The organism is Caballeronia cordobensis (genome assembly GCF_001544575.2).
GTDB classification, from domain to species: domain Bacteria; phylum Pseudomonadota; class Gammaproteobacteria; order Burkholderiales; family Burkholderiaceae; genus Caballeronia; species Caballeronia cordobensis.
The window spans coordinates 115344-169798 of sequence record NZ_FCNY02000014.1 but is presented as its reverse complement, the minus strand read 5'-3'; the positions used below and the strand labels follow the sequence as shown (position 1 = coordinate 169798).

57 protein-coding genes and 4 pseudogenes (2 of these 61 cut by a window edge) are annotated in these 54455 nt (G+C 62.1%); 26 read left to right on the top strand and 35 right to left on the bottom strand.

Translation table 11 applies throughout. The annotated features are described in order from the left end of the window. The 7 genes from AWB70_RS25675 to AWB70_RS25645 all read right to left on the bottom strand — a co-directional run. Window positions 1–940, bottom strand: the 5' portion of a protein-coding gene (locus AWB70_RS25675; RefSeq protein ID WP_053568156.1) for an MFS transporter. 419 nt of this gene lie to the left of the window's left edge; the window shows 940 of its 1359 coding nt (coding positions 1–940); its start codon is at window positions 938–940; the stop codon falls past the left edge of the window. A gap of 81 nt (window positions 941–1021) precedes the next feature. Then, the gene (locus AWB70_RS25670; RefSeq protein ID WP_053568157.1) at window positions 1022–2596 is read right to left on the bottom strand and encodes an AMP-binding protein; all 1575 of its coding nucleotides are present in this window, start codon (window positions 2594–2596) and stop codon (window positions 1022–1024) included. Continuing rightward, window positions 2589–3164: a (2Fe-2S)-binding protein gene (locus tag AWB70_RS25665; protein ID WP_374730259.1), complete on the bottom strand. Its 576-nt coding sequence runs from the start codon at window positions 3162–3164 to the stop codon at window positions 2589–2591. The genes AWB70_RS25670 and AWB70_RS25665 overlap by 8 nt, the downstream gene beginning before the upstream one ends. Next, window positions 3137–3958 (bottom strand): FAD binding domain-containing protein, encoded by an 822-nt coding sequence (locus AWB70_RS25660; RefSeq protein WP_053568158.1) that lies wholly within the window; start codon window positions 3956–3958, stop codon window positions 3137–3139. The genes AWB70_RS25665 and AWB70_RS25660 overlap by 28 nt, the downstream gene beginning before the upstream one ends. Then, the gene (locus AWB70_RS25655) at window positions 3955–6897 is read right to left on the bottom strand and encodes a xanthine dehydrogenase family protein molybdopterin-binding subunit (RefSeq protein WP_235024348.1); all 2943 of its coding nucleotides are present in this window, start codon (window positions 6895–6897) and stop codon (window positions 3955–3957) included. Before AWB70_RS25655 ends, AWB70_RS25660 begins: the two co-directional genes overlap by 4 nt. A 416-nt stretch (window positions 6898–7313) precedes the next feature. After that, window positions 7314–8183 (bottom strand): helix-turn-helix transcriptional regulator, encoded by an 870-nt coding sequence (locus AWB70_RS25650; protein WP_053568159.1) that lies wholly within the window; start codon window positions 8181–8183, stop codon window positions 7314–7316. A 61-nt stretch (window positions 8184–8244) separates the two neighbouring features. Continuing rightward, window positions 8245–9051 carry an enoyl-CoA hydratase/isomerase family protein gene (locus AWB70_RS25645; RefSeq protein ID WP_053568160.1) on the bottom strand — a complete coding sequence of 269 codons (807 nt, stop codon included), beginning with the start codon at window positions 9049–9051 and terminating at the stop codon, window positions 8245–8247. 520 nt (window positions 9052–9571) lie between these two features. On the opposite strand from AWB70_RS25645, the gene AWB70_RS25640 reads away from it, so the two are divergent. Further along, entirely contained in the window at window positions 9572–10264 is a 693-nt protein-coding gene (locus AWB70_RS25640) for an alpha/beta hydrolase family protein (protein WP_041730373.1), read from the top strand. Window positions 10265–10449: 185 nt separating this feature from the next. On the opposite strand, the gene AWB70_RS25635 is transcribed toward AWB70_RS25640, so the two are convergent. Beyond that, on the bottom strand, window positions 10450–11331 hold the full coding sequence (locus tag AWB70_RS25635; protein WP_053568161.1) for a LysR substrate-binding domain-containing protein: 882 nt from the start codon (window positions 11329–11331) through the stop codon (window positions 10450–10452). A 174-nt stretch (window positions 11332–11505) separates the two neighbouring features. Here AWB70_RS25635 and AWB70_RS25630 point away from each other — a divergent pair, with 174 nt between their 5' ends. After that, window positions 11506–11835: a cupin domain-containing protein gene (locus AWB70_RS25630; protein WP_053568162.1), complete on the top strand. Its 330-nt coding sequence runs from the start codon at window positions 11506–11508 to the stop codon at window positions 11833–11835. Between the two features lie 509 nt (window positions 11836–12344). Here AWB70_RS25630 and AWB70_RS25620 read toward each other — a convergent pair. The 4 genes from AWB70_RS25620 to AWB70_RS25605 are packed head-to-tail and all read right to left on the bottom strand — an operon-like array spanning window position 12345 to window position 16485. Continuing rightward, window positions 12345–13730, bottom strand: a complete 1386-nt coding sequence (locus AWB70_RS25620) for a tripartite tricarboxylate transporter permease (RefSeq protein WP_053568163.1) — start codon at window positions 13728–13730, stop codon at window positions 12345–12347. Continuing rightward, entirely contained in the window at window positions 13730–14200 is a 471-nt protein-coding gene (locus tag AWB70_RS25615) for a hypothetical protein (RefSeq protein ID WP_014191374.1), read from the bottom strand. Before AWB70_RS25615 ends, AWB70_RS25620 begins: the two co-directional genes overlap by 1 nt. Window positions 14201–14222: 22 nt before the next feature. Next, the gene (locus tag AWB70_RS25610) at window positions 14223–15161 is read right to left on the bottom strand and encodes a hydroxymethylglutaryl-CoA lyase (protein ID WP_053568164.1); all 939 of its coding nucleotides are present in this window, start codon (window positions 15159–15161) and stop codon (window positions 14223–14225) included. Continuing rightward, entirely contained in the window at window positions 15154–16485 is a 1332-nt protein-coding gene (locus tag AWB70_RS25605; RefSeq protein WP_268760518.1) for a hydroxymethylglutaryl-CoA reductase, degradative, read from the bottom strand. The genes AWB70_RS25610 and AWB70_RS25605 overlap by 8 nt, the downstream gene beginning before the upstream one ends. Before the next feature lie 128 nt (window positions 16486–16613). Between AWB70_RS25605 and AWB70_RS25600 the strand changes: the two genes are divergently transcribed. Then, entirely contained in the window at window positions 16614–17987 is a 1374-nt protein-coding gene (locus tag AWB70_RS25600; RefSeq protein ID WP_053568166.1) for an aminotransferase-like domain-containing protein, read from the top strand. A gap of 82 nt (window positions 17988–18069) precedes the next feature. Here the strand turns inward: AWB70_RS25600 and AWB70_RS25595 are convergent, their stop codons facing one another. The 6 genes from AWB70_RS25595 to AWB70_RS25570 all read right to left on the bottom strand — a co-directional run bounded on the left by AWB70_RS25595 (window position 18070) and on the right by AWB70_RS25570 (window position 24758). Then, complete coding sequence (locus AWB70_RS25595) at window positions 18070–18492, bottom strand: MAPEG family protein (RefSeq protein ID WP_053568167.1); 423 nt, start codon at window positions 18490–18492, stop codon at window positions 18070–18072. A 419-nt stretch (window positions 18493–18911) separates the two neighbouring features. Then, the gene (locus AWB70_RS25590; RefSeq protein WP_053568168.1) at window positions 18912–19658 is read right to left on the bottom strand and encodes a BON domain-containing protein; all 747 of its coding nucleotides are present in this window, start codon (window positions 19656–19658) and stop codon (window positions 18912–18914) included. 310 nt (window positions 19659–19968) lie between these two features. Next, a complete protein-coding gene (locus AWB70_RS25585; RefSeq protein WP_053568169.1) occupies window positions 19969–21198 on the bottom strand; it encodes an AI-2E family transporter in 1230 nt (409 codons plus the stop codon). Further along, a complete protein-coding gene (locus AWB70_RS25580) occupies window positions 21195–23486 on the bottom strand; it encodes a heavy metal translocating P-type ATPase (RefSeq protein WP_053568267.1) in 2292 nt (763 codons plus the stop codon). The genes AWB70_RS25585 and AWB70_RS25580 overlap by 4 nt, the downstream gene beginning before the upstream one ends. Window positions 23487–23520: 34 nt before the next feature. Continuing rightward, entirely contained in the window at window positions 23521–24012 is a 492-nt protein-coding gene (locus tag AWB70_RS25575) for a CBS domain-containing protein (protein WP_235024347.1), read from the bottom strand. A 53-nt stretch (window positions 24013–24065) separates the two neighbouring features. Further along, a complete protein-coding gene (locus tag AWB70_RS25570; protein ID WP_053568268.1) occupies window positions 24066–24758 on the bottom strand; it encodes a CBS domain-containing protein in 693 nt (230 codons plus the stop codon). A gap of 149 nt (window positions 24759–24907) precedes the next feature. On the opposite strand from AWB70_RS25570, the gene AWB70_RS38875 reads away from it, so the two are divergent. Together AWB70_RS38875 and AWB70_RS25565 are read left to right on the top strand one after the other, a co-directional pair. After that, window positions 24908–25051 carry a hypothetical protein gene (locus tag AWB70_RS38875; RefSeq protein WP_159680315.1) on the top strand — a complete coding sequence of 48 codons (144 nt, stop codon included), beginning with the start codon at window positions 24908–24910 and terminating at the stop codon, window positions 25049–25051. Next, complete coding sequence (locus AWB70_RS25565; RefSeq protein WP_053568170.1) at window positions 25008–26273, top strand: cation:proton antiporter domain-containing protein; 1266 nt, start codon at window positions 25008–25010, stop codon at window positions 26271–26273. The genes AWB70_RS38875 and AWB70_RS25565 overlap by 44 nt, the downstream gene beginning before the upstream one ends. A 176-nt stretch (window positions 26274–26449) precedes the next feature. Here the strand turns inward: AWB70_RS25565 and AWB70_RS39785 are convergent. Both AWB70_RS39785 and AWB70_RS25560 read right to left on the bottom strand, forming a co-directional pair. After that, window positions 26450–26641 (bottom strand): annotated as a pseudogene (locus AWB70_RS39785) (hypothetical protein); the annotation flags it as partial. A 21-nt stretch (window positions 26642–26662) separates the two neighbouring features. After that, a pseudogene (locus tag AWB70_RS25560) lies at window positions 26663–27163 on the bottom strand (putative PEP-binding protein); the annotation flags it as partial. Window positions 27164–27378: 215 nt separating this feature from the next. Here AWB70_RS25560 and AWB70_RS25555 point away from each other — a divergent pair. The 4 genes from AWB70_RS25555 to AWB70_RS25540 are packed head-to-tail and all read left to right on the top strand — an operon-like array spanning window position 27379 to window position 29929. After that, complete coding sequence (locus AWB70_RS25555) at window positions 27379–28041, top strand: nitroreductase family protein (RefSeq protein ID WP_045450543.1); 663 nt, start codon at window positions 27379–27381, stop codon at window positions 28039–28041. 18 nt (window positions 28042–28059) lie between these two features. Further along, complete coding sequence (locus tag AWB70_RS25550) at window positions 28060–28659, top strand: hemerythrin domain-containing protein (protein WP_053568172.1); 600 nt, start codon at window positions 28060–28062, stop codon at window positions 28657–28659. Next, on the top strand, window positions 28656–29048 hold the full coding sequence (locus AWB70_RS25545; protein ID WP_374730258.1) for a c-type cytochrome: 393 nt from the start codon (window positions 28656–28658) through the stop codon (window positions 29046–29048). The genes AWB70_RS25550 and AWB70_RS25545 overlap by 4 nt, the downstream gene beginning before the upstream one ends. Next, window positions 28949–29929: a universal stress protein gene (locus tag AWB70_RS25540; protein WP_143281704.1), complete on the top strand. Its 981-nt coding sequence runs from the start codon at window positions 28949–28951 to the stop codon at window positions 29927–29929. The genes AWB70_RS25545 and AWB70_RS25540 overlap by 100 nt, the downstream gene beginning before the upstream one ends. Before the next feature lie 29 nt (window positions 29930–29958). On the opposite strand, the gene AWB70_RS25535 is transcribed toward AWB70_RS25540, so the two are convergent. Both AWB70_RS25535 and AWB70_RS25530 read right to left on the bottom strand, forming a co-directional pair. Then, on the bottom strand, window positions 29959–30231 hold the full coding sequence (locus AWB70_RS25535; RefSeq protein ID WP_053568174.1) for a hypothetical protein: 273 nt from the start codon (window positions 30229–30231) through the stop codon (window positions 29959–29961). Window positions 30232–30266: 35 nt separating this feature from the next. After that, complete coding sequence (locus AWB70_RS25530) at window positions 30267–31235, bottom strand: CBS domain-containing protein (protein ID WP_235024346.1); 969 nt, start codon at window positions 31233–31235, stop codon at window positions 30267–30269. On the opposite strand from AWB70_RS25530, the gene AWB70_RS25525 reads away from it, so the two are divergent. Then, entirely contained in the window at window positions 31213–31983 is a 771-nt protein-coding gene (locus AWB70_RS25525; protein WP_053568176.1) for an LOG family protein, read from the top strand. The genes AWB70_RS25530 and AWB70_RS25525 overlap by 23 nt on opposite strands. On the opposite strand, the gene AWB70_RS38455 is transcribed toward AWB70_RS25525, so the two are convergent. Beyond that, window positions 31955–32176 carry a hypothetical protein gene (locus AWB70_RS38455; protein ID WP_143281703.1) on the bottom strand — a complete coding sequence of 74 codons (222 nt, stop codon included), beginning with the start codon at window positions 32174–32176 and terminating at the stop codon, window positions 31955–31957. The genes AWB70_RS25525 and AWB70_RS38455 overlap by 29 nt on opposite strands. Here AWB70_RS38455 and AWB70_RS39370 point away from each other — a divergent pair. Continuing rightward, window positions 32145–32261 (top strand): annotated as a pseudogene (locus AWB70_RS39370) (SagB/ThcOx family dehydrogenase); the annotation flags it as partial. The gene AWB70_RS38455 and the pseudogene AWB70_RS39370 sit on opposite strands and share 32 nt — an antisense overlap. An 81-nt stretch (window positions 32262–32342) precedes the next feature. On the opposite strand, the gene AWB70_RS25515 reads toward AWB70_RS39370, so the two are convergent. Continuing rightward, the gene (locus AWB70_RS25515) at window positions 32343–33335 is read right to left on the bottom strand and encodes a universal stress protein (RefSeq protein ID WP_053568177.1); all 993 of its coding nucleotides are present in this window, start codon (window positions 33333–33335) and stop codon (window positions 32343–32345) included. A 193-nt stretch (window positions 33336–33528) separates the two neighbouring features. On the opposite strand from AWB70_RS25515, the gene AWB70_RS25510 reads away from it, so the two are divergent. Further along, the gene (locus AWB70_RS25510) at window positions 33529–34884 is read left to right on the top strand and encodes an MBL fold/beta-CASP domain-containing RNA metallo-hydrolase (RefSeq protein ID WP_053568178.1); all 1356 of its coding nucleotides are present in this window, start codon (window positions 33529–33531) and stop codon (window positions 34882–34884) included. Window positions 34885–35008: 124 nt separating this feature from the next. On the opposite strand, the gene AWB70_RS25505 is transcribed toward AWB70_RS25510, so the two are convergent. From AWB70_RS25505 to AWB70_RS25495, 3 genes are all read right to left on the bottom strand, one after another. Beyond that, window positions 35009–35659: a BON domain-containing protein gene (locus AWB70_RS25505; protein WP_053568270.1), complete on the bottom strand. Its 651-nt coding sequence runs from the start codon at window positions 35657–35659 to the stop codon at window positions 35009–35011. Between the two features lie 58 nt (window positions 35660–35717). Continuing rightward, window positions 35718–36149, bottom strand: coding sequence for an Hsp20/alpha crystallin family protein (locus AWB70_RS25500; RefSeq protein ID WP_053568179.1), 432 nt, complete (start codon window positions 36147–36149; stop codon window positions 35718–35720). A gap of 161 nt (window positions 36150–36310) precedes the next feature. Next, window positions 36311–37288, bottom strand: a complete 978-nt coding sequence (locus AWB70_RS25495; RefSeq protein ID WP_053568180.1) for a universal stress protein — start codon at window positions 37286–37288, stop codon at window positions 36311–36313. A gap of 215 nt (window positions 37289–37503) precedes the next feature. On the opposite strand from AWB70_RS25495, the gene AWB70_RS25490 reads away from it, so the two are divergent. Continuing rightward, window positions 37504–38550, top strand: coding sequence for an Acg family FMN-binding oxidoreductase (locus AWB70_RS25490; protein ID WP_053568181.1), 1047 nt, complete (start codon window positions 37504–37506; stop codon window positions 38548–38550). A gap of 157 nt (window positions 38551–38707) precedes the next feature. Here the strand turns inward: AWB70_RS25490 and AWB70_RS25485 are convergent, their stop codons facing one another. After that, entirely contained in the window at window positions 38708–39295 is a 588-nt protein-coding gene (locus AWB70_RS25485) for a lipocalin family protein (RefSeq protein WP_053568182.1), read from the bottom strand. Window positions 39296–39509: 214 nt separating this feature from the next. Then, window positions 39510–39749 (bottom strand): hypothetical protein, encoded by a 240-nt coding sequence (locus AWB70_RS25480; RefSeq protein WP_014191401.1) that lies wholly within the window; start codon window positions 39747–39749, stop codon window positions 39510–39512. 306 nt (window positions 39750–40055) lie between these two features. Here AWB70_RS25480 and AWB70_RS25475 point away from each other — a divergent pair, with 306 nt between their 5' ends. The 6 genes from AWB70_RS25475 to AWB70_RS25450 all read left to right on the top strand — a co-directional run bounded on the left by AWB70_RS25475 (window position 40056) and on the right by AWB70_RS25450 (window position 45064). Then, window positions 40056–40904, top strand: a complete 849-nt coding sequence (locus AWB70_RS25475; RefSeq protein ID WP_053568183.1) for a universal stress protein — start codon at window positions 40056–40058, stop codon at window positions 40902–40904. A gap of 157 nt (window positions 40905–41061) precedes the next feature. Then, a complete protein-coding gene (locus tag AWB70_RS25470) occupies window positions 41062–42429 on the top strand; it encodes a PAS domain-containing sensor histidine kinase (protein WP_235024345.1) in 1368 nt (455 codons plus the stop codon). Then, on the top strand, window positions 42426–43079 hold the full coding sequence (locus tag AWB70_RS25465; RefSeq protein ID WP_014191404.1) for a response regulator: 654 nt from the start codon (window positions 42426–42428) through the stop codon (window positions 43077–43079). The genes AWB70_RS25470 and AWB70_RS25465 overlap by 4 nt, the downstream gene beginning before the upstream one ends. A gap of 198 nt (window positions 43080–43277) precedes the next feature. Then, on the top strand, window positions 43278–44066 hold the full coding sequence (fnr, locus tag AWB70_RS25460) for a fumarate/nitrate reduction transcriptional regulator Fnr (protein ID WP_045450556.1): 789 nt from the start codon (window positions 43278–43280) through the stop codon (window positions 44064–44066). Between the two features lie 207 nt (window positions 44067–44273). Then, window positions 44274–44564: a c-type cytochrome gene (locus AWB70_RS25455; RefSeq protein ID WP_075644219.1), complete on the top strand. Its 291-nt coding sequence runs from the start codon at window positions 44274–44276 to the stop codon at window positions 44562–44564. Between the two features lie 23 nt (window positions 44565–44587). After that, window positions 44588–45064, top strand: a complete 477-nt coding sequence (locus AWB70_RS25450) for a DUF3564 family protein (RefSeq protein ID WP_053568186.1) — start codon at window positions 44588–44590, stop codon at window positions 45062–45064. Between the two features lie 41 nt (window positions 45065–45105). Here the strand turns inward: AWB70_RS25450 and AWB70_RS25445 are convergent, their stop codons facing one another. Together AWB70_RS25445 and AWB70_RS25440 are read right to left on the bottom strand one after the other, a co-directional pair. Next, entirely contained in the window at window positions 45106–45408 is a 303-nt protein-coding gene (locus tag AWB70_RS25445; protein ID WP_014191408.1) for a hypothetical protein, read from the bottom strand. 136 nt (window positions 45409–45544) lie between these two features. Beyond that, the gene (locus AWB70_RS25440) at window positions 45545–46015 is read right to left on the bottom strand and encodes a hypothetical protein (protein WP_053568187.1); all 471 of its coding nucleotides are present in this window, start codon (window positions 46013–46015) and stop codon (window positions 45545–45547) included. 298 nt (window positions 46016–46313) lie between these two features. Here AWB70_RS25440 and AWB70_RS25435 point away from each other — a divergent pair, with 298 nt between their 5' ends. The 4 genes from AWB70_RS25435 to AWB70_RS25420 all read left to right on the top strand — a co-directional run bounded on the left by AWB70_RS25435 (window position 46314) and on the right by AWB70_RS25420 (window position 49237). Continuing rightward, complete coding sequence (locus tag AWB70_RS25435; protein WP_053568188.1) at window positions 46314–47153, top strand: universal stress protein; 840 nt, start codon at window positions 46314–46316, stop codon at window positions 47151–47153. 41 nt (window positions 47154–47194) lie between these two features. Then, window positions 47195–48022, top strand: coding sequence for a universal stress protein (locus AWB70_RS25430; RefSeq protein ID WP_053568271.1), 828 nt, complete (start codon window positions 47195–47197; stop codon window positions 48020–48022). 347 nt (window positions 48023–48369) lie between these two features. After that, window positions 48370–48804, top strand: coding sequence for a YeeE/YedE family protein (locus AWB70_RS25425; protein WP_053568272.1), 435 nt, complete (start codon window positions 48370–48372; stop codon window positions 48802–48804). A 1-nt stretch (window position 48805) separates the two neighbouring features. Further along, window positions 48806–49237, top strand: a complete 432-nt coding sequence (locus AWB70_RS25420; protein WP_053568189.1) for a DUF6691 family protein — start codon at window positions 48806–48808, stop codon at window positions 49235–49237. Between the two features lie 329 nt (window positions 49238–49566). Here the strand turns inward: AWB70_RS25420 and AWB70_RS38450 are convergent. Both AWB70_RS38450 and AWB70_RS25410 read right to left on the bottom strand, forming a co-directional pair. After that, window positions 49567–49647: pseudogene (locus AWB70_RS38450) on the bottom strand (winged helix-turn-helix transcriptional regulator); the annotation flags it as partial. 111 nt (window positions 49648–49758) lie between these two features. Further along, entirely contained in the window at window positions 49759–50265 is a 507-nt protein-coding gene (locus AWB70_RS25410; protein WP_235024344.1) for a cytochrome b, read from the bottom strand. A gap of 172 nt (window positions 50266–50437) precedes the next feature. On the opposite strand from AWB70_RS25410, the gene AWB70_RS25405 reads away from it, so the two are divergent. Together AWB70_RS25405 and AWB70_RS25400 are read left to right on the top strand one after the other, a co-directional pair. After that, window positions 50438–51097 (top strand): response regulator, encoded by a 660-nt coding sequence (locus AWB70_RS25405; protein ID WP_045450563.1) that lies wholly within the window; start codon window positions 50438–50440, stop codon window positions 51095–51097. Beyond that, a complete protein-coding gene (locus AWB70_RS25400; RefSeq protein WP_053568191.1) occupies window positions 51094–52545 on the top strand; it encodes an ATP-binding protein in 1452 nt (483 codons plus the stop codon). Before AWB70_RS25405 ends, AWB70_RS25400 begins: the two co-directional genes overlap by 4 nt. 10 nt (window positions 52546–52555) lie before the next feature. Here AWB70_RS25400 and AWB70_RS25395 read toward each other — a convergent pair whose 3' ends face one another. Together AWB70_RS25395 and AWB70_RS25390 are read right to left on the bottom strand one after the other, a co-directional pair. Beyond that, window positions 52556–52900, bottom strand: a complete 345-nt coding sequence (locus AWB70_RS25395) for a hypothetical protein (protein WP_143281702.1) — start codon at window positions 52898–52900, stop codon at window positions 52556–52558. Window positions 52901–53164: 264 nt separating this feature from the next. Further along, window positions 53165–53824, bottom strand: a complete 660-nt coding sequence (locus tag AWB70_RS25390) for a GntR family transcriptional regulator (protein WP_053568193.1) — start codon at window positions 53822–53824, stop codon at window positions 53165–53167. 216 nt (window positions 53825–54040) lie between these two features. Here AWB70_RS25390 and AWB70_RS25385 point away from each other — a divergent pair, with 216 nt between their 5' ends. Beyond that, window positions 54041–54455: the start of an MFS transporter gene (locus tag AWB70_RS25385; protein ID WP_014191416.1), read on the top strand. 884 nt of this gene lie beyond the right edge of the window; the window shows 415 of its 1299 coding nt (coding positions 1–415); its start codon is at window positions 54041–54043; its stop codon lies beyond the right edge, outside the window.

The following is a 54455-nucleotide window of genomic DNA, read 5'->3' as shown; positions in this document are numbered from 1 at the left end:
TCGACGCGACGATCACGGCCACGCTCGATATCATGAGAACGAGGCCGGCCACGCTGTTGGGCGCGTGATTCACGACCTTGAGGAAGGTGGGCAGGAAGCCCGATGTCAGGTAATAGCCGCTTCCGCCCCCGATCGTGAGCAACAGGTTCACCATGAGAATGGCGCGATACTGCTTCGAAAACAGCGTTCGAAGCGGCGACCTGGCGGGCTTTTCTTCATCGCGTCCGGCGACCGAAGCGGCCTTGCGCTTTTCGGCGGCAAGCGCAGCCCACACGGGAGACTCTTCGAGGCTGTTGAACACGAACACACCGAGAATCGAGCTGACGATTCCGGCAAAGAACATGCATCGCCATCCCCATACTTCGAATTGCGCGCCGGGAAAAGCCGCGGACATGGCCAGATAGACCAGCGAGGCGAGCAGCGCGCCAAGTCCCGCGCCGCCGCCACCGACGAATCCCGAGACGGCGCCCCGATACTTCGGGCTCACCGTTTCCGTACCGATGGTATGCGTCGACGCGACCACACCTCCGACAAACACGCCCTGAACCAGACGCAGCACCAGAAACAAGACCGGCGCAATGACGCCCGCCTGCTGAACGGTCGGCAGCAATCCGAACGCCGCTGTCGAAAGGCCGACGCCCACGACCGATATGATCATCGATCGCTTGCGCCCATGCTGGTCGGCCAACGATCCGAAGATCGCGGAGCCGAGCGGCCGCATCAACAGGGTGACGGCGAAAGACGCATAAACCGCCGCGAGTGAAAGCATCGAGTCCGTCGAAGGGAAGAAGAGTTTCCCGACCACGGGCGCCACGAACAGCACGACGAACAGATCGAACAGGTCCAATGCCCAGCCCAGACACGAGGCACCGACGGCGGCGAGAACCTGCTTGCTGTCCGCACTTCTGACCATGCGGTCATTTCGAAACACTTCTTCCATGAGGATCTCCATCCGATGTTGAATATAGTTAGGATTACCATGTTTCATTCATGGTTTTTTATTGATGGTCCTTTACGCGCTTCACATCTGCTTGCCCGCGCCCTCCACATCTGCCGCGCGGTTCTCGCGCGCATATTCGCCACTGGAGAGCTTTCGTCTCAGGATCTTGCCCACCGGCGACTTCGGTATCGCATCCACGAAGATGTATTCGCGCGGCCGTTTGAAATTGACCAGATCCGATGTGCGGCAGAACTCGTCGAGTGCCGTCGCGTCGACCGCGCATGAGCGTTTGATGAAAGCCACCACCTTCTGGCCCCAACGCTCGTCCTTTAGACCGACGACCGCCACCTCGTCCACCGCGGGATGCAGCGAGAGAATCGATTCGATATCGACGGGAGAAATGTTCTCGCCGCCGCTGATGATCATGTCGTCGACGCGACCCGTCACATAGAGATCGCCGTCCGCGTCCAGATAGCCCGTGTCGCCCGTGAAGTACCAGCCCTCCCTGATCGCCTTCGCATTTGCATCGGGACGTTTCCAGTAGCCTTCGAAGGCTTCGTCGCCCGCGAGTTCGGCGATGATCTGCCCTTCTTCACCCGTGCGCGCGAGCGCCTCCGGACTCGATGCGTCGAGATTGACGACCCGCAGGCGCGTGTTGATGCCTGCGCGTCCCGCGCTTCCCGGCTTTATCGTGGCGTCCTGATCGACGCTGAAGGTGTACACCTCGGAAGAGCCATAGTGATTCACGAACAGCTCGGGCCTGAAAGCAGCCGCGCAACGCTTGCGCAGGCCATCGTTCATGGGCGCGCCGGCAAAGCCGAGCTTCGTGATCGAGCCGATTTCCGTTCGTGCAAACTCGGGCGCCGCGAGCAGATCGTGATACAGCGTCGGAACCAGATACAGGCAGGTGATCCTGTACTTCGCGATGCAATGCAGCGCGAATGGAGCACTCCAACGGCGTACGCAGACGAAAACACCGTCGACCAAGGCCATCGCGAGCAAAGAGCGCACGCCCATCGTGTGATAAAGCGGCATCACGCCGAGCGTGCGTTCGCCGCGCCGGTAGAGGTTTTGCGCGACATGCGCGAGCGCCGCGGCGCGTTCGTGACGATGCCGGCGCGGAACACCCTTGGCCAAACCTGTCGTGCCGGACGTATAGAGCATTACGGAGTAGTCATCGGCCGATGCGGCAAGCCGCGGCGCGAGCGCGGCGGCACCCTGCTCTTGGGTCGCCATCAGTTCCTCGAAGCTGCAAGTCGCGCCTTCGACCTGATCGAGACCGATGCGCATCGTCGTCCGGGCTGCCTCGCTGGTGATGACGGCATCGGCTGAAGCAGGTTCGTAGATCACGACCGTGGCGCCCGCATCGGCGATCGTGTGGTCGAGCTCTTCCGGTTTGGCGCGCCAGTTCACAGGCACGATCACAATGCCGATGAACTGGCAGGCCCAATGCAGCGTCGCCATTTCCCAGCGGTTCTGAAGCACGACGATCAACCTGTCGCCGCGTTCGAGTCCGAGGCTCCGCAAACCCGCAGCGAAGCGGGCGATTTGCGCATGCCACTGTGAATACGTCAGTTCCACCTCGCCGTCGACGATTGCAAGTGCATTCGGATTGCGTTCGACTGCCTGCAGAAACGTTCGACCCAGATCAAGCATGGCTCACCTCCATTGTGTTTTCGTTATTGCGGCGCCGTGCGGCCACGTCGAGTACGGCCTTCACAATGGGCGTATAGCCGGTACAGCGGCAGATGTGCCCCGACAACATTTCCCGCACCTGTTCCTCGCTCGGATTCGTTACGCGTTGCAGATAATCGGCGCATGACATCAGGATGCCCGCGGTGCAGAACCCGCACTGAAGCGCGTGGTGCCGCTGGAAGGCCGCTTGCAGATCGCTCAGCGCATTGCCGTCGGACAGTCCCTCGACCGTATCGATGCGCCGCCCGTCGGCCTGCACGGCGAGCAGCAGGCAGGAACGGCATGCCACGCCGTCGACATGCACCGTGCACGCACCACATACGCCGTGCTCGCAGCCCACATGCGTTCCGGTTGCCCCCAGTTCGTGCCGGATGAAATCGGAAAGTAACTCGCGCGGTTCGCATGCACCGCTTCGCTTCACGCCGTTCAGATTCACCGTAATGCTGCACAGCGCCCCTGCCTGATGAGCGTCGTGCAGCGGATTGCCGTTCTTTGCTTGTCTCACATTGCCTCCTGTATCGCTTTCCATCCGAGATGTCGAACGAGATGCCTGCGATGACTCGCGCTCACATGCGCGTCGTCCTGGGCGCCCAGCTTCCACGCAAAATCGTTGAGTGCCGCACGCAGATCGTCACCGGTCAGCCTGGGAAGCTGTTCGACGACGGGCCGATCGGCCACGCCGCCCACGCCAATGCGAATCGAGTCGTCGGTGACGACCGCCGCGCACGCCACCAGCGCGAAGTCGCCGTGCCTCGCGGAGAACTCCGTGAACGCGAAGCGCTCGCCCGGTTTCCTGAGAGGAAAGCGCACGGCCTCGACAAGCTCGTCGGGTTCGCGGGCGGTCATCAGCATCCCCTGGAAGAACGCGTCGGCGGGAAGCCGCCGCTTCTTCTTTTGCGAGCGCAGCATCACGTCTCCGCCCAGCGTCGCGAGAACGAGCGGCAGTTCGGCGCTCGGATCCGCATGTGCGACCGACCCGCATACCGTGCCGCGGTTTCTGATCTGAAAATGCGAGATGTAGGGAAACGTGTAGCGCAAGAGCGGCACTTCCTGCTCGAGCGTCTTGCGCCACTCCACGCTGCCTTGTGTCGCTGCGGCCTTCACGACGAGATAACCGCCCTCCTTATCGACCTCCACGACATTCAGATCGGCCGTGCGCGACACGTCGACGATCCAGCGCGGCTGCGACAGCCGCATGTTCAGGACGGCCATCAACGACTGGCCGCCGGCCATGATGCGGGCATCCGCGCCGCCGTGATGCAGCGCCTCGAGCGCGTGCTGCGTGCTTTCCGCGCGTAGATAACTGAATGGCGATGGCTTCATGCCTTCCTCCGGAACCGGGCCAGCAGCTTTTGCAACCACGATCCGCCGCCATCGCCGACGGGCTTGCCCGCAGCCTGCCGGCCAAGCGATTCGAAGAGCTGATTCAGCACGACCTTGGCGGCGCCTTCCAGCATTCGGCCGCCGACGGCCGCGACCTTGCCGGAGACCTGTGCTTCGTAGTCGTACGTCAGCAACGTGCCTTTCACGGTGGGCGTGAGTTCGACGAGTCCCTCTCCCTCGGCTGTGCCGAGCGGCGAGATCCCTGCGCCCGCGAGCCGAAGCCTGCGCGGCGCTTCGATATCGGAGAGACCGATCCTGGCCTCGAACCGCGCCTTGATCATGCCGACCCCGACCGTGACATCCGCGCGATACTGATTCGCGCCGGTCGTTTCGAGCGCGTTGCAGCCCGGCACCACCCTGGCGAGCGCAGCCGGGTCCATGAGAACCGCGAAGACCGCCTCCGGCGTTGCGTCGAACTCGACCGTGCCTTGCGCCGTGAGCGCCTTGCCTGCGCCAGCCGCTTTTTTCTTCGGAGCCGCCGCGCGATACTCGGGCCGCGACGGCTCCGGATCGTCGATCCCGATGAACGCAAGCACCTTCGCTGGCGTGATAGGCAAGCGCACATCCTCGATGCCCAATGCATCAGCAACGGCATTGCCGATGCACGGCGGCGTGCTCATGTTGTTGCCCTCGCCGAGGCCTTTCGCCCCGAGCGGCGTGAATGGCGACGGCGTTTCGAGATGCAGGATCAGCGGGTCCGGAACCTCGCAGGTCGTGGGCATCAGGTAATCCGCGAGCGTGCCCGACTGGAAGCTGCCGTCCGCGCCGTACCTGAACTCTTCGAGCAGCGATGCGCCGAGCCCCTGCGCAAACGCGCCGCGAATCTGACCGTCCGCGAGCGCGGGATTCAGCAACGTGCCGGCATCGTGGGCGGTCACGTAGCGGTCGATTCGGATACGCCCTGTCATGCGGTCGATCTCCACGCCGCACATGTCGAATGCGAAGCCGTAGCAGGCCGACGTGTTGATCCGGTCGTGCTCGTCGGGCGGCTCCATGTTCGGAGGCGTCCAGAAGACGGTTTCGCGCAGGCCGGGCTCCTCCCCTTCAGGCAAAAGCGCGGGCGCCCAATGCGGTGCGTTGCTCGCCGCGCGATTGAACGGCAACGCGCTCGAATCGTCGCCCATCGGCACGATGCGGCCGCCTTCGAACGTGATGTGCTCCGGCGCGCAACCGAACTGCGTCGCGACGATGCGCGCGAGCTTGTCTCTCACGCGCATGGCCGCCAGATGAACAGTTCCCGCCACGGCCCCGGCGAAGCGGCTGGAGTAGTTCCCCGACGCCACCGACCACGCGTCCTTGTGCGTATCGAATTCGACGTTGACGACGATGTCGGCCGGGTCGAGTCCGAGCACGTCGGCCACGACCTGCGCGCACACGGTCATGTGCCCTTGACCAGCGGGCGTCGACGCCACGGTAACGACCACGCCGCCCAGCAGGTCGACGCTCACGGTCGCACTGGCGATCGCGCCGTTCTTCGGACCGGCCTTGCGCCGCGCCTCCACCGGCAGCACGGTCGAGATATAGCCCATGTTCGACACCGAAGGCTCGATGATCGCCGCGAATCCGATGCCGTAAAGTCGCCCCTCTTTGCGCGCGGCATCGCGCCGTGCGGCCAGCTCATCGAAACCGCCATCCGACAGCGCGCGTCTCAGGGCTTCCTGATAGTTGCCCGAATCGTAAAGCGCGCCCGATGGCGTGCGATACGGAAACGCGTCGGCGGGGATGAAGTTGCGCCGGTAGACCTCCACGATGTCGAGCTTCAGCTCGATCGAAATGCGCTGCACGAGTCTCTCCAGCGCGAAGTAGACCTGCGGGCCGCCGAAACCGCGCACGAGGCCGGTCGGCGTCTTGGTGGTCAGCGCTACGCGGTTACGCACGAGCAGGTTGGGAATCGCATACGCGCCCGTGAGGCAGCCGTGCATCCGATAAAAAGTCGCCGGCTCTGGCGCGCGAAGATAGCCGCCGCAGTCCTCGATCTGATCGTAGGAGAGCGCCGTGATGCGGCCATCGCGCTCGACAGCGGCCTCGAGCTTCGTCAGACGCGCGGTCGCCGACGTGGCGGCGCTCAGATGCTCGAGCCGGTCCTCGACCCACTTGACCGGCGCGCGCGCCTTGCGGGATGCAAGACACATCAGGACTACGTAGGGAAAGACGGCCTGCTTGACGCCGAAGCTGCCGCCCGAGTCGCGCGGCGCCTTGTGCCGCAATCGGTTCGCGGGCAGCTTGAGCGCTATCGCCATGACCGCGTGCAGCGAGAACGGTCCCATGAAGTTCGACGTGACCTCGTAACCTTCGTTGCCGGCCAGATGCTCCGCGACGACCACCGCGCATTCGATCGGCGTGCAGGTATTGCGCGGGTAATGTGCTTCGAGCGTCACCCGATGAGGCGCCTTCTCGAAAGCCGCTTCGGGGTCGCCGTAGAGAAAGCGCCGGTCGCTCACGACGTTCGAGCCGACCTTCGGATGCAGGACGGGCGCATCGTCGGCGATGGCTGCCTCGATCGACGTGACGGGCGGCAACGGTGAATAGTCCACCTTGATGTGCTCGAGTCCATCCTCGGCCTGTGCCCGCGATTCTGCAACGACCACGGCCACGGGTTCGCCGCTGTAACGCACACGGTCGATCGCGAGCGCCCAATGCTCCATCGGCGACTTGACACCCACGACGAAGGGCTGAGACCAGGCGCGTACATCGTCGCCGGTCAGAACGGCATGCACGCCTTGCTGCGCGAGCGCGCCCGCAACGTCGATGCTTTTGATCACGGCGTGGGGATGCGGGGATCTGAGCACGGCGGCATGCAGGGTGCCGGGCTTCACGGCGATATCGTCGCCGTAGCGGCCGCGTCCGGTGAGGATGGCTGCATCCTCGAGCCGTTCCATCGACCGACCGACATGGCGATGTGATCGCCGCCCGGCGTTCGATGGTTCGACGGTTGATGTTGGGCGAGCTTCCCTTTCGAGAAGGAGCCCGGTTCCGTGTTCGCTCACGCGTGTCTCCCGCATGGATGAATCTGTCTTCACATGGATGCTGATGCCTTGCTTGCCGTGCGCTTCGAGGCAAGTCAGCATGCTCCGTTGACTTCAATGTAAAGCCGGACATCCCGAATCGTTTTACCCGGAGATCGGGCGATTTACCCTGGAGTCTGATGCTTTCTCGATGGTCGTCTTCGGACTCGGACAGCAGCGGCGACCACGCGCATCGCGTGCATCGAATGTTGTCGCGTGAAGGGGACGTTCGGGGCGAGCGGCCGTCATCTCCGAAAGCTCGACTGCACTTTCGAGCCACGAATCGACGCCTATATCTGCACCTCACCGCGATCGTCGTAGAGTTCGACCACGCGGCGGTATTCGCTCGGCGTGATGCCGAGATGCTGTCGGAAAAACCTAGAAAAATGCGCTGGGGCTGAGAACCCGAGGTCGTATGAGATGTCGGTCAATGAAGTCTTTGCAGACGCCAGATCCCTGATCGCACTCTCCATGCGCAATACATTGAGGTACACGTTTGGCGTGACCCCGGTGCAGCGATGAAACAAGGCAAAGAAATGGGCGCGTGACAAGCCGCAGTGTTCTGCGAGCCTGTTCATATCCGGCTCGCCTCCCGTATTGTCGCGAAGCCAGGCGATCGCACGGCGAATGCGCGGATCGCTCGGGCGGCGGCTGGCGAACTCCATTTGCCGTGACAAATCGGCCCAGCTCCGGTCGGGGTCGATCACCGAGATCATCACCTCGGAGAGCAGCCCCTCCAGCCGCTCGGATGCAATGCTGTCGGACCACCACATTTCCAGCGCAAGCTCCTCCGACAGCTTGCGCGCATGCGCCGACATCCGCACACAAGCCTGCGGGAAGAATTGCGGATGACCGCTGCCGCCTAACGGATGCTGGATATCCGTGAGCCAGTCTGGTTCGATGTACATCGCCAGAATGACCGTATGCTGCTCCGAGTTCGCATTGTGCTTATAGGCGTGCGGTTCCCAGGGATTGACGAGTACTGCTGTGTCGGCCGTGAGCGGCTGCATCTCATCATGCACGGCGAAGAACGTGTCAGGCCCCGCCGCCTTGATGAGCAGATGGCATTGGTGATGTGCATGATGAACGAGGGGCGCATCCATATCCAGCAGTGCGACCCGCCCGAATCTGCCCTGATAGATTTTTATCGCGCTCGACACTCGTGCGGCCTCTCACAAAACACATCTGGCTTTGAGCCCGGTCGTCATCCTCAGGCACTACTCACTTACCCGTGAAGGTTGCCTTGCGCTTCTCATGAAACGCCTCGACGCCCTCGCGAAAGTCTTCCGAGCTGCGAAGCCGGCTGTAGCTGTGCCCTTCCAGCTCGATCGCAATCGAAAGCGGAGCGTCCTCTGTATCGTTCAGCAGCTTCTTCGCGGTGCGTTGAGCGAGCGGAGAAAACGCGATCAGTTCGCGAACGAGTGCATCGGTTGCAGCTTCGAGGTCGCTATCGGCTACGCACTCCGTCGCGATACCCCAATCGTACGCCTGCCCGCCAGGAATGCGACGCGAGCGCATGACGATATCCTTGGTCCGCCCGATGCCGACCATTTTCTGCAGACGTGCCGAGCCGCCCGAGCCGGGGATTTGCCCGAGTTTCTGTTCGGGCAGCGCGTAAAGGGTCGTCTCCGTGGCGATGCGGAAATCACAGGCAAGCGACAACTCGAAGCCGACGCCGAAGCAGTAGCCCCGATTGGCGGCAATCACGGGCTTACTGCAGCGGGCCGGCGAAGCGATGTTCCAGGCGAGCTTCGACACATGTTCCGGTGATGACTCGATGAATCCCTTGATGTCGCCGCCGCTCGAAAAATGTTCTCCTGCGGCGCGCACGACAATCACGCGCACTTTGGGATCGTCATCCAGTGCCTCGAACACCACGCGGAGTTGTTCGCGCTGCAGCATCGACACGATATTGAAGGGCGGGCGGTCAAGAATAATGTCGGCACGCGAGCCCGCCTCGTTAATTTCGACGCGAAAGCCATCAAGTTCTGCGAGCAACTTGTGCGCTTTATGGATGAGCTGATTCATGAAGGTTCCTCTTCTCCGGCTAGATTAATCAGGGTTATTACGGATCCGACACCGGTGGTTCAGATATGGCAGACACTCGCGAGGAGAGTTTTGATGATTCGAGTATCGAGTAATGCCTGTCTTCCTGCTTACCCGTGATTCTGGTCACTTACCCTGGAGTCTGATTTTACGTGTCGCGGTTGAGGGTATGCGGCGCTCGGTTAAGCTGAGCATCATGAGGCGCGGATGAAGTGAAGAACACACTCTGAATTTTAGCGACGCTGTTCAACTTTATGAATTATGCGGGCTCAGTTGTATCCGGGAACACAGCAAGTTGTGATATAGGCCAGATATTTTCAAAGGCCCATCTGAATCACGATCTCTTGAGACTATCTTGTGACCCATGGTTTCGTTTATCTCAGATTCGTGAAACACGCTTCACCTCGTATAGGTGAATTTCTGATAGATTCGCGCTCGCATCTCGATGCAGGGCTGTGATGCAGAATCAGCGCAAAGGCCACAACGACACAACCTGAATACGATGGACGACCCAGAATCGCTTTCCCTGACACTGCCCGACGACACCAAGGTCTCTGCGCTTCTCCAAGTGCCGGAGGACGCGCAAGCCTTGTATGTCTTCGCGCACGGTGCCGGCGCGGGCATGCAGCACGCCGGCATGTCGTCATTGGCCGACGCGCTTGCGGCGGCCCATGTCGCCACATTGCGCTACCAGTTTCCGTACATGGAGCGGGGCTCCAAGCGGGTGGACTCGCCGGCCGTGGCACATGTTGCCGTGCGGGCAGCCGTCGCAGAGGCCCGCCGGCGGCTGCCAGCCCTGCCGCTCTTCGCGGGCGGCAGGTCGTTCGGCGGCCGCATGACGTCCCAGGCCCAAGCCATCTCCCCGCTCGACGGCGTGCGTGGCCTCGCTTTCGTCGCGTTCCCGCTGCACCCGGCGGGCGCGCCCGGCGTGGAGCGGGCACAGCACCTGGCGGACGTCACGGTGCCGATGCTCTTCCTGCAGGGCACGCGCGACAAGCTGGCCGAGCTTCACTTGCTGAGGTCGGTCGTCGAGACGCTGGGGCCACGCGCCACGCTGCATGTGGTGGACGACGCAGATCATTCGTTCCACGTGCGCGCGTCCTCCGGCCGGACCGACGCGGAGGTCGTGCTCGAACTGGCACGGACGATGGCGGCGTGGTTCTTCGCCGAAGGAGAGTTCGTGCGCGCTACCTGAGCAAGCGCAGGAATGCTTGTAGCAGAGTCGGGACGGCGAGCCGGCGAACTCGCCGTGCTGCACTCGCCCGCTCAATCCATTCGGTATACGCAGATGGTCTGTCGCGTAGCCACGATAAGCCACGCCTGAATTAACGGTCTGGTCTCTGCAGCACACCACTCCCGCTTTCACGGAAACCCAAACGGCTATGGTCGAATCTCTGTAGAGGCCTCTAAACACAGCCATTCGCGAAGGATACGCACTGCCCCGCCCTGCTGATCGCGCTTTGAACAAAAAGCGAAGGTCGCGTCAGTCTTGATAAAACCAAGCGGTGCAATCAATCGTTCTTGCGATATCTCGCGCTCCACAAGTAATGCAGGGGCGATCGCAACGCCAAGACGCGCAGCGGCTGCTTCCAGGAGCAAAGACAAGTGATCGAAACGGCGGCCGTTCGCGAACAACGATGGGTCCAGCCTATTACTCGCCGCCCATGCTTCCCACGCGTGCGGACGCGAACTGGTATGGAGCAAAGGCTGGCCGACCAGATCGTCCGGTCCCCTAAAACTAGGGGCCCAATCCGGCGCACACACGGGACCAATTGTCTCGTCAAAGAGGCTGACGGCGTCAACATCCGCTGGCCAGCTTTCACCACTGACGACCAGGCAATCGATGATCTGCTTCTGAAGGTCCTCTAGGGTTCCGCTCGTCTGCAGGCGCACCCGCACGTTTGGATGGGCCGCCTCGAACCGCTCCAGGCGCGGAATGAGCCAGTTGGACAGGAAGCTTGCTGGCGCTCCCAGCACGATCTCGGCAATCTGCGCCTGTTCCGCAAGTTCTTCGCAACAGGTTTGCAACTGCGAAAAGATCTGATCAGCAGCCTGCTTGAGACTCTGTCCTTCAATCGTCAAACGAACGCCGCCCGCGTGGCGGACGAAGAGCGATTTGCCGAGCCATTCTTCCAGTTGCCGGACCTGGTGGCTCACGGCACTGTGAGTAACATGAAGCTCGCGCGCAGCCGCCGAGATATTCAGGTGTCGGGCAGCGGCGTCGAAGGCGCGGAGTGCATTGAGGGGTGGCAGTCGGCGCATCTGGCTAGGGTGTCAATTTAATTCACGTCATTGTGCACAAATTGGTCGCTACCGGGAAAAAGCGCCGGCCCCTACAGTAGAGGCCGTGATGGGTGAGCAACCAGGCGCGCTTTGCAACTACGTGTTCTGGACTCGTCAGCGCCCATCGATTCTCGTGGAAAAGGCCCATCTTAAATGAACGACAAAGACATTCCCCTGGCTAATCAGAAAGTAGTCTATGAGACGCTGTTGACGGCCGACAGTTACGTCGTCGCTCAGACCACCGTCAAGCCGGGCGGCGAGACACAGTGGCACCACCACACCCATGTGAGCGACCGATTTCTTGTTGTACGGGGCGTTTTGACCGTTGAGACAAGAACCGCCGAAGGGATTGTCAGTCGACAAGTACGTGACCATTACACCGTGGACCAAGGTGTCGTGCATCACGTTAAGAATGAAACGGCTGACGACGTCATTTACGTTATGGTGCAGTCGGGAGGAGCAAGCGACATCGTGCTTGCTTGAACGCGTCCGACAAAAAGCGCGGTGCAACTCGTACAAAACGAGGGCCAAAGGGCTCACGATTGAGGCCCAGCGTCAAAAACAACCGAAAGGAGCCCGACCCGCGCGATCTGCGACATCCGATCGCGGAATGCGGCAGTTGCGCGGCGTCCAAAGCTGCCGCCCACTCTCTTGACAGGTCCGTGTGGGCACAGCTTCGGCCGTTTGGTATGCGCGTTATCTGGGCTATCCCGGACTCATCGACACACCGATGAGTGCCCGCATCTCATTGCCCAAGATATCGCCCGACCAGGCGGAACGGATGACTTGCAAGCTTAGCTGATCGCCGACGCAAACAACGTGACGTCGACATTCCCGCCCGACGCTATGCAGTAAAGCTCTTGGAGCACGACGCGGGGTCGGTCGTGATCACAGGCCTTACCTAGAGCCGCGTAATTGAAAATCTGCGCGGAAAACGAAGTCACCGCTGTCTGCAGCACGCGGCGCGCTCGCTGTGACACGAGCGCGCTGCTTCATGCGCCGAATGCCTTCGTGAGCGCAGGCACGCTCAGCACCGCCGTGTAGTACCCCATGAACTGCACGCCGGTATTGAAGCCGAAGTTGCGCGACAGCAAACCGCCGAGCAAGCCCACGCTCAGAATCACGAGAAGCCCGAGCAACTGCCCTTCCCACACGCTGATGACGACGATCAGGCCGACGAACGTCGCGATGATCGCCTCGTGACTCAGCTTCCTCGCGACGAACGAAGCCGCGCGATGCGCGTAGTTCATCGACAGCGGATACGCGACGAGCGCAGCAAGCACGACCGCGAGCAAGCCGAAGCCGAGGAACTGCCATGTCGTCATCAGCGTGTGCAGATTGTTGATGTGACCCGTGGCCGTATCGACGAAAAAGCGCGGCGGTGCGTTGAAGAGCGGCGCGGCCGGTCCCGCCGCAACCGGACTCAACGGCAGCCCGAACGCGATCAGCGGAATCAGCGCTTCGGCGATGTACGTCGCTTCGGTCACGCCGTTGCGCGCGGAGATCACGGTCGTCAATCGGTGATACGCATGCTTCACGCGTGAGCCGACGAGCTCGCCGAGCACCACCGTCATCGCGACCGGGCTGAACACGAACGTCGCGCTCGACACGGCGGCGGTCGCCGCAACCCAGCCGCGTTGCTGGCCGTCGAGCACTTTCATCGGATTCGGGAAGTAGCCGCTCCAGCCCTTCACGTCCGGCGCGAGCGAGAACGTGCGCACGCGTTCGCGGCGCATGCGGGCGCGATCGGCCGGCGAGAGAATCGAAAAGAGATCCGCGATGAGCGGCCCGATCGCGATGCCGAGGAAGTAGCTCACGGAGAGCTTCACGCCATACTTGCCCGTCAGCGCCTGCAAGCCGACGATCACCAGCACGAACGGCACGATCAGAAATACCGAAGCCCATCGCCCCGACGAGAAGTACGCGATGAAGATCGATGCCGCGAGGAACACCCACGGCGCGGCCTTCGTGATGACCGGCCCGAACGGTGCGAGCAGCACGGCGAACAGCACCGCGAGCGGCACGGCGACGAAGGCCGCGACGATCGCGCCCGAGATCATCTTGCGCAACGCGATATGCGGCACGCCGAGATTGCGCAGCATCGTCGCCTGTTGCAGCAAGGGCGTCGCGAGCGTATCGCCGGGAATGCCGAGCAAGGCGGTCGGAATCGCGTGCGTCATATGCTTCGACACGGCGCCCGCCATGAAGAACGAGAACACGCCGACGGGCGGCACGCCGAGCAGCACGACGAGCAAGGTGAGCGGCGCGAGCGTCGTGGTTTCATCGGTGCCGGATACGAGGCCGATGCCCGAGAACACGATCGCGCCGATCAGCCCCATGCCGAGCGCGACGAGCAGTTGAGTGACGAACGGTTCCATCAATGTGCTCCTTCGCGCTTTTCGTACTCTGCGAACAGCTCGTACAGGCCGAGCTCCTTCATCTCCGCGACGACCGCGGGCGGCAGATCCGCGACACGCCCAAGCCCGCCCGCTTCGCTCGCTAGCTGCCTGAGCACCTCTTCGCGACCGGCCGCGCCGTGCGCTTCCTCGATCACTTCGCGCTTCGGCTTGAAGAGCTTCGCGCACACCGCACCGGCGACGAGACAGCCGCCGAGGCCGACGAGCATCGCGTAGGCACGCGCCATCGCGGCGTCGGGCACGTAAGCGGCGAGCACGCGATTAGCGATCGCAAACGCGCCGTAGCTGATCGCGATGCCGAGCACGACCGACCACGCGAGATGCCGCGTATCGACCGTATCGCCCCAGATTTCGACGAGCTGAAACTCCGCTCTGTCCGCGCTCTTCGATGACGCATGACCGCGCTCGTGCGCGGCGAGTTGCTGCTCCATGTCTCCTCCTTTGATAGAGTTTTTAGATGCACTGCTGTTCTTGCCGAAGCCGCTTTGCTTCGAGCGCACGCGCCACACGCGATGACGTATCGCGTGTCAACGCGCGCGAAATGAACGCGCCCGCTTCCGCAAGCTTCATCAGATCGATGCCTGTTTCGATCCCCATGTTCTCGCACAAGTAGACGATGTCTTCCGTCGCGACATTGCCCGTCGCGCCCGGCGAATAAGGACATCCGCCGATGCCCGACACGGAGCTGTCGAACACGGCGACGCCGCGTTGCAGCGCCGCGTGCACGTTCGCGGCGGCCATGCCCCACGTATCGTGAAAGTGACCAGCCAGCGCATCGGCGGGCATGGAGTCGATGCACGCATCGAGCATCGCCTGCGTCTTCGATGGCGTGCCCGCGCCGATGGTATCGCCGAGACTGATCTCGTAGCAGCCCATCTCGAACAGTTTCTTCGCGACACGGGCGACGGCCTGCGGCGCGATCTCGCCTTCGAACGGACAGCCGAGCACGCACGACACGTAGCCGCGTATGCGCACGTTCGCTTCGCGCGCGGCGGCGATCACGGGCTCGAAGCGCGCGATGCTCTCGTCGATCGAGCAGTTGATATTCTTCTGCGAGAACGATTCGGAGGCTGCCGCGAAGACCGCGATTTCATCGACATGCGATGCGAGCGCTGCTTCGAGGCCCTTCATGTTGGGCACGAGCGCGGCGAGCGTCGTGTTCGTTGTGCGCGCCTTGTCGCGCACGCGCTCGAGCACCTGCGCGCCATCGGCCATCTGCGGCACCCATTTCGGCGACACGAACGATGCGGCTTCGACATAGCGCACGCCCGCATCGATCAATCGCTCGATGAGTTCCGCCTTCACCTCGGCCGATACAGGCGAGGGTTCGTTCTGCAAGCCATCGCGCGGCCCGACTTCGACGATGCGCACACGCCTCGGCGTCTCATTCATCGCGCGACCCTTGCAGAAGGCTCATGCCGTAGTCGACGCTAACATTGCGCGCGGCGACCATCTTCTTCACGACCCAGTCGATATCCGCGCCGCTCGCGCCCGCGGCCAGCGCGATGTTGCGCGCGTGCAGCGCCATGTGTCCGCGCTGGATGCCTTCGGTCGACAACGCGCGCAACGCGCCCATATTCTGCGCGAGTCCGACCGCGACCGCGATCTCGCCGAGTTCCTGCGCGGACGTCACGTTCATGATCTTCAATGCGAGCCGCGCAAGCGGATGCGTCTTGGTCGCGCCGCCGACGAGGCCGACGGGCATCGGCATTTCGATGGTGCCGACGAGGTCGCCGTTGTTCGCCACTTCCCACGTCGTGAGCGAGGTGTAGCGCCCGCCGCGGCTCGCGTACGCATGCGCGCCCGCTTCGACCGCGCGCCAGTCGTTGCCGGTCGCGACGATGACGGGATCGATGCCGTTCATGATGCCCTTGTTGTGCGTCGCGGCGCGGTACGGATCGATCGCGGCGAAGAGGTACGCATCGACGACGCCCGCGATCACATCCTCGCCCGCGTATTCCTTCGTTTGCAGTGTCGCTGCGCTGTAGCGCACTTGCGCACGCGCGAGGCGCAGATCGGCGAGATTGGACAGGATGCGCAGACGCACCTTGCCGCCCGTGATTTCCTCGATGCGGCCCGCAACGGTTTCGGCCATCGTGTTGACGGTGTTCGCGCCCATCGCGTCGCGCACATCGACGATCAGATGCGCGACGACCATCGCGCCGCGCGGCGTATCCGGGAACACGTGCACTTCGATGTCGCGACATCCGCCGCCGAGTCCGATCAGCACCTTGTCGCGCGCGTTCGCCATCTCGATCAGCTCGTCGCGATGCTTGAGGATCGCGAGCCGCGCGCCGTACGGGTCCGTCACGCCGACGATCTGCACCTGGGCGCGCATGAGCGGCCCCGTGCTCGACGTGCGAAAGCCGCCCGCCTCGCGCGAGAGCTTCGCCATATACGACGCCGCCGCGACGATCGACGGCTCCTCGACCGCCATCGGCACCAGCACGTCGCGGCCGTTGATCTGGAAGTAGCCGGCGACCGCCATCGGCAGCTCGAACGTGCCGACCACGTTCTCGATCATGCCGTTCGCGGTGTCGAGCGGCAGCGCGCCGGGTTTGGCGAGGAGCGCGTGCTCGGCATCGTCGAGGCCCGCCGCCTGCGCGATGTGGGAAAGGCGCTGCGCGGGCGACATCGCGCGGAAATTCGGCAACTTCGAATCGATCATGTGTCTTCCTCTGCTGACTGGATGTGTGTTCTGGGTTTTCGCTTGCAACGCTTGCAGCCGCGCGCCGGATGGGCGAATAATAGGCTTACTGTACCCATTGGAAAGGTACAATTCCGGCAAACAGTGAGAGGGCTGTACCCAATACGGCCGGATCACTCTCAGAACAGGTCAAGACGATGCGGCACGAGAAGCCGAGCCTGTCGGCGACACTCGCGGACAATCTCGCCAAACAGATCACCGAAGGCGTCCTGCGTGCAGGCGACAAACTCCCGTCGATCAGGGAATACGCTGAGGCGAACGGTTGCGCGAAGAACACCGTCATCAGCGCGTTCGACATGCTGACGGCCAACGGCCTGATCGAGCCGCGGCGCGGCGCGGGCTTTTACGTCGCGAGCGTCGCGAAACCGCAGCAGCCGATCGAGGACGCGCCCACGCTCGATCGCGCGATGGATTCCGTCTGGCTCATGCGCGAACAATTGCAGAGCAAGCCGGACTTTCTCAATCTCGGCGAAGGCTTTCCGCCCGTTACGTGGCTCGAAGAAACCCGGCTCGATCACTTCCATCAGCGTGTGGTGCGCACCGGCGTTGCGTCGCTGTTTCGCTATGGCAGCCGCTTCGGCTATCTGCCGTTGCGCCAGCACTTGCAGCAGAAGCTTGCAGGCTATGAGATCGAAGCCGCGCCGCAACAGATTGTGCTCACGCACGGCGCGAATCAGGCGATGGACATGGTCGTGCGCTACTTCGTGCGCGCGGGCGATACCGTGCTCGTCGACGATCCCGGTTATTACGCGCTGTTCGGCAAGCTCAAGCTGTCGGGCGCGAATATCGTCGGCGTGCCGCGCGGCGTCGACGGACCCGATATCGCCGCGCTCGAAGAGCGCCTGAAGACGCATCGGCCGCGGCTCTTCTTCACGCAATCGGTCGGGCACAATCCGACCGCGACGGACATCAGCGCGGCCAAGGCGCATCGCATCTTGCAACTGGCGGAGGCGTACGATCTGATCGTCGTCGAGAACGACGCGCTCGCCGATCTCAAACCGCGCTCGGCCACGCGCATCAGCGCGCTGGATCAGTTGCGCCGCACGATTTATATCGGCAGCTTTTCGAAGTCGGTGTCGGCCGCGCTGCGCGTGGGATTTCTTGCGTGCGATGCCGATCTCGCGAGCGATCTTGCCGACGTGAAGATGCTCACGCACGTGAGCAGCAGCGAGTATTGCGAGCGCACGCTCGATGCGATCGTGAGCGACGGGCATTTTCTGCGTCACACGAATCGCTTGCAGGACCGGCTCAAGCGCGCGACCGCGACGGGCGTGGAAGCTTTGATGCGTCTGAACGCGACCATCTTCAAGGTGAGCGATCAGAGCCTTTATTTATGGGCGCGTTTGCCGGGGCGCGACGATTCGATCGCGTTTGCAAAAGAGATGCTGGACAAGCACGTCATTCTCGCGCCAGGGACGATCTTCTCCGCGCATGCGAATGGCGTGTCGCCATGGCTTCGCTTCAATGTCGCGTATCTGGGCGATCCGAGGTTCGAACGAGCGCTAGGATGATTGACTTCGCCATTGACATGACGACTCGTGGTTTCGCAAGCCTTCCAGACCTCGAACTGCACGGGCAGCATCTGATTGGGTCTCAACGCATCTGAAGTGCGAGCCTGATGATCATCAGCCACAGAACAAGGCACGACAACGCGTAGACGATGAATCTCCACATGACGATGTTGACCGTGCAATGAATCGCGCTATGAGCGATGCGCAAACCGACGTATGTCCAGGCGGCATAAAGGTAGGCCTCATCGACCCTTTGCGTAAGTATCAAGATAAGACAAAGAGCATAGAAAAGTACGGGAAGTTCGAAAAGATTTTTCAGATTGTTGGACGGGCTGTTGATATTGGCGGGAATGACTGAATTCAAAAGTTCGGGCGTGGCCACGCTCTGTGCGTCTATCTTGTTGCCGAGAATATAGACGAGGCGTCTGATGTACATGAACAGCCAAACCGTGCCGGTCAAGATAAACATGACAACGACGGGATGAAGGATTAGTTGCTGATTCATCGCCAAACCTCTTCTAATTTTTTGAAAAGTGATATAGCGCCGGTTCACGCAGCTTCCCTTGAGACAGGCAGTGCGGCAGCCGTTCAACATGATGGGACAGGCCGATGCGACAGATAAACTTAATGCATCAGCCCAGCGGAGGGATACAGCGACCAACCTGTATCAGCGCGTTGATTCAGTGTAGGCGATCAATGCGTGTTCACGCACTAGCCAGCGCGATCAGGCGCCTTCTCTTCGTCGTTGCAACAATCCGACTGCATGTCGGCATGCATGAGCGGCCTCATGTTGCGGTCCGGGAGATGACCGATGATCCTCATATCACCCTTCCTTGCGATGGTCGTTCTCTACAGCTTGGAATCGAGGAAGCCTTGCAGAGATTCTTTAATCACTTCTCCGCTGCAAACTGACCGCTCCGCCGGTCAGTCGTCATGCCCGATGCGAATCTCGCTGCGCACCGTATGAACGCCATCAAGCGAACGCACCGCGTCGTATGCGGCCTTTTTTGCGCGTGCCGACGATACTGTTCCTCGCAGCGTCACCGTGCCGTCGGCAATCAGCACTTCGATGGCGTCTGCTTCGATGTCGGCCGCCCGGCGCAAGGCCGCGTGAATATCCGTAACCGCCTGCATTTGCGTCTGCCGGTCGCTCACCCGCAACAGGTTGACTATTCCAGTGACGCCGGTCAGACGCGCGACGGCGCGCTCTGCAAGCTTTCTCTGGAAAGACCAGGGCATCTGACCGCTCAATGTGACACAGCCAAGAGCGACCTCGACATCGATGGCGTCGGCAGGAAGGCACGCCTCCCATTTCAGGGATAAGCGAACGTCCGAAGCCAGTGCGGCGTCGGTGCGCCGAGCGTCGGGCATCAGTTCCACAACCAGGCAGTCGCTTGTCGCGGCAACGCCTGGCAGGCCCCGAATGAGCTCGCATGCTGCCACCTTCTTGGCATAGCTTGCGACGCTTCCCCGCAACGTCACGCGTGCGTCGCGGACATCCACCAACACCGCTTCCGAAGCAAGGAGCGGGTCGCGCCGAAGCGCGTTGATCGCCTCGACGAACAGGGCATTGTCGGATTGCGGCGAGCCTTCAGTTGCAAGATGCCCTTTCGGGAAAATGATCGGGCCGGGTGCGGCGGCCTCCGCTGCCCGCATAGTCATCGTACTCATGTCAGTCGCCCCCGCCGCATTCGACTTTCAAGTCAACCCACGCTGAATGGTCACGGCGGTGTCCGCGTTGGCGTCCGATTCTCATTTGATTCTCCTCTTCGGTTCGCGCGCACTCGCGAACCGCGCGATGCTCGTATGGAGAATGACCATCCGCTTGGCGTCAGAACGCTGTGCGCTCCCGTCGCGCCACGGCCGCAATCCGCTCGAACAAAGCCTGAAATGCCCTTGCTCGGTCTACGCCGAGCCGCCATCGTCTATCCGCTCCGTGATAGAAGCATCCCACCGTCGTACTCTTTCCGGTTGACCCACATCAAGTGGACCGAGCCTTCGAAGGCCGGTCCCGCCACGCATGGTGAACCGGACGCAACCGCTCCTGTACCCGACTTCGCGCGCTGCGACGTGCCATCGCGCGCGCGGCGGCTGTCGGATGGTGACCGTGGACCAGCAAGCAGCCGCCACCCTTCGGCCTGATGACGCGAGGCTCGCGCCGCGCCGTGGCCGGCGTGCGTGCATCCCACAGCATGCGAAGCATCTCCGCCACGAGCGGACCGGCGAACAACCCGATCAGCCCGAATGCGGCAACACCTCCGAGGATGCTGACCAGCGCGAGGACGAACGGCATGCGGATCGCGTTGCCGATGACTACCATGCGTATAACATTATCGATCGAGCTCACTACCACTGCGCCCCATAGCAGCAGTCCGACGCCGCCCCACAGATTTCCATCCACGAGTAGAGCAACGCCAGTGGGCAGCCAGACGAACAGCGCCCCGAATGGAACGAGCGCGGCGAGCATGGTGAGCAGCGTCAGAAGGACGGGCCCGTCCGCGCCTGCCGCCCAGTAGCCTATGCCCGCCACGGCCGCCTGTCCGATCGCGGTGATGGGCACGCCGACGAGCACCGCGCGCGTGACACGTCGAAGCGATGCGACATACAGCTGGAGCCTCGGACCGATGAGCGGCTCCAGCAACCGATGCGCCTTCACGATCAGCGATTCACCGTGCCGATAGGTGAAGTAGAGCGCAATGAACGTAAAGCCGAATTGGAGCGCGTTTTGACCCGCCAGACGCCCCGCCTTCGGAAGAGCGCTCAGCCATCCGTTGCGCAGGGCTTCGACTTCTGCGCTCCATGCAGGCATCTCGCGTGTCAACTCGGACAGCTTCGGGCCGACGACAGGAATATCCGCGACGATCGCCACGAGCCGCTTCGGCTCGCCGCCGCTCCACGCGACGAGCCGGCGAACGACGTCGACGACTTCACGCGTCAGTGGCACCGTAATGGCAATCATCGCCCCGATGATGACAAGCGCGACTGCCACGGTCGTCGCAAGCGCGCTCAGCGAGGCCCGTCCACCCAGCCCCTGACGCACGATGACGAACAACGGCCAGGTCGCATAGGCAAGAATGAACGACCACAATACGGGGCCGATGAACGGGCGGAACACCACGATGCCCAACGCGAGGATCAGGATGACGGGGAGCCACGATGCGTCGAAAACAGGCGGTTGCTTTTGCATCTCGATGTCATCGCCTTCGCTCACGCACCTTCGTCGAGCGTATGAAAAAGCTCGTCTTCCTGCGCGCAGTGCATTCGAACGACGGCATCGAGGACGTAAAGAAGCCGTTGCAACTCTCGCATGCCCTCTTCGTCCGGTCCTTCAGCCGGAAGGTCCGCCGCTATGCGCTGCAACACGTGAATGGTGCGAAAGATCTCCGCGTGGGTGCCGCTCATCGCGGCCAAGGGATCTTCACCGGCGAGTCTGCTGGCGAGGTCTGGGTACAGATGGACATCGTCCTCCTTTTCGTGCGGAAGCAGAACGCGCAGCAGAAGCTCGTTGATTCGGGCAAGCTCGGCCGGGACCGATTGCCTCGGAAGCTCCGGCAGCGCTTCGGCGAGACGCCTCAGCTCGCCCAATACCGGCTCCAGATTCATGTGGGCGGCCTGCAAGCGACTTGCATCGCCTCGCGGCAGCACCTGGTGATGCGATCCGGGTCTCATGCGCAGGACGCGAAGTGCGTTCCCGATCACCGCAATGTCTATGACCTCTTGCAATACCGCGCCGTAGGGCGGACTCAGATAGCCGAGCGCGGCCACGATCATCGCCGCGATCGATAGCCCCATCCCTGCCGTGGCGCTTTGTATCGCGATGCGCCGGCATCGTCGGGCAATTTCAAGGCCGTCCACGAGGCGGTCGAGCCGATCGGTCAGAAGCACGATATCGGCAGCCTGCGCGGATGCCGCCGCACCCCGGGCGCCCATTGCCACGCCGATGTCGGCGGCGGCGAGCGCGGGCGCATCGTTGATGCCGTCCCCGACCATGACGACCACGCCGTGCTCGCGCGCCGACCGGATCAACGCGAGTTTGCCGCCCGGCGTCTGTTCCGAATGAATCTCACTGACTCCGAGACTCGCGCCGATGCTTTCCGCGACGTCCCTTCGGTCTCCCGTCAGCAGGGCGATTCGCGAGACCCCTGCGCGTCTGAGCAGGCGTAATGCGCGGGGCGTGTCGAGCCGGATGGGGTCCGCGAGCCTGAATGCGCCGACCATCACGCCATCGACGTCGACGAAGACCGCCGAACCGTCTTCATGGCCGAGACGACGCAAGAACGCGGCGCTCCACGTCGCAGCTTGCGCCTGGGCCGCTGCATGCGTGAACGAGCCGATCGCCACGACGGACCCGTCGACGGTGCCGATGAGTCCCGCTCCCGGGCACTCGGTGACCTGCGATGGCGCACTGAGCGCGAGACCGCGCTCGCGCGCCGCCAGCGTAAGCGCGTGCGCCACGACATGGCACGACGCCTGCGCCAGGGAAGCGGCCAGTTGCAACGCACGTTCAGGCTGGATGCCGGGACTGCTCTCGATTGCGACCAGCCGCGCTCGACCACTCGTCAACGTACCGGTCTTGTCGAAGAAGAGGATTTGCGCTTGCGCCAGACGCTCGATTGCGTCGCCGCTCTTGACCAGCACGCCATGTTTTGCGCAAGCGGACATGCCCGAAACGATCGCGACCGGCACCGCGAGTAACAACGGGCATGGCGTGGCGACAACGAGGATCGCCAGTGCGCGGATTACATCGCCTGTCGCGATCCAGCACGCGCCCGCGATCAGGAGGGTCACGGGCACGAAGAAGATCGCGTAGCGGTCTGCCAGACGCGCGGTCGGACTGCGTGTCTTCTGCGCCGCTTCGACCATACGGACGATCCCGGCGAACGTGCTGTCGCGCACGGTCGCCGCCGCGATCATCTCGAAAGGGGCGCCGGCATTCAACACGCCGCTCTGCACGCCCTCGCCGGCGCTTCGCGACCTGATGGCCGCCTCGCCGGTGAGCGCTGACTCGTCGAGTTCTGCGTGATGCACCAGCGCTCCGTCGGCGGGCACTCTTTCGCCCGCCCGCACGAGCAGGCGATCTCCTGCGCAAATCGCTTCCGGGTTCACCTGACGCCATTCCCCCGCTTCGTACCGGTTGGCGAAGTTCGGAGCGAGCTTGAGCAACGCCGTCATCTCGGCGCCCGCGCGGGCCTGCGCGAAGGCTTCGAGCGCGCGCCCGCCTGCCACCATCATTGACACCACTGCTGCGGTAAAGAATTCGCCGGTGGCCGCGGCGACAATCATCGAGAAGAGCGCCAGCACGTCGATGCCGACCTCCCGTCTACGAAACGCATTGACCGCCGAGATGCACAAGACCACGCATGAAGGCACGACACAGGCAAGCCAGATTGCATGTGCCATGCCCACCTTGCGAGTCATGAAGAGGACTCCGCCAGCTGCAAGGCCGAGCGCTGTAATGCCAAAGATGCAAGCGTCGAACGAGGGGTATTTTTTCAACATGACATTCGACGCCATACCTCGCCCACAAGCGGACTCAGGCGCGACGCTTCTCTTCGAGTATCGTTTGGCGCGTGCTGACGTGGGACAGCTCCACGAGATAATCGCCGATGAATTGCAACAGGTCGTCCTCCGTGACCACGCCGACAAGACTGCCCGCGTCGTCGATCACGGCAATGCGTCGAACGCCGAGGCGCCGCATGCGCCGTGGCAGGCAAAAGCCGTCTTCCCATTCGAAGGCTGTCACGACGGGCGAGCTCATGATGTCCGCGACGAGAACCGATCCCGGCTCGATTTCTTCGGCCACTACGGAGATGGCGATGTCGCGGTCAGTGACAATGCCGAGGGGCGCGATGCGATCATGCTTGTTCTCGACAACCACGACGTCCCCGACATGGCTTGCTCGCATGAGCTTCGAAGCCTCCAGGACCGTTGTGTTGCGATCGCATGTCACCACGTTGAGCGTGCAGATTTGGCCGGCGCGCATGGTCACCTCGAGTTGGGCGTAAGGACTGGGTTCGTCATTCAAGGGTCACGTGATCGAGTCGATCGGCGGGTAGCCGGAGCGTGCATCTCTTTCCGCTAAGCGGCTGGCATCACCACGGGAAACTCGAGGTGCGAGACAACCTTTTTCACGCCCTCCACGTTCTCCGCCGCGATGCGAGCGGCCTGGCGTTCCTCCTCGCTCATCACGACACCCCAGAGATGGACGACGCCTTCCTTCACGATGACGTTCTCCGGTGCGACCGCCCAGCGCTGCCCCTTCATGGCAAGCACAATGGCGTTGCGTATCCAGGCATCGTTGTGATCAGCCGGCGCGGGAGGCTCGGGGGCCAGGGTGACGATCGCGCGCAACAGGTTGGCGCGGCTGATCAGGCCAACGACCTCTCCGTCGCGCATGACAGGCACCCGCTTGATGCGCCGCCGCTCGAGCAGCTCGGCGAGTTCCGCAACGGTGCAGTTCTCGTTGACGGTCACGACCTCCGTCGACATGACGTCCTTGACCTTGCCTGCGTGTTCCTTGACGTACTGGCTTGCAAGTTCCCGCGTCGAAGAAAGAAGCTCGAGCCACCACGCGCGATGTTTGAAGCCGGTGCCGATCTCCTGCCGATGCAGCAAATCGCCTTCGGTCACCATGCCGACGAGCCTGCCAGTCTCGTTGATCACCGGCATTCCGCTGATGTGCCCGAGCACCATCGTTTTTGCAGCGTCGCGCACGGTCATTTCCGGGTCGGCTGTGATGACGGACGTCGTCATGATGTCGGCTGCTCGCATGCTCATCCCCTTCGAGAAAGTTGGCACCGTCGCCACGACGGCATCGGGCCGCGGAATGCCGCACGGCTTTGCGCCATTGTTCGCCTTGCCGCATCTCACGCGCTTGACTGAGATCAATTCGATCGCACACTCGGTGAGACGAGCTAGCCATGCGCACCATCAACGCCGGTTTGACCTGGGTCAGCCAACATCGCCTTTATCTACGGTTTGATATCGGGGTGAGCTTTCGCTTTCCACAGGAGGCCGCAAATGCTGATCATTGCCGCGTTTATCTCGACGGTCTTTCTGTATAGCCTCATGTCCCGGGTACTCGAGCGAACGGTCCTCACTGCACCCATGCTGTTCACGGCGCTCGGCGCGCTCATGTCTCTTTCGCATGAAGCACTGAACGAGCTCGCGCTCGACCGCAAGGATCTGCTCCTGGTTGCCGAACTGGGACTCGTGATGACACTCTTCGCCGACGCTTCGCGAGTCAGTCCCGGCATGCTGAAGGGTGAGACCAATTTGCCCGCGCGCCTGCTGAGCACCGGCATGTTGCTCACCATCGCGCTCGGCGTGCTGTGCGCGATGGTCGTTCCCGGGACGCTGAGCTGGTGGGAGGCAGGGATCCTGGCTGCCATTCTTGCTCCAACCGATGCAGGGCTCGGGCAGGTCATCGTCAATAGCCCGCGCGTGCCACCACGCATCCGCCAGGCATTGAATGTCGAGGCGGGTCTCAACGATGGCCTTTCGGTGCCATTCCTGATGTTCTTCATCGCATTGGCGGAAGCCCACGAGACAAGCCGCGGTGGCGCGCTCCTCACGCGTTTCCTGATCGAGCAGCTCGGCTATGGCGCGCTGATAGGACTCGGGATCGGCCTGCTCGGCGGCTGGTTGCTGGGTCTCACTCAGCGAAAGCAATGGATGGCGGAAGCGGCCGCGCAACTTGGCGTGGTCGCGTTGCCGCTTGGCTGTGTGGTGGCGTCCGAAGCGACGCACGCCAGCATGTTCATCGCCGCATTCGTCGCCGGCTTCGCAACCCAGGCCGGCTTCGGCCAGGTCGGCAAGCATAGTCTGGGGTTCGCCGAGGATTGGGGGCAGTTCTTCAACTATTTCGTCTTCTTCATATTCGGCTTGCTCGTCACGCAGGTATGGACGCAGTTCAGTCTTGCCATCGTCGCTTATGGCGTACTGAGCCTCACCCTGATTCGCGTCATACCGGTCGCAATCGCGTTATGGGGCACCGGGCTTAGCCGGCCGTCCGTCCTGTTCATGGGATGGTTCGGCCCGCGCGGATTGGCGTCGATCGTGCTCGGTCTCGTCTATCTCGACGGGGGAACCGCCCTGCCCGGCGAGCCGACCATCAAACTGGTCGTCATGGCGACTATCCTGCTCAGCATTTTCGCTCACGGTGTCACGGCGCTTCCCGCGATCGGCAAGTACGTAGACGCTATCGGCCCGCTTGGCGATGATGCCCCCGAGCACCGACATGACGTACTCGGCGGCGCGGCGGACACATCGGCGGAGCGAGCGTGATCCACGCTGCTCGTGCAGACGAGCGGTATCGGCCGGAACAAGACCGAAACCGGCCGCCGGGTTGTGTGCAAGAGCGGATGACTGGGCCGGCGTCGTCCGCTAGCGCGGGATCGACCAGGCAGCGCTACGAGGTCAATGCGCCGGCCGCAGGTGTCAGTGGAGCGGCATCGCAGACGCGCCGATACATCGCCGCCACGGCCGACGCTTCGCATAGCCCGGTGCCTTCGCTCAACAATGCCGCCGAAGCGGCCGCGAGGCCATACCCGCCGGGCCGGCGCGCAGCGCAGCTTCTGCGTGTCGAGGACCACGTCGACCGACGTCGCCACATCCACGGCGGGATTGAGCGTCACCGTCACGATGTCTGTCATCTCGATTCCCCCTGCCGCCCATCACCACGCTACGGCCGCACCGTGCTGGCGCTCGTGATCCTGCCGCCGTTCCGCGGCGGCGACACGCCGCTTGACGGCAACGAAGCTGTTGGGACTGACGGAAATCGAATCGATGCCGCAGCCCACCAGAAAATCGGCAAACTCGGGATGGTCGCTCGGCGCCTGTCCGCACAATCCCACTTTGGCCTGCGCCTCATGCGCCGCGCCAATCACGCTGCGAATCATCCACTCGACCGCGGCGTTCTGTTCGTCGAAGAGCGCTGCAAGTTCCGCCGAATCGCGATCCACGCCGAGCGTGAGCTGCGTCAGATCGTTGCTGCCGATGGAGAACCCGTCGAAACGCGCCGCGAACGACTTGGCCAGGATCACGTTCGAGGGGATCTCGCACATCACGTAGACCTGGAGACCGCGCTCGCCGCGTCGCAGGCCGTTCTGCGCCAGGGTGTCCAGCACGCGGTCCGCTTCTTCGATCGAGCGGCAGAAGGGAATCATGACGATCATGATCTGTCGATCGATTCGGCCCAGCTTAAGCGTGAGCACAGGCAAGTCGTTGATATGAGTCAATCGGGACGTGCGGCAAGAACCTTGAGCGATGTGTGACGCGAGGGACATGGCAGCAAGCCCATGCAGACTGATCCAGATCAATCCCCGGGCCGCGCGCGGTGCAAGAATCGGACAACTCACCGTCACCTGCTTGCTTGCGCAAGCCTGCCGCCATGGCCAAGCCTTTGTTTCGTATCGGCGCCGTGCTCAACGCACCGTCTCCGCGACCGCTTGACAAGCCGCCTCGCGCCGTCGTCGATCTTCCCCGGCCGCAGCGCTTTGGCGGCATGCCTTTGCTGGACGCGCTCGCTGCGCGCCGCACGTCGCGCGACTTCTCGGACGAACCCGTCAATCTGGATCTGCTCAGCGAGTTACTGTGGGCCGCCAATGGCATCAACCGCGATGCCGAGGGCGGCCGCACGGCGCCATCCGCGCTAGGCGGGTACGAGATCGATATCTACGTGCTGCTTGCGACGGGCTCGTATCGATATGAACCCGATGGACATCGGCTTGTGCTCGCCGCGCCGTTCGATCTGCGCGCGACAACGGGTTATCAGGATTTTCTGTCTTACGCACCCGTCGATCTCGTCTTCGTGGCCGACCTGAACCGCATGCAGGATGTACCCGCCCGCCAACGCGAAAGCTTCGCTTACGCCAGCGCGGGCGCGATCGTGCAAAACGTCTATCTGTATTGCGCTTCCGCCGGTCTGGCGGCGGGCGCGCGCGGCTGGATGAACCGCACGGCCCTCGCGGTCAACCTGAAATTGCCCACCGGATCGACGCCGGTACTCGCGCAAACGGTGGGCCATTTCGCGCGCACTCAATCAGCTCGATGACTTCGAAGTGGAACAGTGATGAACAGCAAACCCGAACACCCCGCGGTGCATGTCATCCGTCTCGATCACAAGCGCCTCGCCTCAGTCACGGCAGCCATGCTTGATTTCGTTCGCATGCTTGGCGAAGACGGAGCCACGCCCGACCCTATCCTCCTGCGCGCGATGCTTTACTACATCCGTGAATATCCGGAACAGTTCCATCATCCGATGGAGGACCGTTTGCTCTTCGCCGCGTTGCGAAACCGCACGGACGACTTCGACGACGTGCTGGACGAGCTGAAATGCGAGCACATCGAAGGCGACCTGCGCCTGCGCAATCTCGAGCATGCGCTCACGCGTTTCGAGTTAAAGGGCGAGGCGGTCCTGCTGGGTCTGCGCACACTGATGGAGCAATACGTCAACTTCTGCGCGAACCACAGGCGCGTCGAGGAGACGGTGATTCTTCCTGCCATCGAGCGTTTCCTCTCCGAGAGTGACTGGGCCCGCATCGACGCGATTGTTGAGAACCGGCTGGACCCGTTTGGTGAGGCGACATTCGAAGGCGAGAGCCTCGAAAGCCTCTATCGTCTGATCGTCAATGCGGTGCCGGCGATCGCCGAAACCCGCCAGGACGCATGAAAACGAAGGCCGCGGCGACTCAACGGTGGGCGTCGCGGCCGCTCCGGTACCGCGCGAACACATTCAAGTTGCTCGCCCCATTCCTATGGGCGAGTACTTGCGGGACCTGTCTCGCGTTCACCACGCCGGAACCGACCACGCTGGTCGATGAGCAGCGCTGCATGTTCTGCCATACGGTCGACACGCCTTTCCGTGCGCCCTCTTTCCGACAGATCGCCGACCGCTACCGGGACGTGCCGGATGCGAGCAGCATGCTGGAAAAGAAGCTGCGCGAGGGTGGAGAGGCGCATTGGGGAAAGATGGCGATGCCGTCCGCCGCCGGGCGAGGCGGCAGGTCGCTTTCCGCCGCCGATGCCCGCAAGCTCGTTCAATGGGTGCTGAGCCAGTGAGGTCAAGTTGCGCCTTCAACAACCCGGCTAGTGAGACCAAGATGACGTTCAAGACGATTGTCGTTCGACTCGATACGGGCACCCACGCGGCGAACCGGCTCGATGCCGCCGTCGCGCTGGCCGAGCGCTTCGACGCTCATCTGCGCGGCGTGTACTCGGAGTTCACGCTCGATCCGCGCTTCTACTATCAGGCGGACAGTGCGCACCGCTATGACATGTCGCTCGCAGAGGTGTGCCGCGCGCGGCGTGAAAGCGTCGAACACGTGTTCCGCGAACGACTTGCTGCAACGAAGCTCGCGCACGACTGGCTGGCGAGTGAGACGACCGGCGGGTCTTCGATCATCCCGTATGCACGATGCGCCGATCTCACGATCGTCGGACAGCATGATCCCAATGAACCGGATGCTTATCTCGCCGACCGTTTCCCCGAAAGCACGATCATGGGCGCAGGCGGCCCGGTACTGGTTTGGCCCCGCACAGGCGCGTCGAGTCCGCTTGATGGAACGGCTGTCGTCGCATGGGATGGATGCCGGGAAGCCGCACGCGCCGCCTTCGATGCGCTTGCGTTTCTGCGGCGAGCGAAGCGCGTGGACATCGTATCGGTCCGTGCCGATGGCGAGTCTTTTCTCGGGGACGGACGAGCCGCGTCGGACCTCGCACGAAGCCTGATCAGGCACTCGGTGCATGTGAATGTCGTCGAACGCTCCGTCCGACGGGAGGCCGACGTCGAATCAGCGTTGACGTCTTATATGAGTTCGGCGAGCGCGCGACTGCTCGTGATGGGTGCCTTCCATCACGGCCGTGTGCGCGAGATCCTCCTCGGCGGCCTTACTCGGGCCGCACTGCGCGAGGCGGATCTGCCCGTCTTGATGTCAAACTGATCTCGAACGGACAGGTCGATCCGTCACGCTCAACGAAGCAGATCGGCAAGCGTCAACTGGATCGGCGTGCTGCTCGGACCCGCCTCGGCGAACTTGCGCGCCGCGACGAACAAGAAATGCTCCGGGTCGGCCAGGAAGAGATTTTTCGTGCTGGTTTCGTCGATATGCCTGACCTGCAGCATGTCTCTAAACACGCTGGCATCGACGCGAAAAGCCTGCTGCTTTCCATCCAGACTCCCGCTGAATTCAACGCCGTCCGCGTCGACGCGCAAGGGTACATCGAGCGTCAGATCCTGAATCATGGCTTCCCTCCTCGTCCGGGCTTCGATTCGCACGTTCAGATACCCGGCATGATCGGATAAGGAATCGTATGGTCTTCCACCCGCTTGACCCCGGGAATGGCTTCCGACGCAATGCGCATGGCGTCGAGCTGATCGCTTGACCAGACGGCGCCCCACAAGTGCACCACGCCGTCGCGCACGACGATGTTGCGTCCGGGGAATGCCCAGTCTCGCCCGGCGAGCTCGCCCATGAGCATTGCGCGGATTTCCGCATCGTTTGCACCGGGGGCGCGGTCGTCAACGAGCGCGGATGCGAGCGCCTGCACGAGATTCGAGCGGCTCACGATGCCGACGAGGCGCCCGTCGCGTAATACCGGAACGCGTTTGATGTGACGGCTCTCCAGAACGGACGCGATGTTCGCGAGCGAGGCATCCTCGTTCACGCAAACGGGTTCGCGTGTCATGATCTCGCCGACCGTGCGCGCATGCGATTTGATGTAGTCTCCGGCGCCGCGGTCGGTGCCGAGCATTTCGAGCCACCAGGACTGGCGGCCTTGTGTCTTCTCGGTGTCGATTTCCTCGCGATGAAGCAAGTCGCCTTCGCTCACCATGCCGATCACACGCCGGTTCGCGTCGACGACCGGTGCGGCGCTGATGCGATGCTGCATCAGCAACAAGGCCAGCTCATGCACTGTGGTTTCGGGCGTCACGGAAACGACGGCGGTGGTCATTACATCGCGTGCTTGCATCATGGTCTCCAGGCGGTTCGGATATCGGTGCAGGAAAAAAGCCAACTCGTCTAGTGCATGTCCACGATACCGCGCACGCCTTTTGCACCGTTGACATGCATCAATGGCTTGCAACGTAGTTGAAGGGGCGCGGCGCCCCGATACGGAAATAGCGCGGCCTTGACTCGCATCAAGATCACATCGTCGGTAAGGCGCGACGATCGCCTCACTCAGATGCCGACGAGGCAACGAAATGGCCGCCTCCCTGCCAGAAATGCCGGATTCCAACGGATTCACGCGGCATCGCAACGACGATCTGGAAGCCGCGCGCCGCGTGCAGAAGTTGATCGATAGCCCGAGCTACGTCCAGGCGGACCAGGACGCGGAGTTCCTGCAGCGCCCGGAGATGTGCGGCTTGCGGCTTCAACTCGACTACTGGAAGGCCGAAGCGCTGTTGAAAGCTCACGCAGTCGACCACACCATCGTCGTCTACGGCAGCACGCGCATCGCGTCCAATAGCCGCTACTATGCGATCGCGCGTGCGCTCGGCGAGATCGTCGGCCGCGCGCCAGCGACCGCGACGTTGCCAAAGCTCACCGTCGTGACAGGTGGCGGCCCAGGCATCATGGAAGCCGCCAATCGCGGCGCCTTCGAATCGGGGCACGCCAGCGTCGGTCTGAACATCACCCTGCCGCACGTGCAGTATCCGAACCCGTACATCACGCCGGAGCTGTGCCTGCGCTTTCACTACTTCGCGATCCGCAAGCTGCATCTCCTGGAACGCGCGATGGCAGCCGTGTTCTTTCCCGGCGGATTCGGGACCTGCGACGAGCTTTTCGAAGTGCTGACGCTCTTGCAGACGGGCAAGATCCGGCCTCTTCCGGTCGTGCTGGTGGGCGAGGCGTTCTGGCGCAAGGCGGTGAACTTCGATTTCCTCTGGCAGGAAGGACTTGTGTCCGCGGCGGATCTCGCGTTGTTCAGCTTTGCGGAATCGGCGGCGCAGACCTGGGAAACCGTCAACCGCTGGTATGAATCGGCTCGTTAGGCGTCTGCGCCTGCAACGCCATCGATTCAGACGCGTGTTGCCCATTGGCCTGCCGAGAGGCGTCGCTTTCTATCAGCTGTTGCAAGGTCTCGTGATCGACGACCTCCCGTGCCAGCAGCAGGCGGGCGAGCTTTTCGAGTAACGGCTTTTCGTCCCGCAGCGGGCTGGCCACGGTGGTGCGTGGCTGGATCAATCATCGCGTACTTGCCGATGCCTTGCGGCTGAACGAGGACGAGTTGCCGGTTCTCGCTCAGACGATCGGCAAGCCTGCGATTTGATGAGGATAGAGGCCGCCGAACTACCCTGCCCGGATGCCGGCGGCCCGTCGCATATCACTTCTTCGTGTCCGCCACTGCTCGTCAACTCGCGTTCTTCGATTCGCGATCTGGCGTGATCTCCTCGTGCTGGTCGCGCACCAGCATCAGGGGAATCCTGGCGAGACCGGCCACCCGGTTGGCGACACTGCCAAAGAACGCGCGCGCCACGCCACGCCTGCCGTGCGTGCCCATTACGATGAGATCGGCATTCCAGCGTTCGGCGTCGCGCAGCAGTGCATGGGAAACATCGTCTGCGCTGATGTCGGTGCTGACAAGATTGGCCGAAACATGCGCGCGCGTCACATTGCGCAGCGATTCGAGGCGCCGCGCCGCCTCTGCGATCGCCAGCTCGCCTTCCTTGACAAAGGCGTCTTCGAGCAGTGTCATCGGCACGAACTCGCTGTAGCGTATCGCGCGATCGACGACGTAGACCACGCGTATTTCTGTCTCGGGCGTGGCGAGCAAAGCGCCTATGTTCACCGCAGCGTATGACGTCGGACTGCCGTCGACCGCAAACAGAATGCGCTGAAATCCGGCCTCGCGCGGACTTTCGTATTTGTCCGGCACGACGACCATCGCACAGGGCGCGAGCTGGCTGAGCCTGTCTGTCACGGACGGATCGAGCCACCTCACCAGGCCATGATGCTGGCGTGTGCCGAGAATCATCAGGTCTGCGTGAGCGGCTTTGGCCTTATCGGCAAGCGCATGCGCAACATCGCCATTTTCTTTCGCGAGATCGATCAAGTGCTCACGCACGCTGGCGGCCGTGTTTGCAAGTGCACTCTTGGACTCGGCTATCGCGCGTTGTGCGTCGTCCAGCAATTCGCTGCGCGCGACGCCCAGATCCAGACCTGCGAGCGCGGCGTGCGGTGCAAGCGGCCGCGGATCCAGCGCCACAGCGGCGATGGTCAGTTCGACACCGTGCTGCGCAAATCGCCGGGCAAACCTGGCGGCACAGTGCGATGCGTCGGAAGCATCGACGCAAAGAACGATGCGTTTGAAGCCGCTTGTCCGTGGCGGAACGTCTGTCTCCATTTCCATTGCTCCTCCCGTCGCGCTCTGCGCAGATCCATGCACGCCAGCCTAACGTTCGGCCCTTCCCGAACCCATGACTCAGATCAACCAAGTCGGCGGATTCGGCTCGACGCGGGAAATTGACCGGAGTCAAATCCGATCAGCTCAACGCGAGTACGTTCACGCTCATGGACGAAAAACACTCGGAGACATCGTGCGACTCACGTTTCTTGGCGCGGCCGAAACGGTCACCGGCTCGAAATACCTGCTGGAATATGAGGACAAGCGCATCCTCGTCGACTGCGGCCTGTTCCAGGGCACGAAGAACCTTCGTCTGCGCAACTGGGCAAGTCCGGCGTTCGACGTCGATTCGCTCACCGCGATCATCCTCACGCACGCGCATCTCGACCACTCGGGCTATCTGCCCGTGCTCGCTCAGGCGGGATATCGAGGGCCCGTCTACTGCACGCCCGGCACGAGCGATCTGTGCGAGATCCTGCTGCTCGACAGCGCGAAGCTTCAGGAAGAAGAAGCGTCATTCTCGACGCGACACGGCTTGTCCAGGCACCATCCTGCTCTGCCGCTCTACACGCTCAAGAACGCGCAGGACGCGCTCCGGCTGCTTGCGCCGCGCGCCTTCGACGTGACGACAGAGCTTGGCCTCCATGCGGCATTTCGGCTTCTGCCCGCTGGACACATTCTTGGGGCGGCGAGTGTCGAGTTGCGGCTCGGCGGCCAGACGCTGCTGTTCTCGGGCGACATCGGCCGGCCTTGCGATCCGCTCATGCACGCGCCTCACGCTCCGCCGCGCGCGGATGTGCTCGTCGTCGAATCGACCTATGGAGACCGGCTTCATGCGACGGTCGACCCTCTCGATGAAATCGCTGCCGTGTTCGCGGATACCTTCCGCCGTGGGGGCGTAGTGGTCATTCCTTGCTTCGCGGTCGGACGTGCGCAGACGCTCCTTCATTACATCGCTTCGCTCAGGGAGGCCGGGCGCATTGCGCGGGTGCCCGTGTTCCTGGACAGCCCCATGGCCACGAGTGTCACGCAGACCTACGTTCGCCACGCAAGCGAGCACCGTCTTACGCGTTCGCAGCTCGAAGCGATCGAGCACGTAGCGACCATCGTGCGCACCGTGGACGAGTCGAAAGCCGTCTGCGCGCGCAAGGGACCCATGGTCGTCATTGCCGGCAGCGGCATGGCGACGGGAGGCCGCGTTCTGCATCACCTCAAAGTCTTCGCGCCGGATGACCGCAACACGATCCTGCTCGTCGGCTATCAGGCAGCCGGAACGCGTGGCGCCGCCCTGGCGGCACATGCGCCCGCAATCAAGATCTTCGGCGAATATGTTCCGGTTCGTGCGCGTGTCGCCTCGCTCGACTCGATGTCGGCCCATGCCGACTATGCCGAGTTGCTCGACTGGCTGCGCGGCATGCCGGAGGCGCCGAGCCACACTTTCGTCACGCATGGCGAACCGGCGGCGGCGGACGCGCTCAGGCGTAGGATCGAAGAGACCCTGCACTGGCCCTGCTCAGTACCGGTCTACAAGGAGAGCGTGCAGTTGTGACACGTTTTCGGTTGCGTATCATCTCCGCTTCCGAAACGGTCCGGATTTGCTGACAATGCTCTCCGCTCTTCGATTCATGCGCCTTGCACGCGGAACTCGCTCGCCATTCGAAGCTTCGGCCTTATCAAGTGAACTCGAGGTTGTCGACCACCGCCGTCACGCCGCGCGTCGCCCACGCCGCACCCCGCGCAGCATCGCGCTCTGACGCGCTGTCGACCTTGCCGGTGAGCGTCACGGTTCCGCCCTCCACCTTGATGTCGATGTGTTTGGCTTCACGCTCCGCGTGACGTTTGAGCGCGCGTGAAATCGCATCGCCAATATCGTCGGCGGCAAGGTCTGCGCGCACGCGAATCGCATTCGTTACGCCGGTTACCCCTCTCATGCGGGCTATTCCACGGGTAAGGCGATGGCTTTGATACGCCCAATCGACGTCTCCGCGCAAAGTGACATGGCCCTTTTCCACTTGTACGGACACCGCGCCCGCAGGCAGACCCGCTGTCCAGCGCAGCAGTGTATCCGCTGCGCCCGCTATATCGGCGTCATTACGCACATCATGATGAGGCAGCCGAATCTCCATCTCGACCACTACCGCGCGCACGCCCGACACGCGACGTGCCGCGTCCTCCGCCGCGAGCTTCTCGGCGTAGCTCGCCGGATGTCCCGATAGCGTGATGATCCCGTTCGCAACCTCTACGCCAATGCGGGTCGCGACCACGCCCGGGGTCCATTCGAGTTCTTCTTCCACGTCCTGCTTGATCTTCCAGTCCTCTTTCATGAGGCGCACCTCCTGCTTCGATCGCTGGCGCGCCAAGGCCGCGCGCCTGCCCTGGTCCTTAACTGATTTGCAGACGTTTCTGGTCCGCGGATGCCTTCTTCGGCAGCGTCAGCGTCAGAATGCCGTCCTGATATTGCGCACTCGCGCCGGCTTCATCGATCTCGCTGCCGAGCGAGAATGTGCGGCTCACTTCACCGGCATAGCGCTCGCGGCGAATCACACGCTCGCCCTCCTTCACTTCCTTGTTGCGCTCGGACTTGGCATGGATGGACACGGTGTTGCGGTCGAGTTTGACGTCGATGTCCTTCTTCTCGACGCCGGGCAGTTCGGCCTTCACTTGATAGACCGCGTCCGTTTCGCTCACGTCGATCCTGACCTGGCCGAGGGGCGACTCCTCCGGCGAGAGGCCGCGCAGTGGCCGGAATAGCCCCTGGAACATTTCGGATACGGGTTCGATGGAAAAGGGATCGAAACGGGTTAGATGGCTCATGACAGTCTCCTTGAGATCAAAGTCGAAAATGACCGACCGGTGTCTGACGATCGGCTCGTGTTTGGACTCCTCATCGCGTTGATGGAGTACCGGACCACTGTAACTTTCGCGTCCCTGACCCGATTGACATGAGTCAAGCAAAGCCGGTCAAAGAGCGTCGATCAGGCGGTCTGAATCGCTTCGAACGGCCGGCGGCGTGATAGCAGAACCGGCACTTCCGTCAGTTCGGTCACGCGCCCGGAAACGGTGCCGAGCATCCACCGCGCAACGCCGCGCTGCCCGTGCGTGCCCATGAGAATCGCATCGGCTCTCCAGCGCGCCGCCTCCCGGACGATCGCATGCGCGACATCGTCCGCGACGTCCTCAGTGGGTACGATCGCCGCTTCGAACGTGAAGTCTTGCGCGCTCCAGGACTGCGAAAACATGCTGCGCGCCTTGGCCAATGCCAACTGTCCTTCCTCGCGGAACGCTTCCTGAAGCGACGCACGCGAGGCGGTGTCCGTTCCCCTCACCGATCGATCCACGACGTAGATCGCCTTCACGAGCGCCCCAAGCTCGGCGATTCTGAGCCCCGCACGCAAGGATTCCAACGAACCGGGGCTGCCGTCCACCGCGCACAGAAGCCGGCTGGGGCGTGTGATCAGATTGCGCGGATGTTTCTCAGGCAGCACGAGCATCGAGCAATGGGCCGTGCCCGGCGCTTCTCGCGCCGCGCGCTCGGTCCACTGCAGGATGGCAAGGTGCTGGCGCGCACCGAGCACCACGAGGTCCGCCCGCCACGCCTGCGCGGCGCGCGTGAGTGCGTGGGCTGCGTCCCCGCCGCCTTCGAACAGATCGGCGATGAGCATGTCGACGTCGATGCCCGCGTTCTTCAGGCAAGCCTGCGCGCGGCTCACGCTCGCCTCCACCCCGCGCTGCAAGTGCGCGTGTGCGGCGCTCAGATTGAAGAACGCGAGCGGCGCATGCGGAATCATCGCGCGTGCGTTTTCGAGCAATCCGATGATGCGCACTTTCGTGTCGGCGTCGGCGAGCGAGATGATCAGCGCGGCGGCATCGGCCCAGTCCTCGGTCGAATCAATGCACAGCATGATGCGTCCGAAGGACGCGCGATGCTTGCGCGGAGTTGGCGTGTTGCTCATACGATCCTCTATGCCCTGAACGCAGCTTCGTCGATAACGGCGCGACCGCTGTGCGTACGCCCCGACTCTATTCTCAGACCACCCTGCACCGTTGATCCACATCAACGGCACCGGGACTTCCTCGGTCTACCTGCCGTTGATGTGGATCAATCGAGGCGAATGAACCCGGCTCAAGCTAGGGGAGATCCATTCAACGCCACTCACCGAGGCACGTCATGCTTTCGAATGTCTCAAACGATCCCTGGAGCATCAAAGAGGCCGACCTTTCTCCGCTCGCGGACGACGCCGCCAAACTGCGCTTCGCGCTCCTTTACGCCGTGCTTGCCCCCTCGAATCACAATGCGCAGCCATGGCGCTTCATCGTCGACGGGACGAACGTATTTTTGTGCGCCGATCGCACGCGCGCGTTGCCCGTCGTCGATCCTTACGATCGCGAGCTCATCATCGGATGCGGCGCGGCGCTCTTCAACTTGAGGGTCGCGTTGCAGCATCTCGGCCTCGGTTACGCGATCACGTTGCTGCCCGATCGCCTCGACCCGGACGTTCTAGCCAAAGTGCGCGTTCTCGAAGGCACGGGCGATGCGAGCCTCACGGAGCTCTTCGAGGCGATGACGGAGCGCGTTACCACGCGCGAAGCGTTCGACATCGAGCCCGTGCCGATGGACGTCCAGGATGAACTCGTGCAGGCTGCCGTCGCGGAAGGTGTGGATGCGCAGTGCTTCGCGTGGGCCGCCACGCGTGAAAGCATTGGCGAACTCGTCGCCCAGGCGGATCTCGAGCAATTTCGCGATCCTCGCTTTCGTCGCGAACTCGCAAGCTGGATTCACGCAAGCCGGCGCAAGGACGGCATGCCTGCCTACTCGGCGGGCGTAAGCGCCCTGCTCGATTTCGCATCGCCGATTGCATCGTCCGTGCTGCGTACGTTCGATCTCGGATCTGGCGCTGCGGCAGCCCATCGGCGCCTGGTGGAGCATTCCCCGGTGTTGCTTTGCGTCGGCACCGGCGAAGACAATCCCGCGGCGTGGCTCGCTGCCGGGCAGGCGCTCGAACGCGTGCTTCTCACGGCGGTCAGTCGCGGACTCTGTGTGTCGTATCTGAATCAGCCGATCGAGGTCGAAGCGCTTCGTGATGTACTGCGGTGCGAAACCGGCATGGCAACGCTGCCTCAGTTGCTGTTGCGCATCGGCCGAGGCCCGAAGTGCCCGCACACGCCGCGGCGGGCGATGTCGGACATGGTCGTCAAGCCCGGACGCCGCGCTTGACATCCGCGCGAGCACCTCATCGCCGTCGTCTCGTGCAATCCTTTGCAACACCTCCGGCGATTCACCCGGCGGCACCCATGGCGAACCCTCGTTCAATCGATGTGAAGCGCGCTTGAGAAAGCCGAGCATGTATCGTCGACGCCGATGCGAGCACGCCTCAGCGCACGGCGTGAAAGCCGGGCTGGCCGATCTGCTCGGGAAATTGCACCACTCTCTTGAAGCGTGGCGTGTCGAAGCCCATTTGATCGAGCCGGGCGAGCAGAGACTGGTATACCTCTTCGCTCATGTCGGGGCGACGCGAGAGTATCCAGGCGAAGTCCTTGTCCGGTGTTGCACGAACCGTGTACTGATAGTCCGGGTCGACGTACACCGTAATCACGATGAACTCGAACGGCCACATGGGACGCACCCGCCAAACCGAATTTTGCGTGCCGTGCCCGGGCTTCGCGATGAACGTGGTGCCTGTTTCAGGTTGATCGAACCCGTGTTTTCGGCCCACGACGGCATCCTCAATGCGCCCGTCCGGGCGCAAGGTCCACACGGCGCAACTTGCCACATAGTCACGCTCATCCACCATCGGGATATTCGCGATCACGTACCAGCGACCCATGTAGCGAGGCAGATCCACGAGCACCGGTACGAGCATGTCGTCCGCGTGCGGGTTCTGGTTGACGGGTGCGTTAGTACATCCGAACATGCCCAAGGCGATCAAGCTGATCAGCACGGCACGAAAGAATCGCTTCATCCATCCCTCGAGAAGACAATCGATTGAGTCAGACCATGCTCGCGTTTGCATGGCGCGCTTAGATTGACTTGAGTCAAACGAAAGCACATGTTCCACGCGCACAGTCGTCTTCGACTTCAGGACACGCAATGCGACGGTCCGCGACTCATCCGCATCCGGCCGGACGCATCGCGCGAATCGGCCGGCAGTGTCATGACGTATCGGCCGACCTGGGTTAAACGCCGATCGTGTTCGAAGCCTTGAGACGAATCCAGGTCATGCCTTCGCGCAGCCCTGCGAGAATGGCCTCGTGCTCGTTGTCGTAGGTATGCGCATGCTTGAACCGGTGCATGAAGCGTCCGCCGTCGACGTTGCGCTGCTCGACGCTGACCGCGCATTCGATGCCTCGCGGCGTGTGCTCCGTGCTGCAACTGACGGTCCAATCGCTATTGTCGATAGATCCCTTGAGCGACATGTCGGTTCTCCTTCGAGTGATTCGAAAAATTCGTTGCAGCGCGCGGCAGATCGAGATCAAGAGTATTGGCTTTCAACGTTGGCTGAAGATCGAACCCTTGATGGACGTGACGCACTGGCGCGGTTGAACACGCCGACTCTACGGGTAGCGAACTGCGGACACTTGAGCCAGATCAACGGAATCCCCGATCGGCGGCGCAGTGTAATCGCTTGATTTCGGTCAACGAGCATCCGGGGCGACGGCCGCAGACTCGATCTCACTCAATGACGCATCGCTTTTCGATGCAATCCGCTTCAGGAGTCTCCGATGAGCTACAGGAGCATCGTCGTCCATCTGGATGCAAGCGAGCGCGCCACGTATCGCCTGGAGAGCGCCCTCTCGATCGCAAAGCGTTTCAAGGCGCACCTTGCCGCCATCTACGCGACGTTCACGCCCGAGCCATCGCCTTGGGGCGTCATGGCGGGCTCCGCCGGATGGTACGAAAAGCTCGAAAGCGATCGGCAGGCGCGTGGCCAAGCGCTCGAGCGTCTGTTTCATGCCGGCCTCGCCCGCGCGGGCCTTTCCGGAGAGTGGATCGATGAGCTAACACGTCCGCGTGAGCAAGTCTCGCGACGCGGACGGTGCGCGGATCTGGTCATCGCCGGACAGGACGATCCGAACGATCCGGATACTCATATCGCCGATCATTTTGCCGAGACGCTCGTCATGACGGCGGGACGACCGCTGCTGCTGGTTCCCTATTCAGGCGTGTTTCCCAACGTGGGCAACAACATCCTGGTCGCCTGGAACGGCAGCCGGGAAGCCACGCGAGCGGTGCACGACGCGCTGCCGTTCATGCGGGAAGCCAGGCAAGTCACACTCGTCGCCATCGATGCGATGAAACGCGAGCAGACCGGCGCCCGCATCCCCGGCGCGGATATCGCGTCGACGCTCGCGAGGCACGGCGTGCATGTGACGGTCCGCGAAACCGGCGCAACCGACGAAACCGCTGACGCATCCGTGGGCGACGCGCTGATCTCGGAGGCGCAAGGCGTCGGTGCGAATCTCATCGTCATGGGCGCCTACGGCCATGCTCGCTGGAAGGAAGTCGTGCTCGGAGGCGCTACACGAACCATGCTGCGCTCGATGACGGTACCCGTCCTCATGTCGCATTGAACGAAACCGCTTCCACGCTTCGACGAGTCGCATCGCGGACGCCTTTGCGTGCGCCGCATACGCCGATCTGGAAATATAATGAACTCGCCATTCCCTTACCGTGCGGTCTTTCGATACGCAAGCACGGGCGGCTGACCGCCGTTCGTCCAAGGCCACCATGAGCAAAATCGCAGGCCACAACTCCGCGCAGGCGAACGGTTCGGCCGTCCCCCAGGCCCCGTCGTACAGAGTGATTGCATACGGAATCCTCGCGGGTGCGGCGCTCTTCGGCGTGTGGTGGATTGGCATCCAGCAGCTTCTCTTGATGTGTCCCATCGGCACCTTTGCCGCGTCGGCGCGCGCGTGGCTGCTCGCGGGAGCGGCAGTGTCCGCCCTGCTGCTCGCGAGCCTCATTTTTGTCCTTGGCAGGCAACGCGCCGTCCAGGTGGGCGTGGATCGGACAAGCATGAGCCACGCTCGACTCGAGAGCATCATCCGGTCTACGACGGACGCCATCATCACGATCGATTCGGCGCAGCGCATTCTCCTGTTCAACCCGATGGCGGAGCGTGTTTTTCAGTGTGCTGCGAGCGATGCCATCGGCGGCCCGCTGTCGCGCTTCATCCCCGAACGTTACCGTGCGGGGCATGAACATCAGGTTCGGCAGTTCGGCAAGACCGGTGTCTCGGATCGTCAGATGGGCCCGCAGCGCGTCTTGTACGGACTGCGCGCCGACGGAGAGGAATTTCCCATCGAAGCATCGATATCGCAGGTCGAAGATGACGATGAGAAGCTGTTCACCGTGATTCTGCGCGACGTGACCGAGCGCGTGAAAGCGGACGCGGCGCTCAGGCAGTCACGCGAGGAATTGCGCGCGCTCTCCGCGAATCTCCAGGATGTTCGCGAGCAGGAGAAAACCCGGGTCGCACGTGAACTGCACGACGATCTGGGACAAACGCTCAGCGCGCTCAAGATGAACGTGTTCGCACTGCACGCGCAGCTTGGCACACATACGTTGCTGAATGAGGACGTTGGCACGCAGTTGCAACGCATGGTCGGTCTGATCGATCGCAACATCGCATCGCTCAGACGTATCGCGGCGCATCAGCGGCCCGTCATGCTTGACGACCTCGGATTGCAGGCGGCCATCGACTGGCTCGTCGACGATTTCATGCAACGTCACGGAATCGGCATCGAACACAGCATCGAGACCGGCGAAATTGCGTTCAAGGCCGACGCGGCGACGGCGATTTTCCGTATCATCGAAGAAGGGCTGACGAATGTCGTGCAGCATGCGCATGCGAGCCATGTCGATCTGTCGCTGCGTGCGGACAGCGACAATTGCGTGCTGCGTATCGGGGACGACGGCATCGGCGCCTCGGCCTTGCCGGCCGCGAACAGCAAATCCTTCGGCCTGCTCGGCGTGCGTGAACGGGTCAACGCGCTAGGCGGCCGGGTCTTCATCGATTCAATGCCGGAAAACGGCTTCGTGCTGACAGTCGTCCTGCCGCGCGAGGCGGTGCGAAACAAGGAAGCGCAACCATGACCACGAGAGTGCTGATTGCGGATGATCACGCGATGGTGCGCGACGGGCTACGGCAAATCCTCGCCAACGCCCGCGATTTCGAAGTGGCCGGTGAAGCCAGCGACGCCGCGAGCACGCTCGCCTTGGTGCGCTCAACACCAGCGCAGGTCCTGGTGCTCGATCTGTCGATGCCGGGCCGAAGCGGCATCGATTTGCTCAAGCAGATCAAGGACGAGATACCCGCGCTGCGCATTCTGGTGCTCACGATGCACGCCGAGCAGCAATATGCCGCACGCGCATTCAAGGGCGGCGCATCGGGGTATCTGACCAAAGAGAGCGCGAGCGCGGAATTGCTTGCGGCCATCACCAAGGTGGCCGCAGGTGGCGCATACGTGAGCGTAGCGATGGCGGAGCGCTTCGCGCAAAGCCTCACCGAACCGGCCGGCGCGTTGCCGCATGAACGCCTGTCGGACCGGGAATTCGAGGTGTTTCGCCGTCTTTGCGCGGGCGAATCCATCAATCGGATCAGCGAGACGCTCTCCGTGAGCGCGAAGACCGTCAGCACCTACAAGGCGCGCATTCTGGAAAAGATGCAGATGCCGCACGAGGCGGCGCTGGTGCGCTATGCGGTGCGTCACAAACTTTTCGATGATGACACCGACGACGCCTGAGTCCTGCGGTCAATGATCCGTCAGGATTTCCCTACACGCCTGCCGAAATCCCTACCGAACTTTCCGCGATCGCCGATTTAATTTTAAGATGGCGCGGCCAATAATTCGATGCATGGATTCATCCGCCGCGCATCGAGAGGCTGAGCTTCCCGGCATCTGGCCCGTACGCGCGCCCCCCAGTTCGACAGGAGACACAGCATGTTCCCAGTGAACGAAGGCCGGTCCCTCGGCCGGCGATCGGAAGCTCCCGCACCGCGCCGCGCTTTCCAGATAGCGGATGTCTCTCGGCCTCCCGCGGCACGCAAGGCCGTGCGTTGCTCAACCTGCTCGATGCAGGATGTCTGCATGCCGAGCGGACTTTCGGCAGACGAATGTGAGCGGCTCGATGAGATCATCTGCTCGACGCGAACCGTGCGGCGCGGCGAGACGCTGTACCGGACCGGGGACGACTTCCAGAGCGTCTACGCGGTGCGCAGCGGCTGCTTCAAAACGGTGGTCGTGCATCGTGACGGGAATGAGCAAGTCACGGGCTTTCACCTGGCGGGCGATGCGCTCGGTCTCGACGGCGTCAGCTCGGATCACCACGGATGCGATGCAATCGCGCTCGAAGACAGTGTGGTCTGCATCATCCCGTTCGACCTCCTCGAACTGCTTTGCCGCGAGGTCAAGACGATCCAGCATCACGTGCATCGCCTCATGAGCAGCGAGATCGTGCGCGAGTCCAACCTCATGTTATTGCTCGGCACGATGACGGCCGAGCAACGGGTCGCGGCGTTTCTGCTCAACATTTCGACGCGCATGAAAGCGCGCGGCTATTCACCCGCTCAGTTCGTCTTGCGCATGACGCGCGAAGAGATCGGCAGTTATCTCGGCCTCAAGCTGGAGACGGTGAGCCGGATGTTCTCGAAGCTGCAGAAGGCCGGCGTGGTCGATGCGCGTGGCAAGGAAGTGCGAATCCTGGATCAGGCAGGTCTCGAAAGCGTGTGAGCGCGGCCGCTTCAGTGATCGCGCTTGGCGCGTGACAAGCATTGATTCAGGTCAACGGTCCGGGACGGGCACGCTCGCATCATCACAGTGTCCCCCTTCCGTTTATGCGCCATGCTCACTCTCCTTCCTCCCGACTCGCACGCCCGGTCACACGTCGTCCATGTTCGCGCCCGCCACGTCGCGCTGGCTGCGCTTCTTGCCGGGTTGCTGCTCTTCGCTTCGCGAGCGCTCGCCCAGTCCGAGCCGACTGCCCTTATCGATCAGCAGCATTGCATGTTCTGTCACACCATCGATGCGCCTTTCCTCGCTCCGTCGTTCCAGGAGATCGCGAACCGTTACCGCGATAACCCGGATGCCCGGATCATGCTCGAACATAAGCTCCGTGTAGGCGGCCGAGCACACTGGGGCAACATGGCCATGCCCTCGCCCGCAGAGCGCGGCGGCCCGCTCTCGCCCGAAGACGCGCATACGCTCATCGAATGGGTTCTGCGCCATTGACACGCTCTCAAAGGAAATCGGCTATGCGTATCACCATCAAGCTCGATGCATTCAACCACACCGGCGACGCCGCGTTTGCGGTGCTGTGGCTCGACCGGGAAAACGGACGCTGGTCGCGCGAAGGACACGAGTGCCTCGACATTCCAGTGTGGGGAACGTGGAAGTCCGAAGCTGGCGGCACGCTGTTGCTCGATGCGGCCACGTCGAATGCGCTTCTTATGCTTCACGGGTTGCGGCTGAGCACAACGGGCGACGGGCGCTCTGCGGAAGGCAAACTTCAAAACGTTGCCGATAAGAAGTGGGAATCGCAAAGAGGCCGCGCCGATTACTTCGGATGCGGCGCAACCAGCGAACCTCGTCCGCTGGACAGCGGCCACTGGCATGTGCAGTGCGTCGATCGCGAGAGCATCGTTGCCGAGCACGAGGTTTTTTCCGACGAGCCAGATGCAGTTAACGGCGGCAGTGCGTGCCTAGGCGATCCCGGCTCGTTTGCAACGTGAGATGGGCTCGGACCCGCTCGAAAGCGTCAGCCCAAAAGCGCTTACCCATTGCGCCTTTGCCGAAGCAGACGCATGGCATTGTCGAATGCCTGGTGAATGGCCACCCCGACATCCGCGTCCGAACCCCGTTCGATAGGAATCAGGTTGAATTCACGAGTCACCAGATCGAGTCTCGCATCGTATCGCCGGTCCCCCGACGCGTCGCGATACGCTTCGATCGTGAGATGGCAATTGGCGATGTCTTGCGCGGCGCGTTCGAGCCTCACGAGCTCGACGCCAGCTTCGCGTTCAACGTTGTTGTTACCAATGAAGCCTTGATAGGCGATTTGCATTCCGAGGCCCATGACGTTTTCTCTCCCGCTGACTGCTTTCGTTGCCAGCTTGCCTGATGGACCTGGCGTTCGACACATACGTTGCAACGTTACCCATCCTCTGCTTTCGACGCTTGCCCTGAATTGACCCACATCAACTTGTGTGCGTTCACGCGGCATCGTCCGCCGGTCCCACGAGAGGCGCCAGGATGAAGCCACGAAAATTCGTCTCGATACTACGGATCTGAGCGGCGCATTGCGTGTAGAGCAAACCAGGGCCACCGTCCATGCCGTACATGCCCTTGCACATTCCTTTGAGCCTGATTCGCGCGCGCTCGCTTCCCGGTTCCACTGCGGTGCGCGTGGCCCATAGATAGACGACGCCGGCTTCGAGCGGCCGTCCTGTTTCGATTTGGGCCTGGTCCGCACGTCGTATGCGCGTGGCGGAGTAACGCGCGACATACTGGCGCGTGCGTTCCCAACGTTGCGTACACTCGCTGATGCCGGAACAGTCGACCGACGCGAACTCTCGCGCCTGCATAAGCGCTGCTTCTGTCTGCTCGAATCGAGTCCAACGCGCTTCCGATGCGCACGCGCCGAGACCTGCCAGCAAGATTGCGCAGATAGCCCGCCTCTTCATCTTCGGCTCCGTTCCTCTTTCCGTTGATGAAAGGACGATACCGGCCCGGATCGTTTGCCGATTGATCTGGCTCAGCGAAGCGCGCCGTGTTCGAGCAGATTCACCGAAGCGGGGGCTTTGCCTCGACCGCTTTTGAAGCTTCGGGCGCGAGAAGCTCGTGCAGCACGCGCAGGTCATCCCGCATGCCACGCCGACAAAGCACGGTGCGATTGACTTGCGTCAACCGGGTCGCCGCGCCGCCTCCTTAGACTCGTGCCTGTCAGTTCACGTTTGCAGGTCTCGACTCAAGGAGTCAGGCATGAGCTATAAAACGATTCTCGTGCACCTCGACACGAGCGTGCGCGCACACCCCAGACTGGAAGCCGCGTTGCAGTTGGCCAGGCGCTTCGACGCGCATGTCATCGGACTCTTTGCCGTCTTCGAGCCCGCACCGCGCGCCTTCGAAGTCATGGCGGGCACCGCCGGATATTACGAGCAGCACGCGGCCATGCGCAGTGAGCAGCGCGGCGCGATCGAGCGGCTTTTTCATGCGGAGATCAAGCGCGCGGCCGTGTCGGGCGAATGGGTCGAAACGCATGAGCGGGCGAACCATGCTGTTCCGCGCTATGCACGATGCGCAGATCTCGTGATTGCGGGCCAGGACGATCCGAGCGACCCTGAATCCTACGTCGGCGATCACTTCCCGGAAACGGTCGTTCTCTCCTCTGGCCGCCCGGTCCTGCTCCTCCCGTACACCGGCTTCTTCTCTTCAATCGGCCAACATCCGATGATCGCGTGGGATGGCGGCCGGGAAGCAACACGCGCCGTGCATGATGCGCTGCCCTTTCTCAAGGGAGCCGAGCGTGTCTCGATCGTCAGCATCGATACGGCCCGAGGCGAAGCGCGCGGCGACCCGATTCCGGGCGCGGACATCGCTGCGTGCATCGCGCGTCACGGCGTCAAGGCCGAAGTTTTGTCGGCCGGCATCACGTCAGACACATCCGCGGGCGAATTGCTGCTGTCCCGGGCTGCGGACCTGGGGGCGGATCTCGTGGTGATGGGCGGCTACGGACATGCACGATGGCAGGAACTCGTGCTCGGCGGCGCAACGAAAACGTTCCTCGCGGCGATGACTGTGCCCGTCCTGATGTCTCACTGACCTTCATGACGCGGGGGACCAATTTCGAGGGAAACGGCATCATGAACTGGAAAACCATTCTTGTGCATCTGGACAACAGCCGCCGTTGCGAGACGCGCACGCGCTTGGCGCTGGACATCGCTCGTCGTTTCGACGGCCACGTCGTCGGGCTCTACCTGGTGTGCCAGGATCTGGCTCGTCACCTGTTCGAACTGGAGGAGCCGCTGGTGCGCCTTGCACGTGAAGAGACGCTTCGAATCTCTTGCGACAACGCACGTGCGGCGTTCGAGCACGCAGCACAGCTAGCCGGCGTCATCGGGGAGTGGCGTGCGCCGACCGGCGCCGTGCACGATGCGGCTACGTTGCATGGCCGCCATGCCGATGTGATCGTACTCGGACAGGACGACGCCGACGATCCCGAGGCCTTCATCGCCCGACACTTTGTGGAAAACATTGTGTTCGCTTCCGGCCGCCCGGTGCTGCTCGTACCGCGCGCTGGCGACATCGGGACGCTCGGTGAGAATGTGGCCATCGCGTGGGACGACAGTCGGGAAGCCGCTCGCGCAGTCGCCGACGCGCTGCCCGTCCTGCGTCGCGCGCGTTTCGTCGAGGTCATGACCGTCGAGCGCAATCGGAACGAGCAAGCGCCCGCGGGCATCGAGATCGCTGCCTATCTCGAGCGTCAAGGCGTGCGTGCGAGCTTTTCATCGACGCCCCGCCTTCGCGGCGAAAACACGGGGATGACGTTGCTCGAAAGAGCGAACAGCGTGCACGCCGACGTGCTTGTCGCGGGTGCCTATGCCCACTCGCGCGGACTCGAACAGGTGCTTGGCGGGGTCACGCGCACTCTGCTGGAGACTTCGACGCTGCCGGTTCTGCTGTCGCACTGAAAACGGCCTCAAGCCGGCGGATATCAGCGATGTCTTGTCAGTCGGCGTTTTTCCAGATCGTGTACTCAAGGACCGCGACTCCGATAATGATCACAATCAGCACGGCGATACCGACTAACCCCAGAATCTTGCTCATTGCATCAGCTCACGAGTATTGGTCCGAGCGTTCAGGTTATGACCGAGAGCACCGTGGCTGATTGACCTGGATTAAGACTTTCTGCTTTTCACTCAGCGAAACCAACGCGCTTGTCGAGACACGCCGGGAAGGAAAAAGTATTCTTCATTCCATCGCGAGCACAGAAGCGCTCGCGGTCATGAATGTGCTCAATGAAGATGCGGAGATGGCCATGTCGATTGATATCGCGAGTTTCACGCCCGTCCTGTCGATGACTGGCGGCACGGTGATTGGCGCTGCGGCTGCTGTGCTTGTTTTGTTCAACGGACGTATCGCCGGCATCAGCGGCATTCTCGGTGGCCTGCTGGGCGCGCCGCAGAAAGATGTGGGTTGGCGTGTCGCTTTTCTTGCGGGGCTGATCGGGGCACCTGTGCTGGCAAGTCTGCTCGGGAATCCGGTCGCGCCGGATATCCAGGCTGGGTGGGGCGTAGTACTTGTCGCGGGCTTTCTCGTTGGCATCGGCACGCGTTACGCAAGCGGTTGCACAAGCGGTCATGGTGTTTGCGGCATCTCGCGGGGGTCCATCCGGTCACTTGTCGCAACGGCAACGTTTATGGCAAGTGGTTTTCTGACCGTATTTGTGTCCCGACATCTGCTGGGAGGTTGAAATGGGCTTGCTCGCAGCTTTAATGTCCGGGCTTCTGTTTGGCGTCGGCCTGATGGTCTCCGGAATGGCCAATCCAGCGAAGGTGCTGGGATTTCTCGACCTCGCGGGACGATGGGACCCGTCACTCGCATTCGTGATGGCAGGGGCGATAGCGGTCGGCTCTATCGCGTTCCTGTTTGCGAAGCGCCGCAAAATATCGTTGCTGGGTCTGCCCATGCAGATTCCTGCCGGTACCTCCGTGACGTTGAGACTTGTGCTGGGAAGCGCGGTGTTCGGCGTTGGCTGGGGGCTTGCAGGATTCTGCCCGGGGCCCGCACTGGTCGCAATGGGCGCTGGCTTTCCGAAGGCGTGGGGTTTCGTGGGCGCGATGCTCGGCGGCATGATGGTGTTCGAGTTCATCGAGCGTGCAAAGCTGACGCGGCAGCAGGCCTAAGATGCTACGCGTTTACTTGAGCACCGCCGCCCGTCTTACGTAAATGGCGCAATCAGGCGCAGTTTGACTACGCGGAAGTTTCATCCAATGAAACCGACCATACTTTTCATTACGCTAATCGTGATGGCGGGTCTTGACGCGATGGATGGACATGGACATTGCCACTAGGCGATGTCGCAGCTATGAGTGCCATGCTGTGGTCCTCTTCGGTGGGTGCTTTGCACGATAGACATGGGTAGACATCCATGGATCTAGTGCGCGCCTGCTACGAGATTTCACCGTTGAATAACGCGACGCATCAAGATGGCCCACTCTCACCCGCCGGGCCTGAGCTTTTCAAGGACACGAACTCGATTGAAGCATGGCGTAGTCGACATATCGCTGGCTCGCGCCAGTTCGGCGTTCGTGATGCGTGCCGCCGATCATTCGACTGGCCGCCCGAACTCATAAATCGGATTGCACAACTGCCGAACCTGTCGGCCCGGCTACGTCGACTGTGCCCTTTTGAACCTCAATCAGAATCAGAGCATGCGTCGAAGCACGGAGTCACGCAATACAAAGCGGTGAAAGAAGGCGGCAGCAATATGCAAAGCAATTACCGCAAACAATACCCACGCGAGCACGCTGTGAATGTCCCCCAGCGCCATTCCAACGGATGAACCTTTCGCGGCAAGCGCCGGAAAAGGCAGCATGCCGAACAGGTTCACCATCCAGCCACGTGCCGACGCATTTGCCCATCCCGCAAGCGGCACCGCAAGAAGCAAGCCGTACAGAAGCAAGTGAGTCGCTTTTGATGCGAACATCAGTGTGGGCGAGAGCTTGGCCGGTTCCGGCGCATGGGTGACGCGCCAGATGATTCGAAGTACCATGGCTGCGACAATCGCCGCACCCACGCTCAAGTGCCACGCTATCTCCCCAGTCGGCAACGTATCGCGATGCACGTCCGGCATCGTCCAACCGATGATGAACTGAGCCAGGATGAGACCGGCGATAAGCCAGTGGAGAACACGGGCGACCGGACTGTACACGTAACTCTGCGAATGATTCTCAACCACTTTGCGTCCGACTCCCTGTAAAGGCGAAGGCGCCGATATTAGCGCGGCCTACCTGAGGACAACCTTAAAGGCCTGTGCCTGCATTGAAAGACTAACCCCTTAGACTACCGACGGAAATCCTGGTTGCAGACCTGGTGGAACGAACATGCGCATCCTGTTGGTTGAAGACGATGACCTTATTGGCAGCGGCCTTGAAGCAGGTCTGCGCAATGCATCATTCGCGATCGACTGGGCGAAAGACGGACGCCACGCCAAACTTGCGCTGTCGACGACGCACTACGACATGGTTGTGCTCGACTTGGGACTGCCCGGTCTTACGGGAACGAGTTTGCTCGCTCAGTTGCGGGCAGAAGGCAACCTCGTACCCGTTCTCGTCCTGACGGCGCGGGACACCGCCGAGGACCGCATAGCGGGACTGGACGCCGGCGCCGACGACTATGTCGGAAAGCCTTTCGACCTCGGCGAGGTCATCGCGCGCTGTCGCGCGTTGATGAGACGCTCGCAGAACCGCGCCGCAGAGAAGCTCGTATGGCACGACCTGACCGTGGATCCGGCGGCGATGACCGTCATGAAGGGTGATGCGCTCCTCCCACTCACCTCACGCGAATTCAGCGTACTGGTTCACCTGCTCGTGCACGTTGGCGAACCGCAACGCAAGGCAAAAATCGAGGAAAGCATCTACGGCTGGAATGAGGAGGTGGAGAGCAACGCCATCGAGGTCTATATCTCTGGGCTCAGAAAGAAAATCGGCATGGACGCAATTCGAACCATTCGTGGAGTGGGTTACGTGATGGAGAAACCATGAACTCGAGACAGCCGTCGATTCGAAACCGTTTGATGTCGCTTGTCCTGTTGAGTGTCGGGCTCTCGTGGGCCGCAATGTTTATATGGAGCTTCCACGCGGCGCGTCATGAAGTGACCCAGTGGGATGAAACGCGACTGATCCAGCTTGTTCCGCTGCTTTCCCGACTTGACGCCGACGATCTGGCAAAGTTGGCAGCGCATGGTATCGATGCCCGTAACGAGATTCCCGATCATGCTCGTTCCGTTGAACATGATTCTGATTACGGCGACCGGTTTGTGCACGTTCATGTCATCGGGCCGGATGGCGGTACGATCGCCAGAAGCAGCGATTTTCCCGTTAGCGACTTCGCCGCCTATCCTACTAACGGAATCACGGAGGTCGATGCGGCAAACGGAAGGTGGCTGCTATACACCGCTCGCGATGCCCGAAGCGGGAGAACCATCAGCCTCATGGAACCTGTCAACGAACAGAGCGACCTTGTAAGCGGCGTGGCGGCACGCATCGCACGACCCGTTCTCCTCATCCTTCCCGTCATGATGGCTTTGGTCTGGTTCAGCATCGGGTTTAGCCTGCGACCCCTTGCGTCGCTCTCGAAGGCAGTACAGGCTCGAGACGGCCGGAATCTTCGCCCTATTGAAATTGCGCGGTCGCCGAGCGAATTTAGCGCGGTCGTGGCGGCAACGAACGGCCTCCTCGAGCGTCTACGCATGTCGCTCGCTCGAGAGCGGACTTTCACGGCCGATGCAGCGCATGAACTGAAGACACCCCTTGCCGCCATCAAAGTGCAGGCCCAGGTCGCCATGGCTTCGGACGATGCGGGTCAACAACGTCTGGCGCTTGAGCGGGTGGTTCTTGGGGTAGACCGGAGCGCTCGTCTCGTCGAGCAATTGCTGTTGCTTGCGCGTCTCGATGAGGAGGCCGGGATCAACGTGTCAAAGCTCGCACTTCGCGATGTTGTTGCCGAGGCGATAGCCTTCAGACGGCAGGCGGCCCATGACAAGTCGATAAGTTTGCGAATCTCGGGCGACGAACGAGCGGAGGTCTACGCGGACCGGGTTCTCCTGCGGGTGCTAGTCGACAATCTGCTCGACAATGCGATCAAGTATGGCAAGACCGGAGGGATGGTCGATTTCAACCTGGGCATGGATGCGCAATCGGTTCGTTTGACAGTTCGTGATGATGGCCCTGGCGTAAGTCCTGAGGAGATGAACCGCCTGACCGACCGATTCTTCAGGGGCTCGTCTGCGACAGCAAGTGGCAGCGGATTGGGCCTGTCTATCGTTTCCCGTATTGCAAGTCGATGCGGAAGCGAGATGAGGCTCGACACTGGCCTCAACGGACAAGGGCTTGGGGTTTTGGTTACGTTCCCCGTCGCCCCAAGCTCCAGCAATCTGCCGGTCTCTTCAAGCAACCCGTCTGCTCACGACGACCGCACAGCAGTGGCGTGACGCCCTTCACCTAACGTCGAATGACAAATTCCTTGCGGGCCAGACGAAGATAGAGAATCACGAGTGCAAGTGAGGGACAACTGCTATCGACGAGCACGGGGCGGCCGAAGCCTGCGTCGAAGACATTCTGACATTCGAGGGCTCGCCGAAACGCTCGCATTGCTCGATGCCTGACAGCCATGATGGAAACGGCGAGACTGCATACCGCGATAAGCCGGAACAAGGAGCCTTCAAAGATGGTGTCGGACATGTGAAAGATCAAAACCGCAATCACAATGCCTCCGTTGATACAGACAGCCACAATAGAAGCGGTCATGAGATAGGCGCGCAGCATATCAACGGTAGTGCGACTCATGCTCATTTTGACTCCCCTCATCAACGCACGTCGCAACATGGACTTCGCAGAATGAATGCTAGGGAATCGAACCTGAAGCAAAGCTTAAAAGAGTGGCGGGATATGAGGACTCGCAGACAAGTGCGCGTCGATGCACCGAGCGCTCAAATCGCCTTCAGTTGAAAAAGAAAACCCCACGTCGAGAAAACGTGGGGTTGGTCAGCAGTCTGAAGCCGCTTCTTCGTGCAAGCGGCTCTTTTTAGCGCGGGTGAGTCCACCTGCAGGTCATGCCGTCCTGCCCGAAACCGGGTCCTCCTGCGAGCGCATCAACACATCCAGCACCTCGCGCGCCGTGTTCTCCGAATGCTCACGCAGAATTCGCGGCAAATCGCGATGCGCAGGATCTTCGAGCGCGGCAAGAATCGCCTCGTGCTCGCTCGCGGACTCCGCCCAACGCAAGGTATCCGCGTTGGCCGCGCCGCGCGCACGATGCACCTTCGACATGAGCGTCGAATACACGCCCGCGAGCACCGGATTGGCCGCGGCGTCGACGATCGCCTGGTGGATCTGCTGATTCAGCTTGAAGTATTCGACCCGCTTGCCGGCCTGGTGATACTCGACCATGCGCCGATGCCGGGCCGCGATCGCCGCGACTTCGTTATCCGTGATGCGCCGGCTCACCAGTTCACCCGCCATCGCTTCGAGACCATGCAGCAGTTCGAAAGTCGCGGCGAGATCGTCGAGGTCGATTTCGGCCACGCGATAACCGATGTATTGCCGATGCGTCACCCGCCCCTCCGAGGTCAGCACCTTCAGCGCCTCGCGCAATGGGGTCTTCGAAACGTCGAAGGCCGTGCTCAGTTCCTTTTCGTCGATGCGCGCGCCGGGCGGCAGTTCGCCCTCGTCGATCATGACGCGCAGGCGCGCGGCGATCTCCGCAGCCATGCCGCGGGTGCGCAAAAGAAGGGGATTTTTGTTCGTCTGGTTCATCGTAGTGCAAGCTTATCACGAAGTTGGTGAAAACCCTGCACCGAGATCGTGCCAGTCAAATTTCAATAAAACCAAGCGTTTACACTGTTTGTAATTATAAATTTCTAATCCTATACTCTGTCCAACGTTGCGCGACGTCACGAAAACATCCGCCTATCCAGGAGCCCGTTCATGTCTTCAACATCCGGTGTTGCCGCAATGACGGTGGGCAAGTCCACCGTCCGCTGGAAGATTTTCGTCGTCATGCTGAGCCTCATCGCGATCAACTACATCGACCGCGCGTCGCTGTCGGTCGCGATGCCGCTCATTTCGAAGGAGTTCGACATCGGTCCGGCGATGGAGGGCCTCATCCTCTCGTCGTTCTTCTGGACCTATGCGGTCATGCAGATTCCCGGCGGCATGCTCGCCGACCGCTTCAAGCCGCGCATCGTGATCGCCTCCGCGACCGTCTTCTGGGGCTTCTTCCAGGCCATTGCGGCGGTCTGCACGAACGCGCCGAGCCTGCTGCTCACGCGCCTCGGGCTTGGCGCATCCGAAGCGCCGATCTACCCGGCGGGCGGCAAGCTCAACGCGATCTGGATGACGC

What these genes read in the sequence shown, in the direction of transcription:
- AWB70_RS25670 (WP_053568157.1), bottom strand. Translation starts at nt 2,596, where the DNA reads ATGCTTGATCTGGGTCGAACGTTTCTGCAGGCAGTCGAACGCAATCCG.
- AWB70_RS25665 (WP_374730259.1), bottom strand. Translation starts at nt 3,164, where the DNA reads ATGGAAAGCGATACAGGAGGCAATGTGAGACAAGCAAAGAACGGCAAT.
- AWB70_RS25660 (WP_053568158.1), bottom strand. Translation starts at nt 3,958, where the DNA reads ATGAAGCCATCGCCATTCAGTTATCTACGCGCGGAAAGCACGCAGCAC.
- AWB70_RS25655 (WP_235024348.1), bottom strand. Translation starts at nt 6,897, where the DNA reads ATGGAACGGCTCGAGGATGCAGCCATCCTCACCGGACGCGGCCGCTAC.
- AWB70_RS25645 (WP_053568160.1), bottom strand. Translation starts at nt 9,051, where the DNA reads ATGAATCAGCTCATCCATAAAGCGCACAAGTTGCTCGCAGAACTTGAT.
- AWB70_RS25640 (WP_041730373.1), top strand. Translation starts at nt 9,572, where the DNA reads ATGGACGACCCAGAATCGCTTTCCCTGACACTGCCCGACGACACCAAG.
- AWB70_RS25635 (WP_053568161.1), bottom strand. Translation starts at nt 11,331, where the DNA reads ATGCGCCGACTGCCACCCCTCAATGCACTCCGCGCCTTCGACGCCGCT.
- AWB70_RS25630 (WP_053568162.1), top strand. Translation starts at nt 11,506, where the DNA reads ATGAACGACAAAGACATTCCCCTGGCTAATCAGAAAGTAGTCTATGAG.
- AWB70_RS25620 (WP_053568163.1), bottom strand. Translation starts at nt 13,730, where the DNA reads ATGGAACCGTTCGTCACTCAACTGCTCGTCGCGCTCGGCATGGGGCTG.
- AWB70_RS25615 (WP_014191374.1), bottom strand. Translation starts at nt 14,200, where the DNA reads ATGGAGCAGCAACTCGCCGCGCACGAGCGCGGTCATGCGTCATCGAAG.
- AWB70_RS25610 (WP_053568164.1), bottom strand. Translation starts at nt 15,161, where the DNA reads ATGAATGAGACGCCGAGGCGTGTGCGCATCGTCGAAGTCGGGCCGCGC.
- AWB70_RS25600 (WP_053568166.1), top strand. Translation starts at nt 16,614, where the DNA reads ATGCGGCACGAGAAGCCGAGCCTGTCGGCGACACTCGCGGACAATCTC.
- AWB70_RS25595 (WP_053568167.1), bottom strand. Translation starts at nt 18,492, where the DNA reads ATGAATCAGCAACTAATCCTTCATCCCGTCGTTGTCATGTTTATCTTG.
- AWB70_RS25590 (WP_053568168.1), bottom strand. Translation starts at nt 19,658, where the DNA reads ATGAGTACGATGACTATGCGGGCAGCGGAGGCCGCCGCACCCGGCCCG.
- AWB70_RS25580 (WP_053568267.1), bottom strand. Translation starts at nt 23,486, where the DNA reads ATGTTGAAAAAATACCCCTCGTTCGACGCTTGCATCTTTGGCATTACA.
- AWB70_RS25570 (WP_053568268.1), bottom strand. Translation starts at nt 24,758, where the DNA reads ATGCGAGCAGCCGACATCATGACGACGTCCGTCATCACAGCCGACCCG.
- AWB70_RS38875 (WP_159680315.1), top strand. Translation starts at nt 24,908, where the DNA reads ATGCGCACCATCAACGCCGGTTTGACCTGGGTCAGCCAACATCGCCTT.
- AWB70_RS25565 (WP_053568170.1), top strand. Translation starts at nt 25,008, where the DNA reads ATGCTGATCATTGCCGCGTTTATCTCGACGGTCTTTCTGTATAGCCTC.
- AWB70_RS25555 (WP_045450543.1), top strand. Translation starts at nt 27,379, where the DNA reads ATGGCCAAGCCTTTGTTTCGTATCGGCGCCGTGCTCAACGCACCGTCT.
- AWB70_RS25550 (WP_053568172.1), top strand. Translation starts at nt 28,060, where the DNA reads ATGAACAGCAAACCCGAACACCCCGCGGTGCATGTCATCCGTCTCGAT.
- AWB70_RS25545 (WP_374730258.1), top strand. Translation starts at nt 28,656, where the DNA reads ATGAAAACGAAGGCCGCGGCGACTCAACGGTGGGCGTCGCGGCCGCTC.
- AWB70_RS25535 (WP_053568174.1), bottom strand. Translation starts at nt 30,231, where the DNA reads ATGATTCAGGATCTGACGCTCGATGTACCCTTGCGCGTCGACGCGGAC.
- AWB70_RS25525 (WP_053568176.1), top strand. Translation starts at nt 31,213, where the DNA reads ATGCCGGATTCCAACGGATTCACGCGGCATCGCAACGACGATCTGGAA.
- AWB70_RS25515 (WP_053568177.1), bottom strand. Translation starts at nt 33,335, where the DNA reads ATGGAGACAGACGTTCCGCCACGGACAAGCGGCTTCAAACGCATCGTT.
- AWB70_RS25505 (WP_053568270.1), bottom strand. Translation starts at nt 35,659, where the DNA reads ATGAAAGAGGACTGGAAGATCAAGCAGGACGTGGAAGAAGAACTCGAA.
- AWB70_RS25500 (WP_053568179.1), bottom strand. Translation starts at nt 36,149, where the DNA reads ATGAGCCATCTAACCCGTTTCGATCCCTTTTCCATCGAACCCGTATCC.
- AWB70_RS25495 (WP_053568180.1), bottom strand. Translation starts at nt 37,288, where the DNA reads ATGAGCAACACGCCAACTCCGCGCAAGCATCGCGCGTCCTTCGGACGC.
- AWB70_RS25490 (WP_053568181.1), top strand. Translation starts at nt 37,504, where the DNA reads ATGCTTTCGAATGTCTCAAACGATCCCTGGAGCATCAAAGAGGCCGAC.
- AWB70_RS25485 (WP_053568182.1), bottom strand. Translation starts at nt 39,295, where the DNA reads ATGAAGCGATTCTTTCGTGCCGTGCTGATCAGCTTGATCGCCTTGGGC.
- AWB70_RS25480 (WP_014191401.1), bottom strand. Translation starts at nt 39,749, where the DNA reads ATGTCGCTCAAGGGATCTATCGACAATAGCGATTGGACCGTCAGTTGC.
- AWB70_RS25475 (WP_053568183.1), top strand. Translation starts at nt 40,056, where the DNA reads ATGAGCTACAGGAGCATCGTCGTCCATCTGGATGCAAGCGAGCGCGCC.
- AWB70_RS25470 (WP_235024345.1), top strand. Translation starts at nt 41,062, where the DNA reads ATGAGCAAAATCGCAGGCCACAACTCCGCGCAGGCGAACGGTTCGGCC.
- AWB70_RS25465 (WP_014191404.1), top strand. Translation starts at nt 42,426, where the DNA reads ATGACCACGAGAGTGCTGATTGCGGATGATCACGCGATGGTGCGCGAC.
- fnr (WP_045450556.1), top strand. Translation starts at nt 43,278, where the DNA reads ATGTTCCCAGTGAACGAAGGCCGGTCCCTCGGCCGGCGATCGGAAGCT.
- AWB70_RS25450 (WP_053568186.1), top strand. Translation starts at nt 44,588, where the DNA reads ATGCGTATCACCATCAAGCTCGATGCATTCAACCACACCGGCGACGCC.
- AWB70_RS25445 (WP_014191408.1), bottom strand. Translation starts at nt 45,408, where the DNA reads ATGGGCCTCGGAATGCAAATCGCCTATCAAGGCTTCATTGGTAACAAC.
- AWB70_RS25440 (WP_053568187.1), bottom strand. Translation starts at nt 46,015, where the DNA reads ATGAAGAGGCGGGCTATCTGCGCAATCTTGCTGGCAGGTCTCGGCGCG.
- AWB70_RS25435 (WP_053568188.1), top strand. Translation starts at nt 46,314, where the DNA reads ATGAGCTATAAAACGATTCTCGTGCACCTCGACACGAGCGTGCGCGCA.
- AWB70_RS25430 (WP_053568271.1), top strand. Translation starts at nt 47,195, where the DNA reads ATGAACTGGAAAACCATTCTTGTGCATCTGGACAACAGCCGCCGTTGC.
- AWB70_RS25425 (WP_053568272.1), top strand. Translation starts at nt 48,370, where the DNA reads ATGTCGATTGATATCGCGAGTTTCACGCCCGTCCTGTCGATGACTGGC.
- AWB70_RS25420 (WP_053568189.1), top strand. Translation starts at nt 48,806, where the DNA reads ATGGGCTTGCTCGCAGCTTTAATGTCCGGGCTTCTGTTTGGCGTCGGC.
- AWB70_RS25405 (WP_045450563.1), top strand. Translation starts at nt 50,438, where the DNA reads ATGCGCATCCTGTTGGTTGAAGACGATGACCTTATTGGCAGCGGCCTT.
- AWB70_RS25400 (WP_053568191.1), top strand. Translation starts at nt 51,094, where the DNA reads ATGAACTCGAGACAGCCGTCGATTCGAAACCGTTTGATGTCGCTTGTC.
- AWB70_RS25395 (WP_143281702.1), bottom strand. Translation starts at nt 52,900, where the DNA reads ATGAGTCGCACTACCGTTGATATGCTGCGCGCCTATCTCATGACCGCT.
- AWB70_RS25390 (WP_053568193.1), bottom strand. Translation starts at nt 53,824, where the DNA reads ATGGCTGCGGAGATCGCCGCGCGCCTGCGCGTCATGATCGACGAGGGC.